The 57671-nt window shown below is 54.6% G+C and carries 31 protein-coding genes (2 of these 31 cut by a window edge); 15 read left to right on the plus strand and 16 right to left on the minus strand.

Annotated elements, in window-relative coordinates; genetic code table 11:
* From K239x_RS04525 to K239x_RS04550, 6 genes are all read right to left on the minus strand, one after another.
* Positions 1-723: the 5' portion of an HTTM domain-containing protein gene (locus K239x_RS04525; protein ID WP_419189667.1), read on the minus strand. The gene continues 552 nt to the left of window position 1, outside the view; 723 of the gene's 1275 nt are visible here — the first part of the coding sequence; it begins with the start codon at positions 721-723; the stop codon falls past the left edge of the window.
* Complete coding sequence (locus K239x_RS04530; protein ID WP_145416451.1) at positions 720-1583, minus strand: hypothetical protein; 864 nt, start codon at positions 1581-1583, stop codon at positions 720-722. Before K239x_RS04530 ends, K239x_RS04525 begins: the two co-directional genes overlap by 4 nt.
* A 303-nt stretch (positions 1584-1886) precedes the next feature.
* On the minus strand, positions 1887-3281 hold the full coding sequence (locus K239x_RS04535) for a TIGR03000 domain-containing protein (RefSeq protein ID WP_419189668.1): 1395 nt from the start codon (positions 3279-3281) through the stop codon (positions 1887-1889).
* Positions 3282-3494: 213 nt separating this feature from the next.
* Positions 3495-4778: a protein-L-isoaspartate(D-aspartate) O-methyltransferase gene (locus tag K239x_RS04540; RefSeq protein ID WP_145416452.1), complete on the minus strand. Its 1284-nt coding sequence runs from the start codon at positions 4776-4778 to the stop codon at positions 3495-3497.
* A gap of 220 nt (positions 4779-4998) precedes the next feature.
* On the minus strand, positions 4999-6573 hold the full coding sequence (locus tag K239x_RS04545) for a Ppx/GppA phosphatase family protein (RefSeq protein ID WP_145416453.1): 1575 nt from the start codon (positions 6571-6573) through the stop codon (positions 4999-5001).
* A 96-nt stretch (positions 6574-6669) separates the two neighbouring features.
* The gene (locus K239x_RS04550; protein WP_145416454.1) at positions 6670-7608 is read right to left on the minus strand and encodes a bile acid:sodium symporter family protein; all 939 of its coding nucleotides are present in this window, start codon (positions 7606-7608) and stop codon (positions 6670-6672) included.
* A 356-nt stretch (positions 7609-7964) separates the two neighbouring features.
* Here K239x_RS04550 and K239x_RS04555 point away from each other — a divergent pair, with 356 nt between their 5' ends.
* The 5 genes from K239x_RS04555 (at position 7965) to K239x_RS04570 (ending at position 12362) form a co-directional block, all read left to right on the plus strand.
* Entirely contained in the window at positions 7965-9134 is a 1170-nt protein-coding gene (locus K239x_RS04555) for a cytochrome c (protein ID WP_145416455.1), read from the plus strand.
* Positions 9135-9179: 45 nt separating this feature from the next.
* On the plus strand, positions 9180-9353 hold the full coding sequence (locus K239x_RS28260) for a hypothetical protein (protein ID WP_419189669.1): 174 nt from the start codon (positions 9180-9182) through the stop codon (positions 9351-9353).
* Between the two features lie 52 nt (positions 9354-9405).
* A complete protein-coding gene (locus K239x_RS04560; RefSeq protein ID WP_419189670.1) occupies positions 9406-10464 on the plus strand; it encodes a COX15/CtaA family protein in 1059 nt (352 codons plus the stop codon).
* Between the two features lie 154 nt (positions 10465-10618).
* Positions 10619-11662, plus strand: coding sequence for a heme o synthase (gene cyoE, locus K239x_RS04565; protein ID WP_145416456.1), 1044 nt, complete (start codon positions 10619-10621; stop codon positions 11660-11662).
* Positions 11663-11708: 46 nt separating this feature from the next.
* Positions 11709-12362, plus strand: a complete 654-nt coding sequence (locus K239x_RS04570; protein ID WP_145416457.1) for an SCO family protein — start codon at positions 11709-11711, stop codon at positions 12360-12362.
* Positions 12363-12399: 37 nt separating this feature from the next.
* Here the strand turns inward: K239x_RS04570 and thpR are convergent, their stop codons facing one another.
* Entirely contained in the window at positions 12400-12969 is a 570-nt protein-coding gene (gene thpR, locus K239x_RS04575) for an RNA 2',3'-cyclic phosphodiesterase (RefSeq protein WP_145416458.1), read from the minus strand.
* Positions 12970-12990: 21 nt separating this feature from the next.
* Between thpR and K239x_RS04580 the strand changes: the two genes are divergently transcribed.
* Positions 12991-13980: a YheT family hydrolase gene (locus tag K239x_RS04580; protein WP_145416459.1), complete on the plus strand. Its 990-nt coding sequence runs from the start codon at positions 12991-12993 to the stop codon at positions 13978-13980.
* 11 nt (positions 13981-13991) lie between these two features.
* On the opposite strand, the gene K239x_RS04585 is transcribed toward K239x_RS04580, so the two are convergent.
* Positions 13992-14654 carry a PEP-CTERM sorting domain-containing protein gene (locus tag K239x_RS04585; protein WP_419189671.1) on the minus strand — a complete coding sequence of 221 codons (663 nt, stop codon included), beginning with the start codon at positions 14652-14654 and terminating at the stop codon, positions 13992-13994.
* 317 nt (positions 14655-14971) lie between these two features.
* Positions 14972-15346 (minus strand): 2Fe-2S iron-sulfur cluster-binding protein, encoded by a 375-nt coding sequence (locus K239x_RS04590; RefSeq protein WP_145416461.1) that lies wholly within the window; start codon positions 15344-15346, stop codon positions 14972-14974.
* Between the two features lie 222 nt (positions 15347-15568).
* Here K239x_RS04590 and K239x_RS04595 point away from each other — a divergent pair, with 222 nt between their 5' ends.
* From K239x_RS04595 to K239x_RS04620, 6 genes are all read left to right on the plus strand, one after another.
* Positions 15569-18895 carry a DEAD/DEAH box helicase gene (locus tag K239x_RS04595; protein ID WP_145416462.1) on the plus strand — a complete coding sequence of 1109 codons (3327 nt, stop codon included), beginning with the start codon at positions 15569-15571 and terminating at the stop codon, positions 18893-18895.
* Positions 18896-19017: 122 nt separating this feature from the next.
* Positions 19018-19236: a hypothetical protein gene (locus tag K239x_RS04600; protein ID WP_145416463.1), complete on the plus strand. Its 219-nt coding sequence runs from the start codon at positions 19018-19020 to the stop codon at positions 19234-19236.
* A 63-nt stretch (positions 19237-19299) separates the two neighbouring features.
* Positions 19300-20436, plus strand: a complete 1137-nt coding sequence (gene recA, locus K239x_RS04605) for a recombinase RecA (RefSeq protein WP_145416464.1) — start codon at positions 19300-19302, stop codon at positions 20434-20436.
* Positions 20437-21132: 696 nt separating this feature from the next.
* Positions 21133-22155, plus strand: a complete 1023-nt coding sequence (gene floA / locus K239x_RS04610) for a flotillin-like protein FloA (protein ID WP_473163588.1) — start codon at positions 21133-21135, stop codon at positions 22153-22155.
* On the plus strand, positions 22142-22570 hold the full coding sequence (locus K239x_RS04615; RefSeq protein WP_145416466.1) for a hypothetical protein: 429 nt from the start codon (positions 22142-22144) through the stop codon (positions 22568-22570). Before floA ends, K239x_RS04615 begins: the two co-directional genes overlap by 14 nt.
* Before the next feature lie 232 nt (positions 22571-22802).
* Positions 22803-23765 (plus strand): hypothetical protein, encoded by a 963-nt coding sequence (locus K239x_RS04620; protein WP_145416467.1) that lies wholly within the window; start codon positions 22803-22805, stop codon positions 23763-23765.
* 51 nt (positions 23766-23816) lie between these two features.
* Here the strand turns inward: K239x_RS04620 and K239x_RS04625 are convergent, their stop codons facing one another.
* Genes K239x_RS04625 through K239x_RS04635 form a run of 3 tightly spaced genes read right to left on the minus strand, consistent with a single transcriptional unit; the run spans position 23817 to position 25683 of the window.
* Positions 23817-24008, minus strand: a complete 192-nt coding sequence (locus K239x_RS04625; RefSeq protein WP_419189672.1) for a YheU family protein — start codon at positions 24006-24008, stop codon at positions 23817-23819.
* A gap of 14 nt (positions 24009-24022) precedes the next feature.
* Positions 24023-24706 carry a CDP-alcohol phosphatidyltransferase family protein gene (locus K239x_RS04630; RefSeq protein ID WP_145416469.1) on the minus strand — a complete coding sequence of 228 codons (684 nt, stop codon included), beginning with the start codon at positions 24704-24706 and terminating at the stop codon, positions 24023-24025.
* An 11-nt stretch (positions 24707-24717) separates the two neighbouring features.
* Positions 24718-25683 (minus strand): phosphocholine cytidylyltransferase family protein, encoded by a 966-nt coding sequence (locus K239x_RS04635; protein ID WP_419189673.1) that lies wholly within the window; start codon positions 25681-25683, stop codon positions 24718-24720.
* Positions 25684-26497: 814 nt separating this feature from the next.
* Between K239x_RS04635 and K239x_RS04640 the strand changes: the two genes are divergently transcribed.
* Positions 26498-26956, plus strand: coding sequence for a hypothetical protein (locus tag K239x_RS04640; protein WP_145416470.1), 459 nt, complete (start codon positions 26498-26500; stop codon positions 26954-26956).
* 97 nt (positions 26957-27053) lie between these two features.
* Here K239x_RS04640 and K239x_RS04645 read toward each other — a convergent pair whose 3' ends face one another.
* Complete coding sequence (locus K239x_RS04645; protein WP_145416471.1) at positions 27054-28817, minus strand: arylsulfatase; 1764 nt, start codon at positions 28815-28817, stop codon at positions 27054-27056.
* Between the two features lie 157 nt (positions 28818-28974).
* Positions 28975-29823, minus strand: a complete 849-nt coding sequence (locus K239x_RS04650) for a PP2C family protein-serine/threonine phosphatase (RefSeq protein WP_145416472.1) — start codon at positions 29821-29823, stop codon at positions 28975-28977.
* Positions 29824-30044: 221 nt separating this feature from the next.
* Between K239x_RS04650 and K239x_RS04655 the strand changes: the two genes are divergently transcribed.
* Entirely contained in the window at positions 30045-31412 is a 1368-nt protein-coding gene (locus tag K239x_RS04655) for a sulfatase family protein (protein ID WP_145416473.1), read from the plus strand.
* A gap of 30 nt (positions 31413-31442) precedes the next feature.
* Here the strand turns inward: K239x_RS04655 and K239x_RS04660 are convergent, their stop codons facing one another.
* Positions 31443-32726 carry an Lpg1974 family pore-forming outer membrane protein gene (locus K239x_RS04660; RefSeq protein ID WP_145416474.1) on the minus strand — a complete coding sequence of 428 codons (1284 nt, stop codon included), beginning with the start codon at positions 32724-32726 and terminating at the stop codon, positions 31443-31445.
* Between the two features lie 135 nt (positions 32727-32861).
* A complete protein-coding gene (locus K239x_RS28265) occupies positions 32862-33002 on the minus strand; it encodes a hypothetical protein (RefSeq protein WP_419189674.1) in 141 nt (46 codons plus the stop codon).
* A gap of 338 nt (positions 33003-33340) precedes the next feature.
* On the opposite strand from K239x_RS28265, the gene K239x_RS04665 reads away from it, so the two are divergent.
* A protein-coding gene (locus K239x_RS04665) for a pre-peptidase C-terminal domain-containing protein (RefSeq protein WP_145416475.1) crosses the window boundary here: on the plus strand, positions 33341-57671 show its 5' portion. 1178 nt of this gene lie beyond the right edge of the window; only the first 24331 of its 25509 coding nucleotides appear in the window; it begins with the start codon at positions 33341-33343; its stop codon lies off the right edge, out of view.

Consider the following 57671-nt stretch of genomic DNA (forward strand, 5'->3'; position numbering starts at 1 on the left):
GGACTGGTATTCATAGTTGCCGATGGCATACCAAACCGCGGTTCCATCCCACCACGAATCTCCGCGAGCTTTGGCTAGGCCGCCGAACAGATAAATGACACACAGGTGGATTTGCAGCAGTCGTGTAGCGACGTTGGCGACAACGCTGGGACGCACATCGGGGAACAGCCAATCCAGTTTGGGGCTGGAGCTGATCTTGTTGAGGAATTTTTTACGAATCCATGTGTCGACCGAAAACGTGCTGCCGCATGGCGTGAACATCAAATACATCACGGTGTACGTGACGATCTGATCCAGGCCGAACAACGCTCCTGTTAGCCGGTGGATGTACATCAGTTGCAGGAACCAAGCAGCCGGTCCGGTGATGCGCGTGAGCAGCCCGATCATGAACGAAGCCGTTACCAGGATGGTCAGTACCTGATGGCTCCACAGCAGCGATGGGCTGTCCAGATACCAAAGGTAGCTATGTCCGGCATCGGCGATCCCAAACGCGCCATCGTGCAGTTGCATGGCGGTGTCGTTGTTGATCCACGCGGTGTCACCTAAGAAAGAGGTCAGCTGCGAAGCCAGCACGAGATGACAGTAGAGCAACATCGCGCCGGTGAAAATGCGCAGCAGACCCAGCACATGGGGCTGTCGAGGTGTGAACCAGAATCGGTCCCAGGTGTTCCAGCTGGAAAGCAGCCAGTTTTTGGGTTGTTCGGTTTGCGACTGCAGGATCACGATTTAACCCCTGCTGTGTCTGGTTCCGGTGTGACTTCCGAATCAGCATTCTGCTGGGCGTCAGTCTCGCTATCTGGTGCTTCCTTGGGGGCGTCGTCTTTTGAAGCAGTATCTTTCGATGCATCGTCGACTGGCGCCGTTAAGTCTTGGACGGCAGCAGGGGCGGGAATCGATTCGGTGGGAACGACTTGCGGTGGTGCGACCGTGATCGGTAGGTCAAGCAGGACTTCGTAAAGCAGCGGATCGTTAAGGGCGAAGTCGCCGGCGTGAAATTCGGCAGCGCTCGGGATCAGGTGTTCAACACGCCGGATGGCGACGGGCTTGCGATCGTTCTGTGTGCGGAGGTGGTCAACCAAGGACTGGCGGACATGTTCGTATCGGGCACGAAGCCTGACCCACTGCTCGGCAGCGGGACGGTCGATCTGGGCCAGTTCGCGTGGCGGCCCGGGCGGCTGATAAATCTCCGTCAGAAATTCAGCCAGCATGAAATGCCGATGGTACAGCAGTCGCGGCCACTGTTGTTCTCGATCGGGATACCTGGTTTCCGTGCGCTGTCCGTCGCTCTGCGTTACTGCCGCGTCGATCAAGTGGCTAGGGCCCGGATCGGGAGCAAAGAAAGCATAGCCGCGGTCGAGATACAGAAACTCGGTGTATGCACGCAGCGGCCTCAGGAGTGTCGTCACGATCGCTGATCCACCGCTTTGAAACATCATCGGTGGCAGTGCGACTGCCAGCAAGTGAACGATGATCAAGACGCTGATCAACGAACGCTTCCAGTTGCCTCGCTGGACTGGGGTTTCAGCGTCGGCTGGGTGAGAAGCTTCGTCGCTCTGTTGGCCAATATCGCTGCTAGAAGACATCGTGGTTTGATCGAGATTGGCGGAGCATTTCGAGGAGATGGGGCGTTTTATTGCTCATCAATTGCAAGCCGTCAATGGAAAGGCGGCGTCAACGAACCACGGTAACTACCAGGCGTTTGAAGTACAGGCTTTGCCCGCTCTGATCCCGCAAAACAATGCATTTACGACGTTCAGGTCGGATGTGGTGTCCCAAAACAGCACGAAAAAAGCCGCGTTCCCATTTGCATGAAAACGCGGCTCGATTTGAATCTGAAACGGAAAAACTCGCGTCAATCTAGTGACATGCCATTTTCCCTATCAGCTTTAGTTTTTTGCCACGTCAGCGGCATCGAAATCGAATGAGAGTTCGATCGTGCTACCGGCAGCGACATTGACGGTCTGCTCTTTGCTGACTTCTTGACCACCGACGGTTGCTGTGACGCGAACGGTGTAGTCCTTCCAGCTTTCTCCAGCCTTGAGCGACTTCGTACGGAACGTGCGAATCGCTCCTTTGCCGTTGGTGTCGGTACCAGCCAAGTTCACTGTAGCGCCCGATGGGACGTGCAGTTTGACGACGGTGGTTACCGGCTGTGCTTCGACGACGGTCGTGTCTTCAGTCGCAGGCTTCGCTGTCGTTTGCTGAGCGTCGAAAACGACTTGCTCAGTTTGACCTGGGCGAAGTTTGACTTCTTTACTGTCGGTCGTTGGTTGACCATCAAAATCGTATTCAACTTTGACCACGTAGGTGTAAACGAATCCGTCTTCCAAACCACGTGACATAAACTGACGAACCGAACCGCTGCTCTTGGTCGCGTGACCGTTGACAGTTACTTTCGCGGAATCGTTGGGAACGGCTACCGTCAGGAGTGCTGCGTCCGAATCAATTGCAGGCTTGCGAACTTCATGAGAAACCGACTGGCCACTCGTGTCGATCGAAGCTCCGGTGTTGATAGGAGCTGAGTCGATGATCGAACCTGATTCCAGAACCGAAGAACCACTGTCCAAGATCACGCCCGAATCGTATCCGCCGTCGATGATGGTTTCGCCAACGGGCGAATAAGCATCGTAGCTGGACTGAATAACGGGTGATTCGTAGCTGTCAGCGGATGCTCCGTAAGAGATCGTTTGAACGGGCTGCGAATACGTAATAGGTGCCGAGTAAGAAACAGGCGTCGCGATGTAGCTGGATCCGCCCGAGCTTCCGCCAGAACTACCACTCGAAACGTAGCCACCGCTGGATCCGCCACTGCTACCCGATGAACGGCGTGCGCGAAGTTTGGCGATCAAATTTTTCAAGGGTCCAACGCGTCCACCCGACGAACCGGATCCGACACTTCCGCCGGACGATGCCGAGCGTGCTGCAACGTAACCGCCAGACGATCCTGATCCAGTGCTTCCACCGCAGGAGCCTGAGCTGCGTCGAGCTTTCAGGCGAGCCAAGAGGCCACCGCCGCCGGATGATCCGCCGGTCGAACCCAGCGTGATACCGCCCGAGCTTCCACCGCTGGAGCCCATGCCGATACGTCCACCAGATGAACCACCGCATCCGCGAGATGCCAAGCGAGCACGCAAGCCGCTAAATAGACCGCCTCCGCCAGATGAACCAGTGCTCATTCCGCCAGATGATCCGCCAGACGAACCGCCTGCATCAGCCGTGGACGAGAAGCTCAACACCGCGGCAACTGCCACGGAGTAAGCACAAACACGAAGATAACTCATGAAATCCAGACTCCCTCTTTCCTGTCAATTTTGCCATCGTGGAAAATCCACCCTCTTGTGTCCCCCCGCGCGGAGAACTTTCTTTGCAAGAAGATAACGCATCAAATGCGCCGTTCAAGCAGTTGGGGCAAAATTTGTGTCCCAGAGGGGACGGGTAGAATAAGGGGAGTTTGATGCGGGCCGCTGAATTGCTGCCAATTTGTCAGATTTGGTTCAATCGATCCGCGTAATTTCGATCGAATCAAAATCAGCCGTGCCCGTCGCTCCGAACAAACCGACCCGCAAAATCGCCTCGCGGGTCGTCGGTGGGATGCGAATCAGGCGGCTAGATCCTCGCCACGACCGAGTTCCGCCGTAGGGCCCCAGCGCGAAGGTGCCCAGATCTTGCCGCTGTGCGTCGTACAAACTGATTGCAATCGCAGGCAAAGCTTCGGGGGTCGGTCCCTTCTTCACACCGTCGGTTCGTGCACGACCGCTTAGCCGGAGCATCGAGACTTCGCGGCCGTCAATGGCGATGCCCTGCAGCAAGTGAGAATTCAGTCCCGGCGTTTCGTTTTGGAATCGCGCAAAGTGAGCGCCTTGAGGACCGTTTTTGCCACTCGTCGAATCGCCGGCAGCGTTCGTCTGCTGTTTAACCTGACGACCGTAGTACCAGCCAGGTACGAAGTCGACGATTTTGGCCTGATCGCCTTGAGGAAGTTCGTCAAAATTTCCGTTGATGACCTGGGGGTTGGCCGCATCGGGCAGTTGTTCGCGGTTGTCTTCCGCTTCACCTGTCATGGGAACAAACAGGGTCGGGCGAAGCGCCTCTTTGACCAGCTTGCCCTCTTTTTTGGTCATCCGAAACAGCGTCTGTTGATAGCGTTCGCCGACGGGGATGATCATATGACCGCCCTCACGCAATTGGTCGATCAAAGGTTGGGGCACGGATTCCGGGCTGCACGTGACAATGATTTTGTCGAACGGTGCCGCATCGGGCCAACCTAAGAACCCGTCGCCCACACGAGTCGACACGTTCTGGTAGTCCAGTCGCTTCAGTGTCGCTTCGGCGGTCTCGCCTAACTCCGGAACGATTTCGATTGAATAAACGTGTTCAACTAACGGACTGAGCACGGCGGCTTGATAGCCACTGCCGGTGCCGATTTCTAAAACCTTGTCCGACGGTTGTGGATCCAGCGCTTCGGTCATCAATGCCACGATGAATGGACTGCTGATCGTTTGCGAACTACCGATTGGAAGTGCCATGTCAAAGTAAGACCGTTTCCGATCCACCTTGGGGACAAATTCGTGGCGCAGGGTGTTGCGAATTGCACTCAGGATGCGCGAATCGGTAACTCCGGCCGTCTCGATGCGTTCACGAACCAGTCGCTCGCGCACTTCCATATACGGGTCATCGGCGAGAAGGTCACCCGGCAAAATAATAAACGTCAAAACGAAAGCTCCAGCAGACAGGTAGCCATTGAGGCGTTCGGAGAAACAGACTTTGGCGGCATTCATAGCCTTCTCGTCGAGATTCAATTGAAGAAGCGAGGTCGCAGTCGTTCAGTGTAGCTGACAGCACTCATGAAAATCGCGAGATGCAAAATTAAGCGCATTCTTCTGGCCCAAGCGACAGTCTTTGCGCGAAGGCAGAGCGACTTTGCGCGCTGGCAGAGCAATTCGTCTGACACTTCGCCGAGCAATTCATGGCAGGCTGTGTCGGGCGCCCGCGTGAAAGCTACTTGCCCGATCGCAGCAAGACAGGCATCCCAAAGACGTCGCGAAACAGTCCTGCGTTTTGACGCATGGCAATCTGCTCCAGCGAAACGTCTTCCACGCCTGGAACGTTAATGACCAGTCGTTTTCCTTCGCGTTCGCATTCGATTTCGCGGATTCGCCCGCTGCGCGTGTCCGCCAGCGCAATGGCCAGGCGCAGCAACGAAGCCAGTTTGGATACCGCGACTCGTTCTTCGCGTGGCAACAATCCGTACTCGGGGTGCGACGACTGTGGTGACGCTCGGCGATAGTACCTGGCCACTAGCCCGACTTGTAGCAACTCGATTTTGGACAATCCAAACAAATCGCTGTTGCGAATCACATACAGCGCGTGCTTATGGTTGCTGCGAACATTGATCAGCATGCCGATTTCGTGCAGCAATGCCGCAAGATACAAAATCACTTCGTAGCGGCTGTCGAGTTGGTGATCATCTTGCAGTTGATCATACAGTTTGCGTGAAAGTTCAGCCACGTTTCGGGCGTGCATTTCGTCAAAATCAAACTTGCGTCCCAGCGAGACTGCCGAACGTACGCTCTGGTTTCGAAACTCTGTTGTCCAGCTTCCGCCAACCGCCATATCGTGCAGCAAGCCGTCGCGCAAATTGGTTTCGCAAACGTACAAGTGTTGCAATTCGAAGTGCCGCGCCAGCATCGTGTAAGCCAATAGCGCGGGGACCAACGTTTCCGCTTCGATAAAACTGGCGCCGAACTGTCTTACGATCTCGTCTTCATCCAGTTTCAGGACTTGATCGGTCAAGTTGGCAAGGTCTTTGGTCGGCAACTTCGCCAGCGAAACCCCGTCCCAGTTTTCGAGCAATCGATGAGCTGCGAAACGAATGTCGCCACCGATCGCAACCAGTTGAATTTTTTGGTCTGGGTTGACCTGTTCCGCGATCTGCACCAGCGTGCGTTTGATGTGGCTTTCTAAAATCGATCGACGGCGCAGCGGAGTCAGGCGACCGGTCTCCAGCGTCTTGAGCAAACGCAGGGATCCCAGTCGGTACGATTGACTGTGCAGGACGTTTCCGCCGCGGATGACCAGCAGTTCGGTGCTACCGCCACCGACTTCGACCACGACCGATTTGCTGTCGGCTAGTTTCTTTTGATTCATCAAATGGGGCATCACTCCCATGTACGTGATGCGATTGACTTCGGCTTCTTCGAGCGCTTCGACTTCCAACCCGGTCGCTACAAAGATACGGTCGATGAAGGCCAAGCGATTGGAGACTTCGCGAACCGCTGACGTCGCGACCACGCGGACATCGGCGGGCGAAGTGATTCCGTATTCCTGTAGAACACGCTGGTACTGTTTCAAAACCGAAGCGGTTTTTTCAATGCTCTTGCGAGACAGCCGCCTGTCATCAAATGCTTCGCGGCCCAGGTCCACGGATTGAACAAGCGTATCGAGCGTTCGCACATCGTCCTGGTGGATTTCTGCGATTGCCATCCGAATACTGGTCGCACCAATGTCGATCACCGCCACCGGACGCGGGGACGATTCGGTCGAAATGGAAGAACTGGAGAGGCCTTGAGCCATGAGTATTCGTGCGGTCGAGTGATATCGAGCAGGGACACGATGATCATAAGGCCTGGACTGCCATCGTCAAAGTCGCGTCCGGACGGAGCGGCTTGTTTACGCCAACTCTTCATCCACGAGCCCGTCTTGACGTCGCCAAACGATCGCAAGCAGGGTGCCCGTCAACATGCAGCCGAACGTGTAGGCGGCAGTAGGAATCGTGGCCAGCGTTTCGGGACCGTACAGGGTGACGGCCAACGCGGTCCCCAGGCCTGCGTTTTGCATGCCGACTTCTAATGACAAAGCACGGCGAAACGATTCGGGCAACTTGGCACTCCCGCCCAGCAAGTAGCCGGCCGCGTAACCGACTAAGTTCATCGTTAACAACGCAAGGAGTAAGAGCATGCCGACACTTTGCAATTTGTCTCGGTTTGACGCGACCACGCTGGCGATGATCCACAGCAACGCCACCGATGCGATTTTGCCGCTGTAGCGACTGGCGATGGGTTGAAGCCACGCCAGTTTTTGCGATGCGATGTAGCCCAGCACGGTTGGGAGGGCTACCAACAGCGTCAGAATCAATGCGGTATTGGTCGATGATTGAGCCGTCGCGCCCGTCACGATTGACAGCACGGCCGGTACGGTGATCGGTGACAGCAAGGTGGCGACGGTCGTCAATGAAACCGAATAGGCGACACTGCCGCCGGCGGTGTGTGTCAGAACGTTGGACGCCATCGCACCGGGGACGCATCCGCATAAGATGACTCCGGCGGCAAGTTCTGGATCCAGTGGAATCAGTTTCGTAACCAGCCAAGCCGCTAATGGCATCACCAAAACCTGCGCCGCGACGCCCAGTCCAACCCACCAAGGACGCGATCGAAGTGGTTGCAATTCCACGGGTCGCACCAGAGTCCCCAGCGAAAACATCGTCGCGATGATGAGGGTCCAAAGTAGATTTCGTGAAAGGCCAAACGGATTGAAACCCACTGCATCGGCGGGCCAAAAGAACGCGATCCCAGATGATGCGACCAACCAAAACAGAATCGATCGAAACATGGTGGCGATTGGCAGGTGATGCTGGGAAAGATTCGGTTGACGTTAGCAGATGAGATCATAGGCGAGCTGGGCAGTTGGTTCTGCGCTTGCCCCAGGGATCTGCCAATTGAATCGCCTCGGTATGACCGCTCCCCGTTCGAGGGCACCAACGAATTCCTTATTCGTACCCCGAAGAAATCGTCCGTAAATCACACGGCAATGAGCGTCGCTGGACGGCAATCCACGCTGGTGCGACAATCGGCGCGTTTGTTCTGCAGACGTTTTCGCGGTTGAATAGGTGCCTGTGGTTGGTCGATGTGCTGCTGCCAGCCACCTACTGCTGTCCCCCCCTATTTCCCTCCGGCCCAACCTTTTTGATGCGTCCTGTTATTCTTCTCTGTCTGTTACTTGCGATTGGCTGTGACGCTGCGATCGATCAGTTTCCGGCCAACGATGTGTATGCGCTGACGCTAGCTCATTCTCGAGACGTGCGCACTGAACTGGCTCAGAGAGATGTTGCGGAAGTCATCAGATCGCTGTTTGGTACCCCCGAGAGTCCTGTTTGGCCTTCCGAAATATTCGACGGCGAAGCAAAATCGTTGGTCAAAAGCGAATCTCTGACGGCTGCGGCAGGCCCGATTTTTAGTGATCGCGAAGGCAATAACTTTGGACTCTTCAACAAGCACTGTGTCGCCTGCCACGGAGTATCCGGATCGGGGGCTGGGCCGGCGGCCGTTTTTCAAAATCCGTATCCACGTGATTTTCAAGCGGGCGTTTTTAAGTGGAAATCCACTGAGCGTTCGGCGAAACCAACTCGCGACGACTTGGTTGGGTTGCTGCATCGCGGTGTAAAGGGAACCGGAATGCCTTCGTTTGCACTCGTTAGCGAAGCGGACGTTTCGGCGTTGACCGATTACTTGGTCTATCTGTCTGTCCGCGGTGAAGCGGAACGCAAGCTGTTGGCGTTTGCAATTGACGAGCTGGGTTACGACGACAGCGAAGACGATTCAAGTGAATTTTTGATCGAGGACGCTGACGTTCACCAGATTGTCGGTGAGATCGTTGAATCATGGCTCGACGCGTCCAAGCGGGGCGTGCCCGTTCCCAAGGAAGTCGCGAGCAATACTGATTCGATCGCGCGAGGAAAGGATCTCTTCCACGGACAGATTGCTAACTGTGTCGGCTGTCATGGTCCAGGCGGCAATGGCGCGGCGGTCACGTTGGACTTTGACGACTGGGCAAAAGAGTATTCCAGTCGCATTGGCCTGACACCGACGAACCGCGACGCGATGAAGCCCTTTCGACAAGCCGGCGCGCTGCGGCCTCGCCAAATCAAACCGCGGCAATTAAACCAAGGCGTCCTGCGTGGTGCGGGGGATGGCAAGGCGATTTACCGGCAAATCAGTCAGGGGATCGCCGGAACTCCGATGCCAAGTCTGACAATTACCAAGCAAGAATCTGCAACGGGATTGACTAGCGATCAAGTCTGGGACTTGGTCCACTACGTACAATCGCTCGGCTCCCAGCCCGGAGATACATTACCGTGAAGAATCAGAAACTCTGTCGGCCGAACCCTTCAATAGACACGACTCATGACTGAAGACAATTACCGAACGATCTGTTCCATCCTGGGGCTTGTGATCGGATTGGGCATCATGTTTGGAGCCGGTTGGGGCGGGATGATTCCCGGCGCAATTTTTGGTGCTGGCGGAGCCGTCACGGGCGGAATTTTGGGCGAAAAGTTGTTCGCACGCAAACAACGATGATGCAACAACGCCGCGGTTGTGCGTAGGACTGAAGCGGCGAGAAAGACTGAAAATGAACATGGAGCCCGAGCCCTCTTCCGCTGAACTGACCAAAGACGATCCATCGTCATCGCGGATCGTCCACCGTTTGGCGGTCCTGTCGGTCTGCTTGGTCTGGCCTTTGATTTGGGTCGGTGGCCTGGTGACAACGTACGATGCGGGAATGGCGGTTCCTGATTGGCCCAACACCTACGGCTACAACCTTTTTCTGTATCCGTACAAAACTTGGTTGCTGGGGCCGTTTGATCTGTTCATCGAACATGGGCATCGCCTGCTGGGTGCCGTCGTTGGGTTTGTCGCGATTGGATTGGCGGTGGCCGCTTATCTGAAAGAAACGCGTCGCTGGGTGTTCTGGTTTGCCGTCGCTGTTTTGCTGGCGGTAATCTTTCAAGGCGCACTCGGGGGCATCCGAGTCGTGCAAATGAGTCGGACGCTGGCCATGGTCCACGGCTGTTTTGGGCCTGCTTTTTTTGCTGCGTGCGTCGCCTTGGCCGTGGTGACCAGCCGCTCTTGGCGTGACAGTTGCCCAGCGGATCGCGGTCAATCAGCGATCACAGAACTCGCTCAGGTGCCGCGATCGACTGTGATTTTGGGTTTGGTATTGGTCGCTTTGGGCTATACCCAGTTGGTTTTGGGGGCTCAGCTGCGACACGTTCAGCCGACGATGAGACCGGATGGATTTGCCACGATCGTCGTTTTTCACGTTGTTACCGCGTTTGTGCTGTGGTCGGTGACCGCGGTGGGGTACTGGCGGATGCGGAAGCTAAAATCTTGCTGCGGCGATTTGACGCTCTGGAGGCCTGCGGCGGCTCTGATAGGATTAGTGCTGCTGCAAATCGTTTTGGGGACAGGAACTTGGGTTGCCAATTACGGCTGGCCGACGTTTCTGCAAGGTTTCCCAGGCGCAACGGGTTTCCTGATCCGGGCGAAGGGGTTTTGGGATTCGATCGTGGTAACGGCTCATGTGGCAACGGGCTCACTGATTTTGGCCGTATCAACGATGATCTGGGTGCGATCCTGGAGGTTGCGTTACTGTTCACAGTCAGCCAGTGAAGTTGCCAACGAAACATAACGCGAACCAATCCACGACCGCAGAGATTCAGCGCGGCAGTTTAATCGACGCCGACTTTATCGACGCCGATAACGTTTCAGTTGATCCCGCTCCGGCGATTTCGGCTACGAACATCCACTAGTTTTTCTTCTCCTCTTTCTGTTTCGACAAGTCGATGTCAACCGACGTGATGATCGCCGACGCCGCCACCGTTCACTCCGATTCGGTAGATGGCCCTCGTGCGCTAGAAATCAGTACTGCGACATCGAACATTCCTGCGGTGAATCCTGCAGCGAAGACATCTGGGTCAAACGCAATGAGCGCTGAAAGGCCCAAGAATGAAACGGCAACGAGTACTTTGCGTGACTACGTTGAACTGACGAAACCTCGAATTGTCACCATGATCCTGGTCACGACGGTAGCCACCGCCATGATCGGAGCAGGCGGATTGGTTGCGATCGTTACGATGCTATGGCTGCTACTGGGCACCGCCATGGTCGCTGGAAGCGCCGGAGCCGCGAATCAAATTTGGGAGCGTGTGATCGACTGCGAAATGCTTCGCACCGCAAAGCGTCCTTTGCCAGCAGGCCGCGTTCGTTTGCTACCAGCATCGATGTTTGCGTTTTTGCTGGGAGTATGTGGGACGGTTTTGTTGGCAGTGCAATTCGGAAACGCACCCGCTATCGCCGGCGTTGCGACTTGGATGTTGTACGTGCTGGTCTACACGCCAATGAAAACGCGAACGGCTTGGAACACAACCGTCGGTGCCATCGCCGGCGCCTTACCTGTTTTGATCGGATACACGGCAACCGGCGGCACGATGAGCGATGCAACTGGTTGGTTGTTGGTGGGCGTCTTGGTCGCTTGGCAATACCCGCATTTTATGGCCATCGCATGGATGTACCGCCGCCAATACGGCGAAGCAGGTTTTGTCATGACGACGACAATTGAACCAACGGGCCGATCGGCTGGCTGGCAAAGCATTTCGGGATCGTTGGCGTTGATCGCGTGTGGCGTCACCTTGGCTTGGATTCCCGGTGGTTTGTGGATGCCGATCGTCGCAACTATCGGAGTCATCGCGGCTTGTTTTCCTATGTTGAAAGCGTCGCTGCGATTCTCCAAACAAGCGGATGATCAAAATGCACGCAAGCTGCTTCGATCGTCGCTGTTGGTTTTGCCTGCCCTGTTATTGATCATCACGATCCGAGTGTTCTGGTAGCAATCGCTGCTACTCCCGCCCTTCACTCTCTTTGTCAATCGTATCCATGCGCACCGTCGTCCATTTCCTGTTGATTCTGCTATTGGGTGCTGGTATTGGACTGGCGATTCGAGCCTTCAAGCCGGCTCGGCAAGCTGACGGTCCCGGTCCCGATGAAGTGGTTTTTACCAACGATGGCCCCAGCGAGAGCGAGGCGGCGATTGAAAACCCCGACCCGTCGCATCCTCCTGAGGACGAAGAGTGGCTGAGTCGATTTGAGCTGACGGAACGAAGTGGCAAGCAGGTTTCGAGCGAAGATCTCAAGGGCCAGCCGTACATCATCAGCTTTTTCTTCAGCACCTGCCCAGCCAGTTGTGTCACTCAAAACACGAGGCTGAAAGAGTTGCAAACGGAGTTCGAGGGCCAAGGTGTTCGCTTTGTCGCTATCTCTGTCGATCCCGAAACGGACACACCCGAAGTGTTGCGAGAGTACGCCGCGCGTTTCGGCGCTGACCCCAAGCAGTGGTTGTTTATGACGGGTGACTTGACCTACATCCGCCGCGTGGGCAGCGAGATTTTTCAGTTGCCGGTCGACAAGAAGTTTCATACCGACCGCTTTGTGCTGGTCGATGCGGATGGCAAAATCGAAGGTTTCTACAATTGGCCCGAAGCCATGCAGTGGAAAAAGCTGAAAGCCAAGATTCGCGAGATGCTGAAGTAGTCGCCGCGTCCCAGGCAGCGAGATTTAGCAACGAGACTTACTCGCCCAGTTCGATGGTGTCCATCACGTTGTAGGTCGGACCGCCTTTGTCCAGGAAACTAGCGATCAGTTCGACGACGTCGGTTTCCATTTCGCCAAACTCTTTCTCGGCGTGATCCTGCAGGACTTCCAATGCTTCGGCGCTGATCCGTCGATTTCGGCTACGTCCAATCGTGAGATGCGGCCGATAGTCGCGCGGTTCCGGTTTGAAGCCTAGATCAGCGAGTTGGGTTTCGATCTGGGAAACCATTTCCACCAAGGCTCCGGTGGGGTCTTCGGCACCGATGTACAGAACGCGAGGACGGTCGAGGTCGGGAAAAGCGCCCGTCCCGACGAACTTCAGCGGAAACGGATCGAACTGGTAGCAGACGTCCGAAATGACTTCGCAGATGTCGTGGACTTCGGTGTTATCCACGTCGCCCAGGAATTTCAACGTCAAATGCAGATTGTCGGTGGGCACCCATTTGATACCCCCGTCCAAGTCGCTCAATTTACGAATAAGCTTTGCTGCTCCGCCGCTGATGCTGCCAGCTAAAGGGAGCGCGATAAAGGATCGAATTTTTCTCATCCCAGAATCTTACACCGAAACATGCTTCCTTTTGATCCGCCTAAATTCAATTCTCATGCGTTGATTCGCGGCGGTCACCTACAAACCATCTTTTCGGTGGGGCGAACCGAACCCGCACCGCCTGATTCACAGGAGCATCGGGTGGTGTTGCCGGACGGGGATTCAATCGTTTTGCAAGACAATCAAGCGGTGAATTGGCGACCCGGCCACGCGTCGCTGTTGATGATTCACGGACTATCGGGCTGCCATGGATCCCCTTACATGATTCGTTTGGCGAACCGGTTTGTGAAAAACGGCTGGCGAGTTTTTAGGATGGACATGCGAGGTTGCGGTGCCGCTTGGTCATTGGCCAGCCAGCTTAGCCATGCTGGTCGAAGCGATGATTTGGTCGCCGGACTGGCCGCAGCGGCACAGATCACTCAGTCAGGACCCATGCATGCGATCGGCGTTTCCTTGGGGGCAAACCAGTTGCTGCGTGCCGTGGGGCGCATTGGCAGCGGGATTGATCGCGAACCAGACTGGTTTGGTCGGCTTAACCGCATCGCGGCTGTTGTTCCGCCGCTGAATTTGTTGGCTTGCAGCGAAAACATGCAGCGACCGTCCCGGCGAATCTACAATCACTATTTCATCGCGCAGCTGCTCGCTCGAATCCCCCAGCAAGTCAGTCAGCGGGTTGACTGCCAGGAAATCTTGGCAGGTCCACGACCGCGCACGTTACGCGAATTAGATGATCGGATGACCGCGCCCCTCAGTGGATACGCTAGCGCCGTGCAGTACTACCAAGACGCGTCGGCGTGTCATGTCGTCAATGACAATCCGGTGAAGACTTTGGTCGTCGCCGCTGACGACGATCCCATCGTGCCGATCACGTGTTTTACAGAATCAGAGGTGCCTTTTTCGCCATCGACGCAGCTGCTGATTTCACGCGGTGGAGGGCACAATGGTTTCATCGGACCGCGAAAGGTCAGCTGGCTCGACGGCCTGATGCAGCAGTGGTTCGTGGGGCGATAAATTAGGTTCCGCTAGCGTCGTCTTCGGAGGACGAGGCCGCCGACTGCAAAAGCGAGTAACCCCATCGCTGATGGCTCCGGCACGGCGGATACCAGTAGACTTCCTTCGACACGAAAGTCGTCGATGAAGTAGTCTTCTGCCGCGGCATTGGTGCTGCCGCGGATGCGAAACTGCAGCGTCGCGTTGTCGTCGGCCGAACTGGGTAAGCTGATCAAGCCCGTTGACGTTGGAACGGTATTCCCCAGCGGCAGAGTTGGCAAACTTTCGCCTACCGCGTCATTGACTCCGTTCCAAACCCGGGCATCGCTAATCAGCGTCGTAAATCCCGATCCGCTGTCGTACTCCAGCGCCAGGAAATCGTTGTTCTCAAAATCGGTGACCGATTGAAACGCGCGCAAGTCAACCATCAAGTCCTGGAACCCCACCGTGCTAACAGTCCGAGTGATCGAGAACTCAATGCGTCCGGTGCCGCCAGTCTTGTCGAAGATAGCGGCTGTGTCAGTCAATCGGACGACATCAGAAATCTCGCCCACCGCGTCGCCCGTAGTGATCAAGTCCTCGATCCAGCCATTGGCTCCTGGGTCTAGACTGAAAGCATCCTCGAAAACGATCGCCGCATTGGCTTGTGTAAACGCGAAAGCCACTGCGCATGCAAAACCTATGATCACCCGCATCGAATCCGTCCTTGGAGAGATGTACATTGGTACCCAAGAAACGTTTCGTCGATTCGGCAGTGCCGTGTCGCCATGCAATGAGGGAAAACCCTCATCCTGATCAAGTCACGTGCGGTCGTAACGGCTAGGCAAAGTGCAAGGCGGCGTAAGTAACGCGGCAGCCCAAGTGCAAGGCGGCGTGGGTAACACGGCAGCGCGAGCCACAAACCAACCCGGTCGCTCACGGTGCCGTCGGCAGTTGACGACTGTAAACGGTTCCAGTTCCGCAGAGGGCCCCGCCGATCTAGCGGGACAGTCGCGAGTCTATTTTGGTGATGCTATTTGGTAGTCCAAACCGGTTCCGGTTGGATCGAATCAGCAACCGGCGATCCTTGGTCCTTGCGACCGCTGCCCTCCAAGCGACTGATGAGTTCGACAGTCATGTCGGACTCACAGGCGATTTGGCAACTCAATCGGACTCCGGCTTCGGTTACTTCGCGAGCCTGCAGAGTTTCCTTTTCTGCTTCGGTCATCTTGTCCGGTTCGCCTTCGACGATCTTTACGCGGCACGTGGTGCACTTGGAAAATCCGCCGCAAGCGTGCAGTTGGTCCGTCCCGGCGTCTTGGACCAGGGCCTGGGTCAGGCGTTTCCCTTGGGGGACGTCATACTGGCCAAGGGTTTTGCCATTTTCTTGAACGGTTAGTTGCGGCATCGTGATTTATTTCTCCGTAAGAAACTTCGAGGTCGGCTTCGAAGCCGTTAGTGATGGTTTCGGACTGCATTTCGCCGGATTGCCCAAAGTGCCATCGTCAACGAACACAACGTTGATAGAATAGCGGGTTGGCGCTGCGCTGGGGATTGCACGCGATGCAAGTCCCACGAAGTCGCCCGACTGGATGCAACAAAGATCTCGCGACACCTGGAAAACTGCAGTATGGAATTGACTTCCGACGATGCAATTGCGGCATTTGGCCTTTTGATCGCCGAAGCAGCCAAAGGACTGGTCGATGCGCACGACGAGTCCTTGGACAAACGAGCCGCGATGATGCGCGTCGAATCGCCGGTTTTTCAACGCGATAACGACGAGCTCCTCTTTGAGTTCAAAGTCAAAGGCAACCGCCAAAAACCGGTTGTCGCCTCCGTCCTGATTGTGCCCGAGCGAGGCGAAGACGGCGAGGACTTTGACTACACGCCGATGGACGTCAGCCTCAAAGCAACGCCATCATGCCAGTGCAATGATTTCACCCGTGACGCTGCCTGTTCGCACACGCTGGCGGTGGCTTGGTGGCTGCAAGAACAACTCACGCGGCGCAGCATCACCGAAGTCTTTGAGTTTTTTGAAGAGCTAGAAGTCGACACCATCGCAGTCGGTCGCGAGGTCTGTGACAAAGTGTTGAAACTGGCCGACGAAGCCAACAAGGTCGAAACGGGCGAAACGACTCAGCTGCAGTGGCGCGTCGGGCTTTCGGATTCTCGCTACTACGCGCCGCTGAGTATCGTGGCTTATGAGCAGAAGCCGCGAAAGAATGGCAAGGGTTGGACCAAAGGCAAGGAGATTCGCAGCTACGATTTATTGAAACGCGATTTTCACGGCAACCAAGTCGATGGCGAAATCGCGGGGCTGATCGCATCTCCCAGTTACAGTTTCGATGGCGATCACTTCACTGAATATCGCGCTTTGCAATTGTTGGCCGGACATCCCAACGTGGCTTGGGACGATCGTGAATCGACCGCCGTGGCGGTTCTCTCGGGCGAACTGACGCTTAATTTGGAACCGGTCGAAATCGATGTCGAAAGCGAAGACGGCTCCGAAACCGTGACGCGTTTTCGACCCGTCATTGGCGTTTCGGGTATCAAGATTGATCCGGCTGAGTGCGAAGTTTTGCTCGGGTACAGCAGCCCGGTTTCACCAGTCGTCGTCTTGGCGGATATGAAATTCAATCGCCTGGTAGTTTGCACGCTTCGTAATCCACGCGCGACTCGGTTGATTCAGTATCTGGTCAAAGCCGATCTAAACGAAACACTTTTCGATGCCGAGACAGCGGCGAAGTTGTCCGTAGGAGCAGCTCGCGTCGATTCACTGGTACGGGTCGATCTGCCGCAACAATTGGCTGGCCCCATTGAGCCGGTCGAAGCCGAGTTGGTGTTTGAACTGCGTCCGCGCGTTGGTGCCGGGCTGCACATTGCGTTGGTCATGCACGACGATCGCTTTCGTAGCGAATTGGTTCCGGGAAAATCACCGGACATTATCGCTTGTCTAACCGACGATGGTCCCGTGCGTTTGCAACGCAATTTGGCCAATGAAAAAGTCAAGGCTGATGCAGTCGTTGATCGCTTTCAGTTCACACAGTTGTCTGCCGATGGTGATTACCGCTGGGTCGCTGAAACCGACGAGTCCGCATTGGATTTGCTGGCGCGATTGCACCAGGGCGGCGAAGAAACACCGCGTATGATTTGGCCCGAAGGCGAGTCGATTCGGATTCGAGGAGAAATCACGCCGGGCGCGTTGCGGGTTCATATCGACGATCGCAAAGATTGGTTCGGGCTGACCGGTACGTTGACGTTGGAAGGCACCGACGTGAAGTTGGCGGATCTCTTAGCCGCCGTGCGCGATAAACGCGCGTTGGTGCAGGTGGGTGATCGAGAGTTTGCCAAGATCAGCGATGCGTTTCGCAAACGATTGGAGCAACTCGGTGACGCTGTCGTCTTGGACCGCGGCGCACTAAAGGTCGCCGAAGCGGCTGTGCCGGCAGTACAGGAGTTGCTTGGTGAAGACGTGGGATTAGAAGCCACCGCACGATGGCATGAATCCATCGAACGGTTGGAATCGCTCTCAAATTGGACTCCAGAGAAACCAGAAGCTCTGGATGCGACGCTGCGTGACTATCAGCTGGATGGCTACCGATGGCTTGCCAGGCTAAGCACCTGGGGTGTCGGCGGGATCTTGGCCGATGACATGGGACTTGGCAAAACCGTTCAGACGTTGGGTGTCTTGTTGGATCGCGCAGACAAAGGGCCCGCGTTGGTTATCGCGCCGACCAGTGTAGGCGAGAACTGGATTCGTGAAACAGAGCGATTCGCACCCGAATTGAATGCCAAGCTTTATCGCGACAGTGACCGGGATAAACTGATTCAATCAGCTGAACCGGGTGACTTGATTATCGTTAGTTACCAGCTTGTTCAGCGAGACGTGAAACGCTTTGCATCACGTGAGTGGGGAACGTTGGTTTTGGACGAAGCGCAGTTCATCAAGAATTCACAGACGAAAACGTCGCAAGCGATTCGCAAAATCGAAGCCGACTGGCGGATTGGGCTATCCGGTACGCCATTGGAAAATCACTTGGGCGAATTGTGGAGCCTGTTGCGAACGCTCAGCCCTGGGCTGCTCGGATCGTGGGAACGATTCCGAACTCGCTTTGCCGATCCGATCGAACGTCACAAAGATGACGAACGTCGGCAGTCACTGGCTCGTTTGGTGCGTCCATTTATCTTGCGACGAACCAAAGACAAGGTGCTGAGCGAGCTACCGCCGCGAACGGAAATCCAGTTGCAGGCTCAGCTGAGCAAACCGGAACGCAAACTTTACGAAGATGCTCGTTTGGCCGCGGTCGCCGAACTCAGCGGCGTCGTCGACAACGAAAAACAGGGCGAGCAAAGAATGCGCACGCTGGCTTGGTTGACGCGACTAAGGCAACTGGCGTGTCACCCGCGTTTGGTCGATGGAGCGTGGTCCAAGAGTTCAGCAAAGTTGGACTTGATGATGAACTTGGTCGACGAGCTTCGCGAAGGAGACCACCGCGCGTTGGTGTTCAGTCAATTTGTCAAACACCTGGGAGTGGTTCGCGAAGCATTGGACGCACGTGGTGTCGAGTATCAGTATTTGGATGGATCGACGCCCGCCAAAGAGCGCCAGCGGCGCGTTGACGCGTTTCAAAATGGCGAAGGCGACTTGTTCCTGATTTCGCTCAAAGCAGGTGGCACGGGATTGAATCTCACAGCGGCTGATTACGTGATTCACTTGGATCCTTGGTGGAATCCAGCTGTGGAAGATCAGGCGACCGACCGAGCGCACCGAATCGGCCAAGAGCGTCCTGTCACGGTTTACCGCTTGGTTGCCCAGGCGACCATCGAGGAGCAAATCTTGGAAATGCATGCCGACAAACGTGAATTGGTCGCGGGGGTTTTGGACGGGACTGATCGAGCCGCCAAGATGGACACGGCCGACTTGATCCAGCTGATTCGCGAAGGCGTGACGTCGTAGTTTCAGCTTGCCGCGTCAACATCTGGCTGGCGTGATCTGGCTGGCTCGTCAAAACCAGCCGGACGCATCCAAATCGCGTGGGACGGCGAGGTCAGGGACGGCGAGGTCAGAGACGGCAAGTGATGAATGACGATCCGCTGGTTCTGCGGATTGAGTCGTCTTTGCGTGCTCTCAGAACCTTTGGAGGCTACCAAGAGCTTCAAAAACGCGGTATTTCCTTGTCGGTGACCAAACGTGTCACCCCTGGGACGGATATTAGTTGTGTCAAGCAAACGACAACTTCCTTCTCCACTTTACCAAGCGAGATTGTTTTGGTTGTTGGTTTGCTAAACGACCGGTAGGATGCACTTATTCACTGGTCTATTGTGAACTTCATTCGGTTATCAGAGCAAGGATTTAAGGGAATGGCCAAAGCAAAAAAAGCAACCGCAGCACAATCCAAGGGCGTCAAGTTGGATCCCGGTATGAAGGCGGTCTTGGCGTTGGAGCCAGGTTTGAAAACCACGCTTCAGCAGATCGAAAAAACATTCGGCGATGGAGCCATCATGCCTTTGGGGGCGTCGGACAAGCTTTCCATCGACGGCATCCCGACTGGCAGCCTAAGCCTGGACATGGCGTTGGGCGGTCAAGGAATTCCACGCGGCCGAATCATCGAAATCTTTGGACCTGAGTCCAGCGGTAAAACAACTTTGGCTCTGCATTGTGCTGCCGAAGCTCAAAAGAAAGGTGGCATCGCCGCCATCATCGATGCTGAGCACGCGTTTGATCCTAGCTGGGCCAAAAAGTTGGGCGTCGAATTGGACACGCTCTTGGTTAGCCAACCAAGCTGCGGCGAAGAGGGGATGCAAATTTGCGAAATGTTGGTCAAGAGTAACGCTGTCGATGTCATCATCATTGACTCGGTTGCGGCCTTGGTACCGAGGCGAGAATTGGAAGGCGAAATCGGTGACAGCCACGTTGGTCTGCAAGCTCGTCTGATGAGCCAGTCGATGCGAAAGCTGACCGGTGCGATCGCCAAAAGCAAATGTGCGGTGATCTTTATCAACCAAATTCGCGAGAAGGTCGGCGTGATGTTCGGTAGTCCCGAAACCACACCGGGTGGACGTGCGTTGAAGTTCTACTGTTCCTGCCGAATCGATGTTCGCCGTATTGGTGCGTTGAAAGATGGTGAAGAGCAAGTCGGCCAGCGTGTCAAAGCCAAGATCGTGAAGAACAAAGTCGCACCTCCTTTCCGTGTGGCCGAGTTTGACATGATGCACACTTGCGGCATCAGTTACGAAGGCGACTTGCTGGACCTGGGAACAACCCACAACGTGGTCAACCGTAGCGGATCGTGGTTCAAGTACGGCGAAACCTACTTGGGCCAAGGTAAAGAGAAAGCACGTAACTTCCTGATCGAAAACCCCGACGTCGCCGAAGAGATCAAGACGAAGGTCATGTCCGAAGGCGGCTTTGGTCCTCCGTTGGAAGAAATTCCCGAAGGCAGCGAAGCGGCTGAAGACTTTGAGGACAGCGAAGCAGCCGAAGCAGCGAACAGTTAATCTTCGCTCACTCCAGTTCAGTTCTTGCCAGAACCGACCGTCTCGCGATTCTATCTCCATGGAATCACGAGGCGGTTTTTTTTGTGATCTAGACAGCTGCGAAACAGCACCATCGCTTGCGAATTGTGGGCTGGGATTCCAAGTTTTTTACTCGTTTTCTAAGGCCTACGCGATTGCCACGCCCCGTATCGCAGGGGGGCTCCTATTGCCACGCTATCGAATGGCCCTACAGTGGTTGGTAGACAAGTTTGCGTGTCCGCAACGTTGTGCGATTAAGTGGTTGCCGTAAAAGCGACGGCCGCGATTTCGCAAAACGGTGGTAGATGATTCACAACAAAACTCTAAGTCGGTACCAGAATTCTTATCCTGTGTGCCGAAAGTTACGATTTGAATGACTCAATGGCATTTCGGCCCCTTCGCCAAAGATGCCCAAAAATGGGTCGCGAAGGTTAAATCAATAGGATTGAGCTGGTAGCTACGTGCATCCGGCCTGTTCAATTCTGAAACGCTTGTTAAGGCTTCGCATCACTCTGACACGTGATGCGTCATGAGATCTTGATGAAGTCAGATTCACACTGACATTGATACGTGGGCTTCTCTTTCGTCCGCGTGAAAGAAGGCTGTGTCGAGAGCGGTTGTTCTCTCGACAAGCAGGAAGACGTCTGCCCCTTGAAGGAGGCAGTTGCGATGGAACTGATGGTAAGCAGTTGGCTGCCAACCGCGGGACAGGCAATGGGCGGAGTTGCGATCATCGCGATTCTGATCGGCTTGGTTCTGATCGGATTGTTTGCGAAATGGGGATCCTATTGGGTTCAAGCGTACATGTCCGACGCCGACGTCTCCATGGCAAGTTTGGTTGCTATGAGCTTTTTGCGGATCGATCAGCGAATGATCGTGACCAGCAAAATCATGGTGCGACAGGCCGGGTTGCCAATTGATGGAAACAGCGGAATGTCTACTGCGCGTTTGCAGGCTCATACCTTGGCGGGTGGAGATGTCACGAATGTTGTGAAAGCAATTATCGCTGCACATCGTGCCAATATCGATCTTGATTTCGATCGTGCATGTGCGATCGATTTAGCCGGTCGCGATGTGCTTCGTGCTGTCCAGACCAGTGTCTCCCCCAGAGTGATTCACTGTCCCAAAGAAGCGGAAGACGGCAAAACGACTCTCAGTGCGGTTGCGAAGAATGGCGTGGAGCTTCTGGTCGGAGCACGCGTTACTGTCCGCACTAACTTGACGCAGTTGATCGGCGGTGCGACCGAGGAAACGATCATTGCGCGTGTCGGGCAAGGGATCATTACCGCCATCGGCTCAGCCAAATCGCACATGGATGTGCTTGAGATGCCATCGCAAATATCCGCGGGGGCTATGGCGCACGGATTGGATGCCAACACCGCATTTACGATCGTGTCGATCGACATCGCTGATATTGATGTCGGCGAAAACATCGGAGCACGCCTCCAGTCAGACCAAGCCGACGCGGACATCCGAATTGCTCGCGCGTCGGCGGAAATTCGGCGAGCCGAAGCGCTTGCCGAAGAGCAGAAGATGAAGGCAAAAGTCACTGAGAACCGCGCCGCGTTCGTACTGGTGGAGGCGAAAGTGCCTGCTGCGATTGCCGATGCGTTTCGTGCAGGTCAGTTGCGCAGCGAACGGCAAGTGATCGAATCCACCCGTCCACGCCCGTCACATCGAAGGATGCATGATGAACGCTAAGTCAGTTGAAGTTCCAAACTACGTGCTGCTCGATCGCGCCGAGCGAATCGCTCCCGAATTGCTGCCATCTGAATCGGGGCAGAACTGTGTCGCGATCTACGGCTTTTCAGACAAGCAGCCCTATGATGCGTTTTGCGAAAACAGTGAACTTGCGCTGACGCCCTATCCACTTGTGAAAGGCTATTTGCAAAATCGACTCGAAGCTGCCGGAGACACGATTCTGATCGTAGCCATCGATGCGGCGAGCCCGGATCAGACGACTTTAGATGCGGCGACGATGCAGTCCGTGTTAGTAGCTATGAGTCAACAGTCACCGCTCGTTGAAGTGACTCATCGACTTACCAGGGACGACCCATCGAACGCTTACCGTGTTGAAGAATGCGGCTCCGTCGTGCCCCTGCGGCTCTTCAAGTAGACCACTCGCACTCGAAGAGACATTCGCCTGAGCCGGCAGCAAGTGAAGTATAATGGGCGTTAGCGATTCACCCCAGTTAGCATGGCGGATGCCTCTCTGGCTCTGTATCGACGCATCCATAGTGGATGAGCATTTGGTTGATGCATCCCCTAAAGATCGCGAACTTTTCGGTCGTTTATGGTTTGGATGTAGGCGATAATAGGTTTTTCCATCAACACAGGATCTGGAGCCGATGAACGCGCAAGTTGACAGACGCAGGTTTGCGATCGGGAGTTCGGCGTTGGTGGGAGGCCTGCTCGTGGGAAACAAGTCTCCCGCGATCGCCGACGAAAGAAGTTTGACTGAGAAGCGGTTAGTCTTGCTCGGCGTCAATGCGTTGGCGCGGGCCCCGGAGATGAAGTATTTTGCGGATGGGCATCGCGGTGCAGCGATGATTTCGGCGCACCTGATGTGTGTTGACAACCACTTGGACGACGCGGCTTCTGCACGGATCGTGGAACTATTTGATCGCAATTGGGCACCGTCGAAGATTTGCGAGCCATATCCCGCGCAAACCCCGATCTCAGACGCAACGGAAAAGATCGGTCAAACGCTCGCTGGTGGCAGCGGGGTTTTGCGTGAAGTGGGGCACGATGCGATTTTTGCGATGCACGCAATCAAGGCGTTTCGGATGCTGCCCGAGGCAGCGACACCGCAGCGGGTTGAGGGAGTTTGCAATTTGATTCGGGCGATCAAGCCGTGGCGTGACGTCAAGCCAGATGACGACGTGGTTCCGCCGCCTTTCAGCGATGAGGTTGCCGCCTCGGAATTTATCTTGAAAGAGGCGAGTGATTCGATCGACCGCTTCAAGGGTTTTGGGCAAGGGTTCGCCGGTCACATGCTGACGTTTGGGCAGTCGCTGGTAGAGATGGCTGCGATGGGCGATGTCGAGTGGGCAGAGAGTTGCCGAACGGCTTTCCGAAAATACGTCAGCGTAACTCGAATGGGCCCGCAGCCTGGCGATCGCAAGATCAAGGATCACCAGTTCAGCAAACTGCGGCCCAGTGACACCGAGTATTGGAAAAGGCGTGGCGATAAGACGCTGGGGATCGGCCACGTCTTTAAGTATCCCTACGCCTACTACGATTTGCTCGCAAGGGCCAACGACGTGGCGCTAAAAAAAGAGATCGAATCCAAGGCGTGGCAGTTGTTTTGATCGCGATCGATGCTCGCGGTGACTAATTTTCAAAAGTTAGCTGCACTAGATCTACACGCGAATGATGTTGCAAGTTTTCGATTCAGGATCGAAATGGAGTTCGGCCTCGCCGTTGTTCAACTGTCGCATCACACTTGCCACGCGTTTGTCTACGTCGGAGTGGTCCGTGCCGTCGCGTGTGACAAACTCCAAGACGATCCCCGCCAGCGTACCGGCGGCAAGTGCGGAAGGGGGAATCTGCATTCTGAAATCGTTTGCTACTGAGGTTCTGAGTGGACTGTCGGTCGAAAATGCGACAACAGTGCCCATCCAAATGAATACAAGTAAGTACCAATGAAAGCGGCTGCGAGAAAGAGCAAGGTGTTTGGTACTAGCCAGGCGACCAGCAATGCAACATTGACCAGACCAATTGCAACAGCCGATTTGGTCAAGCCGCGGATCATGAATCGCAGCTTCCACGGCAGGATCATGGTGATTGCATTGAGTGCGAATGCAACGATCAAATAGGGGGATGCATCGAAAGCAAACTGCTCACTGAGCAAAAGAATAAAAAACACATGACGCACCAACTCATTGGTCGGTGAGCCCGTCCCTGGCTTGGTAGCCGGATCCAGCCGAGAAACACTACGTAGTATCACGACTGCGACGGCAATGAGCGCTGCGGTCGTGCAGATGCTGCCAAATGCCATGCCCACGAACATCAAGATCACGCTGTGCGATATAGCGTCGCAAACGTTATCAAGGCGAGCTCCAAATTCACTGCCAATATTTAGCAGCTTGGCCAAAATTCCATCCAGATCGTCCATTACATTGCAGAAGATGATCAGCGGGAATAGGTACATCTCACCGGTGCTGCCAAACAACAGGCAAACGGGCAGGACCCCCAGTATCGACGCAACGTTCGCCAGGTTTTGACGAACCAGTTGGAGTGGTGTTTGCAATGCGATTTCACTTAGTTCAGGTGAGGCGGAAATGTCATTCGTGAAACCGTCAGTGGCGTGTTGATGATTTCGGCGGAGAGTTCCGCTGGAAACATCAACTCTGCCTTTTGCAGGTCTTCTAACGTGTCGATTTCGTACCAGCGACCTTTGTCGAATGGTACGGCGTCCATCATGATGCTTCCGTCACCAAGCATTTCCGCAAGTACCGTTTCGTAGTATTCGTTGACGCGTCCCGCCGTGACATGAGACGAAAGTCGCTGCATAAACCGTCGCCAAGTTTCTCTGGAAAAACTGTACATGTTGACGGTCTTGTGCATGATTTCGCCGAAGGCTTTCGCACCAGCAAACTGGAATGCCGTGACATGTTGCGCAGTATCAACCGTGACGGTTGTTCCATTCATCCAAGGCAGCATTCGCGAAACGGCCATCCGGTCAGGATGCAACATTTCCAGCAGTAGCTTTGAATCAAATACCACATCACTTTCAAGCAACAGGCACGGCTCGTCGATCGTCTGCCGGGCCAGCCAGAGTGAATAGAGATTGTTTGTGGTCGCGTAGCGCGGATTAATGACGAGTTCAATATCAATTTCGTCATTGCTATCGTCTAGGAATTCTCGAACTCGGTGATCCAAGTATCCAACGACAATTACCAGTCGTTTAAAATCATGTTCGCACAGCGATTGAATCAGTCGCTGCAGAATTGAAACGCCGCTTACTTCTGACAAGCATTTGGGAGCGTCGTCGGTAAGAGGTTTGAGCCTGCTGCCTGTGCCGGCAGCAAGCAGGACGGCTGTGCTAATCGACGTGTTAGCTTTGCAGTCTGAAGAGTTCCTTGGCTGAATCATGTGCACGATGCTTTCAGTTGAACCTGCGTTCAACGATAGGAGGATTTTGCCGGTGTCGGTAGCATGCCAGTGTTCGATGTCAGGACGCAGAACGCCTGGCTCGTTGACACACCGGCAGGGGTTGCGTGTCATCGCAGCGCGTTTCACATCGATCTGTCTTGTACAACCAAACAACAGGTTGTGCCGCGACAGGATGGTGAGAGTGGTTCGTTGGCAAAGAGGCAGCCAAAGCCAATCATCGAAACGCCGCGGATGATGAACCAGCAGCGCGCCACCGATGGAAGGTGGCTCGGGGTGCGAGAGCACCGCCAGATAGCTTGCGTCTGAAAAAACGCAAGCTCTTGATCAAACCCACAGCGGGAATCGCCTTGGGATTTCCATGCGAGAATTTGACCGAACGTTCAGCAATCGATGTGAAGAATGCTCAGGCATCGTCTTTCGACGCTGCCTTGAAAACGCCGCTTTGATTGGCAGAAAGAAGCCTTCGCGAGATCTTCACAAAGGAAAGCTTAGCAAGAATCGCCGCATTTGTTAGGTCAATTCAATGGAGCGAACTCAGCCGCCTGCGTATTCGACACATGGCGATAGGCGTTTTGATCCCGTGTATTGCGAGCTAAAGTCGGTTGCCCCTTCAATTCGTTCAGTTTCTGCGTCGGTGGGAAGCGAATATGCGTTATGTTGGCTGAATGAGAACTGAGTGATGGATAAGGCGTTTGGGCAGGCAACTGCGACGCTTATAGAATTTGCTCCGAAGAGAGTTGAGCTTTTTCGACTCTAGTAACCCGCTCGTTCTTTTTTACGGTCGATTCGACCGAACGCTTGTCAGCCAGGTTCCCTCTTTCAGCCGCATGCTGAATCAGGGGCATCGCATCGCTGACTTTCGCCGTCTGTTTCACTCTGAATACAGACCAAATTTCGTTACGAAAGTAAATAGTTAGGACACAAGATGCCAAGAATACGTCATCGAAGCTTTCAGATATATGACTTCTTGCAGGAAGCCAACGACGCGTTGGCATCAAAGTCAGCTCGCATCAACACCTATTCGCTTGACCCTGATTTGTGGAGGTTTCGACAACTTGATGTTCAGATTCGGCCAACTGGTGTGGCACACGTAACGTTCAAGCCAAGGGCAGACGTCGATTCAGATTCTGGCAGCGATGTCGAACTTGACTTTGCAAACGATCTCGGACGCGATCTTGCCGACTTGGCTGACCTGTTGACCAACGGTAGTCGTGCCGTGTTGGACTTTGAGGGAGTCGAAACCTTCAACGCCGACGCAATCGCTAAGCTGAGCGACTTCAACGGCAAGCTGACTCACAAAGGCAGTCGATTTGTGTTGTGCAATCTTGGACCGACGACGCGTGATTCGTTTTTTCCAAACGCCCGCACCAAAGCCAACTCCTAATCGCTGACGAGTCGAAGCAGGCTGCCTGATCAGCAAGCCGATACGAAGAAGTTTGAAGGAGAGAACCGTCCACGCTGTAGCTACCAAGAGGTCAAGTTTAGTTACGGGTTAGGACAACTTGGTGGGGGCCTTGAACCTGACCGCCGAAGTCCAGGTCGATTGAAAGTTTTAACTCGCCTTCATCAATTTTGACACTCGCCGTGTGACCGCGTTGCTGCTTTGCCGTGATCGGAATCGTGGAAGTGACGTCACCAATCTTGATTGTTGCTTTCCCTGACGAAGAATCGTCGGAGGCAAGGATGATCTCAATCGTGTAGTTTCCGGCTTCGGGGTTTTCCAAGAGCCAGAATCCGTTGGAGCCTGCCGCCCAAGGTCTCCCTTGCGAGTGTCGCCAATCTTGACGGGTCAGTACCGTGACCGGTTCGTGTTCGGTTCCGATCACAATTCTTGGAGCTGCGTAGTTGTCCGGCCGACTGGAACTGACATCGGTGAACCACGTTTTGTAGGCATTGCTCAAACGCTCTACGACCTTGGGATGACTGGCGGCAAGGTCCTTCTTCTGACGTGGATCTTGGCTTAGATCATACAGTTGTAACTTCGGCGGGCCGTCTAGTTTTTCCGTGCCGAAACCGCTTGGATGCACCAGTTTCCAGTTTTCTTCGTGCAATGCGAAATGATTGAAAAGTTGTGGCACGTTGCCGCGATGTGACTGAAAAACTAACTGCCGTTTTGCCCACGTTGCTTGGTCTTGCGTCAGCAAAGGCAGGAAGCTCCGACCATCCAATTGGACTCCTGGCGGAACGTCGACTTCGCACGCATCTAGGATCGTTGGCAGGATGTCGATGTGAGCGCACATTGCCGCCGAGGTTTGGTCTTGAGACACTTTCGCTGGCCAATGGAACAGCAGCGGTGAGCGGATGCCTCCGTTGTCGACGTGTGTTTTCATGCCCCGCATGTCACCGACGAATCGCATGGTGTTGGGGCCATTGTCATTGAGGTAGATGACGATCGTGTTTTGGCCGATTCCAAGTTGATCAAGCTTCTCAAAAAGCCGCCCGACGTTTTCGTCGATGTTAGTAATCATGGCGGCGATGCGGGCAAGTTTGTCGAACTCCTTTTGCTTTCGCTTCTCTGGGATTTTATTGACCAAGATCGGCGTGAAATCGACATTTCGGTATTCTTCGTAGAGCTTGGGTGGGACGTCATGAAATGGTCCGTGCGGAGCGTTGGTCGCGATGTAGGTGAAGAAGTTCTCGCCACGTCCCACGCTTTCGCCGATGAATTCCATCGCTGCATCGAAATAGATGTCGGTGCAGTAGCCCTTCATCTGAACTTCATCGCCGTTCTTCAATAGCGTTGGGTTGGTGTACTTTCCTTCGGCGCCAATCGGATCCGATGGTTGTCCGATTCCGCCACCGCGATGAACCAGACTGTCTTGAAATCCCTGGTCCATGGCTCGGAGCGGATAGTTGTCACCCATATGCCACTTGCCGTAGATGCCTGTGCGGTAGCCAGCGTCGCGCAGGAACTCCGCCATTGTGATTTCATTGGTGTCCATCATCGCACGACCGACGTACGTGTCGACGCAGCGAGTTCGATAGTTGTATCGGCCGGTCATCAGACTGGCTCGCGTGGGGGCACAAACCGGGCTCACGTAAAAGTTGCTCAAGTAACCACTGCGATCATGCATCGCATCCAGTTGTGGCGTGCGAATAATCTCATTGCCGACAAAGCCATAGTCGCCACCTCCTTGGTCATCACTCATAATGACAACTACGTTGGGGCGTTCGGCCAGTGCATGCTGCGAACAGAAGGTCGCGACAAAAAGAACGACGAATGAAGCTTGGCGGAGATTCGACATGGCAGAATTTCAAAGCAAGTTGCAGGCTGAAGAAAACCGGTTACCGGTTGTATTTCAAAGAAAGAATAACCCATCAAGCGTCACTGCTGGGACAGCCAGGTCTGCCGGCGACTGCCATCTGCCAGCGTTTCGCACTACGCTCCAAGCCTCAGCCCAGCTAGTCAATGTTCGTCTTGTCCGCAACGTTTCGTAGCAAGCGAAAGGGCGCGAGCAAACTGTCCTTCAGCGGCGTCCCACTGCCATTAGCTTCGCACAGTAGGACCGTCATGTCGTCATGTTCCAGGTTGCAAGGATTCAATTCCCCGATCTGCCGAATCAGATCGGGGATCAGGTTGGCAGGTTCTCTGGTATCCAATTGGGAAACCAGCTGCAGGACTCCATCGCAACCGAGTGGTTCCCCGTCGCTATCTTCAGATTCGCTCAACGCGTCGCTGTAGCTAAGGACCATGTCGCCGGGTTGAAGCTGGATGTCTTGTTGGAAATACGCTGCGTCATCGCAAACACCCCAGGGAATGTCAGCGATGACGCCGGCGCGTTCTTCGCCGTCTGAAAGTTCGCTCCAGACACCCGATGCCTGGCGGTACAAAAACGGCGGTGGATGCCCGGCATTGCAAAGTGAGTAAGTTCGCGTGGGCGCAAAGAATGTGCTGACCAACGCCGTCGCAAATTCACTGGTCTTATTCAGCTGAGCGAACTGCTCATTCATCCCTGTGACAAGCCGGGATTGGCGAACGTAATTGACGTTGCGCCGCATGAGATCCCGAAGCCCGATCGCAATTTTGGAGACCGCTTCGCCATGACCGCTCACATCTGCCAGCAAGATTCGCGAAACTCGCCCCGACGCACAAGAAGAGAGGAAGTAGACATCGCCCCCGGAATCGGATCCCGGATAGGGCTTCGAGAAGGCCCAAATGCGCAGGCCTGGCGTTTCGATGGTGCGATCGACAGCCTGGTTTCCGCCCCAGACTTCCATGCACTGCATTCGTTCGGGGCTGACAGGGTTCAATGGGAGATTCGCAATCGTAACGAGGAATTAAAGTGCCATGACTAGCGGCGACTAAGGACTATTGCGCTGTGACAAGTCGGCATTGGTAAAGCGTGAAAGGCCACCTGTGGTGCAACTTTCAAGGTGTTGCGGTGGCGAGCATCTGCAGAATCGATCCTGTGTAGCAAAGTCTCTTTCGTTCGCGTGACTTCTGAACTCTAGGATCGACTAAAATAACGTTCATGAAAATTGCTTACCAATCATTCCTGTTGCTCACTGTCGCTTGGGTGACCGCCGGAAACGCAGACGAATCGACCCCACCCAACATACTCTTCATTTTTGCAGACGACGTCGGGCAAGAAGCATTGGAGTGCTATGGAGGTCAGTCTTACTCGACTCCTCACCTGAATGAACTCGCGCGGACGGGGATGACGTTTAATCAGACCTACAGCATGCCGGTTTGCCATCCCTCGCGATTGACTTTGATGTCAGGGAAATATCCGTTCCGTTTTGGCAAGGTCAGTTGGGGAGACTATCCGGCAAAAGCCGAAGCCCAGACGTTCTCCAGTCTTCTCCAACACGCTGGATACAAAACGGGTATCGCGGGCAAATGGCAGCTTTGTTTGTTGGCGGACGACCCACTGCATCCACAGCGAATGGGATTTGACCACTGGGATCTATTTGGCTGGCACGAAGGTCCACGCTACTACGACCCGATGATCTATCGAAATGGAAAGGTGCGAATAGACACGAAGGGTTTCTACGGTCCGGATCTTTATGTGCAAAGCGTGATCGATTTTATCAAGACGAATCGAGAGCAGCCTTTCCTGGCTTACTACTCCATGGCCGTCGCCCACGAAGTGACCGATGACTTGACGCCGCCGGTCCCGCACGGCCCGCTGGGGCGTTACGACAACTACGCCGAAATGGTCGCAGAAACGGATCGCAACGTTGGTCGGCTAGTAGCTGCTTTGGATGCGCTGGAGCTGAGACAAAAGACACTGATTCTGTTTGTGGCAGACAATGGAACGCCGCCGGAGATTATCATCCGCGCCGAAGGCCAGGAGCTGATCAAGGTGCCCGTCGTATCGCGTCGCAACGGACAAGACGTTCCGGGAGGAAAGAAGCAGTTGACGGATGCCGGAACCAACGTGCCGATGATCGCCAATTGGTCTGGCACAATCAAACCGGGGCAAGTCGTCGACGATCTAGTGGACTTCAGCGATTTCTTGCCGACATTCATGGACTTGGCGGGACAACCGCTTCCCGACGGTCTTGAACTAGACGGCGTCAGTTTTGCCAATCGACTACGAGGAACAGGTTCTTCGACACGATCATTTGCCTACTGCGAGGAAGCCGTATTGCCCAAGCCGGGTGGCGTAGAACCTGATGGAGAAAGTTCAGGCCTGCGATGGGTGCGAACCCAGGACTGGAAGCTTTACAACGATGGACGACTTTATCACATGGCCGAAGATCCGCTGGAGCAGTATCTGTTGACGGCAGCACACGATGACGAGCGGCGGACAGCGATCCGCAGTCAGCTGCAAGGGACTTTAAATGACTTGGGCAAACCTGCCGCGGACCAGTTACCAATCCGGGCTCAGGACTGACTCTGTCCCGATCGATCACTGTTCTAGCGGTTACCAAGTCACTTCGGTGCCGACGGTGACACCGGCAAAGGAAAGTGAATCGTCCATTGGGCTGTCGCCGGCAACGCCTCTGTCGGTTCCGGTAAAGACGGCAGTCGGATTGGGACCGCCGACGTTGGTGAACGTCTGAGTCTCGAACGCAACCGTCAACGCAAGCCAATCCGTGGCCGCCAAGCGAACGCCCAGTTGGATCTCCGCGTTGCCAGAAAGTGTGTCGGCTCCATCGCTGGATAGTCGGACATCATCACTTCCGATTGCCTGCAGAGAATCGTTTGCGTCATCGTAAACCGAGAACTCTTTGTGACCGAACAAAAGTGATCCACGGAGATTTGCGAAGATGGCCAGTCGACTGACTCCTAGGTCGTGTTGTAAACGCATCGCAGCCGTCGGGCCAACGCCTCGAAACGAAGAGTCGGCTCGGACGCTCCCGACGTCGGTCGCAGCTCGGTAACCTTGCGCCGCCTTGGCGTACCGGATTCCTGCATAGATATCCAAAGGCGCCGCAATGTGACGTTGTAGTTCCCAGTCGATCACGTCGGTGCGAATGCTGCTTTGAAAGTGGCCGTCTTCGATGGAGCCCAATCCGACGGTGATATCGCCATCTTCTACCAAGTAGCCCACTCTGCCATCATTTCCCGTTGGAATCAGGCCATTGTCATTGTTGGCCAGGAAAGATTTGCTGTGGCGAAATTGCCAGTAGCGAACACGCCAGCCAAGTGTATCGTTTGACGTTTCATGACCGAATTGCACTCGAGGGCTGTGCTGAATTTTCCACGGAAACGCCACGTGAGCGTACCCGTCGTCCGTCTGCACAATTACTCCGGTCAAGTTTTCCTGCATCGGTTGCACAATGACACTTTCGTACGTCGAAAACCACCTGGATTTGCGATTGGCAGCAGACCTTGGTGACGACATTCGCAGCTGCGAATTAAGTGAGGCAATTTGAGTTTCTTGGGACTGCAATCGGTTTTGCATGTTTTCGATTGCGATCAAGAAATCGGCCTTCGCAGCCATGGTGGTCGTGTGGTCGGTTGTCATCACCACATCAGCTGGAGATTCGTCATCGTAAGAGACCGGTTCGACGAACGACGGTGCCTGATTGATCTCGGGAAGACTGTCAAACTTGAAGGGGGCGTTCGCCGGAATCTGAGCGTTTGCTGAGGAATGAAATAGAGTCACTGCCGCGACGATCGCGCTGAGCAACCCACCTAGCGTTGGCAGCCGACGTTTTGATCCGCGAACGTGCAGCAGAGCTTGGGGATTGCGTGACAACATGTTGATAAACCTAGGACCGTATTTAAATGCTATAGCGGAGGGACCAAACACTTGCTATTTCAGCGGTGTTCATATGTCACTCATTTGATTCCTGACTGGGAGTTTGCGTTGCCGCGAAACACGTGTCAGTGAAAGTCATGCAAAGGAAACGCTGTGTTTTGAACTGAATGCGAGCCCGGTAATAACAGGGTGACGAACGCGTTCATGCATGCCGTTTAACAAAGGAAGCTGCTTCTCGATAGACCACTTCGCAATCTGCATTTTTGCAAGTTTCATAGTGAAACTCTCTATCAGGCTGCGCCGTGAAACTCTATTTAACAACGAACTATCTTTCGGTTGATTTATTTCAATTTCGGCTCAAGTCGAAATGAAAGGTCCATCGATGAGCGTTTGCCGATCGCAAACGCCAAGACTGAATTGACCCGAATGGATTTGGGACGTTGTTGGTTATGAAGTTTGAATCGCTGGTCACACAAGTACGTCGCAAGTATGGGCTCTCGAAGTCAAGTCGTTTGTCGAAAGGAAAGCGAGGCCGCCACGGGAATCGTGTTTCGGGACGACGTTCCACGTTCGAATCACTTGAACTGCGTCGTCTGTTAGCTGCCGAAGTCACGATGGCTGCAAACACTTTGGTCGTGACGGATCAAACCGGCAGCGATGACAAATTGTCAATCGAATCCGTTGGCGACAACTTCCTGATTTCCAACAACAGTCCTCTGACGTTGGCTGGTTTGGTCGATGCCGATTCAAACCCCAATTCGGTCACCGTAGCCAAGGACTTGATTGCTGGGATTCACGTTCGGGCGTCCGGTGGCGATGACACCATCACGCTTGGCAACATTGGCGACACCTCGATCGCCATTGATGGTGGTGACGGAAATGACATGCTGGTTGGGCCAGGCGTCGATAGCAGTTGGACTATCAATGGAACCAACGCGGGCTATGTCGCAGGTGTCAGTTTTACCAGCATGGAGAACTTGACGGGCGCGGCTGGCAACGAAGACACGTTCAGTTTCACTGCGACGGGTTCCTTGAGCGGGATCGTCGAAGGTGGCGACGGTGGTTTTGACGTGATCGCGGCCTCGACGGGCGGTTTTAATTCTCTCATCTACACGTACACCGGTCCTCAATCGGGCAGCATCGAACGCGATGGTAACGTCATCAACTATGACGGTTTTGAACCGGTCGTACCTGGTGGGCCTCTTGATGGATCCGCGTCCAACATTACTTTCAATTTTGCGGGGGCGCACAACATCGAATTGTCGCACGTTGCTGGCACCACGGGCGCTAACGCGACCTACCGCTTAGCCAGTCTGGATAGCCCAGGGACATTCGAACAAACGGATTTCATTGTGAATTCGTCGGTAACCGGCGTGACGATCAATCTGGGAACAGGCGACGACTACTTTATGTTCGGCGACATGGGAGCGGACGCTTCCGTATTGAGCAAGTTCACAATCAATGCAGATTCGGCAACTGCCTCCAGCGGCGATACGATCAAAGGGCCCGACGTCGCGTCGACCTGGAGCATCGGTGCAGCGAACACCGGCAGCGTCAATGGAGTCAGCATTTCGGGGTTTGATACTCTTATCGGCGGTGATGCTGGGAACGCGATTGCTGTGACTCCCGGCGTTGGCACACCGGCAATTGAAATTCAGGGCGGCAGCGGGCAGGATGATTTAGTCATCGATGCCAGCGAAAACGTTGTCTCCAGCGGCGCAGGCAGCGTGACGGTCGGTGGTTTTGCATCGATCGGGTTTGATTCCTCCATCGACACGGTCAGTGCGTCGGACTGGCGTTTCAGTGCCACCAATCAGGCGGATTTGTTCAGTGGTCTCGGCGAGCTTGCTTCGTTTGCAGACAGTCTTGAAACGACTGGCAGATTTAACACGTCTGTCCCGTTGGCGGGCAACGGCGGCGCCGATGCCGACACACCGCTTACTTTTGGGGACCTGTCCGATCCAGGCGGAGTCTTGCAAGCGCTTAAAGACAACTTGCAAGCTTCTAGTTTCGGAACAACTCCCCTAGCGTCTCAAGTCGTCAGCTTTCTGTTGGGGCAGTCAGCGGGGGCTACCGCGGCGGTGCAATTGGACATCAGCCAATCCGGTGCGCAGACGATCCAGGTTGACACTCGGTTTGATGCAACACGCACAAGCACCATTGGCTTGGCAAATCAAGAACGGCTGGAACTGCAAGGATTGTTCTTTGCTGATGATGCGTCTTTTGATTTGACTGCCAGTACAACATTTGATTTTTCGTTCGGTTTTGAACAAAACGCGTTCTTCGTCGATTTTGATAGTGACCAGTTCGACGTGTCGATTACGGAGACCGCTGTCGCCGTTGATTCAAAGCAGCTTGGCATTGGTGTCTTGGGCACGACGATCGATAGCGGTGCGTCATTCGACTTGGATGCGGATCTGCAGGTCACCATCGAAAACCAGGGCGCAAACGGAAGTCGTTTGAGTCTTAGCGAATTGCAGAATGATCCAGTCGATGATTTGGCCAGCGTGACAGCTAGCGGCACCTTCGACGCAAATTTTGGCGTCACTCCGGCGACACAGGCTGGATTTATACCGGGCGTCGGGCCGTCAAGTGTGCAGATCGGCGGGACTACTCTCGATATCTTCCGCGATCTGCCTTCGGGACCACCCGTCTTTATGGCGTCGGAATTGGTGCCATTTACACGAGCGACCGCTCAAGATCTTTTAGATCCGCTGTCGCCGCTATCAAACTGGCTTGACGGTGTTGGGGCGACGGGCATGTTCGATGCCAGCGTGCCGTTGGTTGACATTCAACTTGGCGACGTTTTGGACTTCAGTGGTGCCCTGGAGCGCGGGCTGATCGAACAGGTTAGCGAACAGAGCCGCGTAACCGGACTTGCTTCACCGGCGAACCCCAGCGAGGAACTGGATTTTGCAGTCCGTGACGGCGCGTCGTTGACATTGCATTACAACGGAGCTGAGTACGTCATCACGCTAGCCGCGGGCGTCCAGAGCAATCTTGATGACCTTGTCCAGGACATCAACAGTGCCATCATGGCAATCAGTTCACCGGATTCGGCTCCTGCCAATCGCGTTCGTGCCGAAGCAGTTGTGCCAGCGGGCAGCGGGGCGGGAAACGGTGTCATTAGTTTTGCGGCTTACGTGGACGCCAATGCGACGGAACTACAGCTGGACACCGATTCAAGTATCGATGTCAGTTTTGCTTCGTTGGATTTAGCTAGTGATTTTGGTTTCGGATCAGGCCGTCAAGCAGTCGACGTGCGCCCGAACTTTGTGACGGTTCAAGAACTGATCGGTGCTGTGTCCGGTCTCGCAAACGATGTCACTGTCACATCGGAGTTTGACGCTGCGACCAGCAAGTTGACGTTTGATGTACAGCTCTCCGAACAACTGACAACGGTCGACAAGCCATTATTGGCCAATCTGGACTTAGGTGCTCTATCGAATCTAAGTGTTGGCAACGAGGTCGAATTGACGCCTGAGGTGGCCCTGGACTTTACGTATGGTTCCGACCTGGATGCCATCGATGATTCGCGGTTGAAACCGATCGGCCAAGTCGAACAGAGCGGTCGCTTGACCAATGATGCCGTCTTCGAGATCGAAGTCGACGGTGTCGCGACGACAGTTACGGTTAGTGCTTCGGCAACCAGCGGAAACACGGGCCTGGCTGACTTGGTCGCCGATATCGACGCGGCTTTGGCGGCAGTCGCAGACGCGACTCTCAATGAAGATTTGGCGTTTGGGCCGCGACTAGAGATTGCCAAGATCGGCAGTACCGATATCACAATTGTCGCGGCAAACGAAATCGCGCGAAGCGAACTGGGAATAGCTGCGGGAACGTTCAATATCGACCGCGCGAGATTTATTAACACGCCGGCGTCACCTGTCTTAGGATCCGACCTCGTTTTTGATGTCCAAATCGATCAAGTCCGAACGAATGACGTGACTGTGCTGGCGGGCGCGTTTGCAACGCTCTCAGACCTTGCAGTCGCAGTTAACGTGGCATTGAACGCAGAGGGCATTGGTAGTCGCGTGAATGCCGAAGTGGCCGACAATCAACTCAACTTCGTTCTAGTTGGCGCAGGCAGTGACGACTTCCTGGCCGTTTTCGCAGATGATGGCAGTGCCTTACTGGATACTTACGGTTTCGTTAACGGCCAATCCGATCGCGCTGACCAGCTAGCCCCCGCGTTCTTTGATGCCAGCGTGGCGGACGGTACAAGCTTGACGGGGAATGTGCGTTTGGAGTGGGATGCCGCTGCCGGGGATACCGCACAATACAACTTTGTCGAACTCGCAATCGATGATGCGGCGGCCGTGGGCGTGTTGACTCAAACGACATCGTTGACGGACACCGACGGAGACGGCGACGGGTTGGTAGACGTGACGGATTTGGTGGTAAGCCGCGGCACGCTGACGGCAGAAAATGCACTCGATGGAGCGGCTGCAGGTGGCAAGGTAAGCGGTGACGCGACGTTCAACGTATCGCTCAATGGTGAAGACTTTGTTCCCGTAACGGTCAAGCAAACTGAGAGCATTACGGCGGCGAATAAGCCAAGCGGTAGCGGATCGACTAGCTTCGTACTCGCTGGTGACGCTGCATTACAAATCGACATCAACGACTCATCGAGCACTGTCACGCATGTGTTGGCACTGGCCAAAGATGCGATCATTGGTAGCTTCGACACCAGCACGCAAGTCGACACCAGCAGTGACACCATCACAATCGCTTCGCACGGTCTGACAACGGGGACCGCAGTTTTCTACAACAAAGAGGGCGGTACCAGCATTTCGCCTTTGTCCAATCGCGATCGCTATTACGTGATTGCGACGGGAGCAAATACGTTGCAGCTAGCCAAAACCAAAGCGGATGCTCTTTCAGGGACAGAAATCGAGTTGAATACGACCGGCTTCGGTGCCGGTCATACCTTGACGACGTCGGGCACGGCTGGAAATCTGAACCTTGGCGACTTGATCCAAGATTTGGAGATCGCGATCGAGGTCGCTGGCATCCAAGATCAACTTGAAGTGTCTAGTTCTAATGGCCGAATTAGTCTGACGGCCATCGATTCAACGGACGATTTAGTTGTCAACTTCGCGGCATCCAGTCCGGCCGAGCAGTTGGGTTTTGCCAACGGCCAGCAACAGGGCACGGGCGAACTTTTGGTAGCGGTCAACAGTGCACTAGCAGCCGCGGGATTGAGCACGTCCGTTGCGGCGCGGCTTGATGCGAACGATCACTTGATGCTAAGCGTGCCCGTGGCGGGAACACTTGAGATTCAGGTCGGCGCGGCTGACCCTGGTGCAACGGAACTTGGGTTCGACAGCGACGCGAATCAAGTGGCCCAGACTGCGGTCAAGTCCGTGACGCGTGGTGGCACGTTGGATTCGTCCAGCATCGTCGACGTCGACTTAAAGAACTTGGTTACGGATTTTCAAGCAGCCAACCCTGGCCAATCGCTGCAGTTTGCATGGAACATTCCTGCTCACATCGCAGGCGAAGACGCAGCTGCGGCAGAAAACCAGATCGTTGTGACCGCGACGATGACCGACCTTGCCGCTGTCGCGGATTCGGCACAGACAGAACTCGGTTTGACAGACGGCCAGACGAGTTCTCACGTGCTGATTGCAACCAGTGATGCAGTCCTGGTTTCACCTGTCGACGACAATGTTGATGCAAACGCCACGTTTGATTTGACGGTCGGTGGCGCGTCGCCAGCGACTTTTCATGTCGAGATTCGTGAAGGTGCCAAAGCTGACAATACGAACGTCCTTGACTTGGTTGCCGACGTGAACGCCGCTCTGGCCGAGAGTGGCATCAGTGCCGTTCAAGCAACGATTCGCGCCGGAAAACTATTGCTGGCTCACGCAGATGGCGAAGAGCTAACAATCAGCAACGTCAATGCGTTTGCAAATTCCGAACTTGGCTTTTCCGGTAGCGAAACTTCCCAGCAGATCGTCATTTCGCAGACGCTGTCGACAGCCAGAGGATTGCCAGGACAAGGCCGTCTGGAGAAAGACGCGACTTTTTCAATCGCGATCGGTGCAGCACCGGCTGTCACTGTCGTGGTTTCACGTGCGTCGACGTTAAACAACTCTAGAAACATCGACCTTTTGGCCGACCTTAATGCCGCGTTAGCGACCGCTGGATTGGCCGGTTCCGTTGTCGCCGAATCTTCTGGCACTCAGTTTCGTTTGGTAAACATTGCGAACACTGATGCTCTGACACTGTCGATTCCGCAGCCAGCGGAAGTAACGACAACGGCTGATTCGCTGAAAGTGTTGGACAAACTGACTGGCGAAGACATTCTGCGGGCGCTGCAATTCGCCAGCGAAGCACTCGATACATCGACGCGGGACGATGTCTTAACTGGTTTCGAGAACGTGCTGGAAAGAGCGTTGCCGTTCTTGGGCGTGACCGGCAATGAACTGAACGACTACAACGAAGTCTTTGCGTCACTTGTTGCGGGTGCTGACAGCGCTCAGGCACCCAGCTTGCAACAACTCGCTCGTGCAATTAACGACCTGATGGCAGTCGCAATCGTGCCGTCTTCCGGCCCGGACGCGGCGCATCCTGGCATCAAATTCACGGTCGATAACGATGTGCTTGGTATCGATTTGGTGCTGGTTCACGATGCCACACGTGATTTGAAATTCAACGTCGACGTCTTGCCGCTTGCCGAATTGGATGCAGCAGGCGTTCCTAGTAATCTAAATGACGATCGAATCTTCATCACCGATGCTCTGAGCGCATTGGATCTGACAGTCGAATCCACCGCGATCATTGATCTGGATTTGCAAATCGATTACGCGGGCGATGCTCCCGTCATCACGATGCTGGATACGTCGGCAGTCGAAGTTGGATTCAACGTCGACATCGACGAACTTGACTTCCTTGCTGGCGTCGGTCCGGTCAGTCTGTTTGTCAAAGAAGGCGTGATCCAGTTTGCCGACACGTTGGGTGGAACAGGCGACGCGAAGTTCATGGTCGATTTTCACGGTCCAGTGCTGCTTGACGGATCCGAACTCTCGAATGCAGCGGGAAATTTTGATACGTCGATCGATGGTGCTGCACAGTTGGTGCTGCCGATGTACGGCAATTCATCTGTCACATCTGCACTTGGTACCGATGGTCCAACTCCGCTCGAATTTGAAATCGCAGACTTAGACGATCTGTTGCTGGAAGCTGTCGGCTCAGTCAATATTCCCAATCCGGACGACATTCCAGACTTGGCATCGCGTGTTGATAGTGACCTAAACACGTTGCTGTCGAACCCTGAGTTCTTGATCGGCGGACTCGACCGGGTACTTGGGACCATTCAGACGGGCATTGAAGCACCGTTTGCCGCCCTGGAGCATTTGCCGCTTGTGGGTGACCAGATCATGGATGCGGTGCAGCCAGTTCTGGACGAATTCAACAACATGCGTGTTGAGGTTCGAAATTTCCTGGAGTCCAAGTACTCCTCTGCGATCGATGGCGGATTCTACGGCGGCAACGTCAAGCTAATTCTTCAAGAAGCGTTGTTCGATCTGTTTGGTAGTAGCAGCGACGGTGGTGCTTCGGACGGATCAGTTCTGGACGGGAACAATGACGGAGCAGGGCCGCGACTGGGCATCCTGCGAGACCTGAAGACAGACGGAAACGCTGTGAGCGATTTCGGTGACATCTTGCTGACGGACTTCGACACCGATGATGCTGCACGCGACTTCGTCGAGTACGACTTTCAGATCGGCCAAAGCTACAGCATCGCGTTGCCGTTTGAGCTTGGGTTCGCCGTCGACGATCTTGGGCTAGACCAAATTCTGCCGAACTTTGGATTCAACGTCGATGCTGGCAAAGGCGTGACGTTTGATCTTTCATGGGACTTTCGTTTCGGTTTTGGCATTAGTGTCGATGAACTGTTTTACCTAAAGACAGATCAGACGGTGGATATCGCCGACCCGGCTTCGGAAGCGATCGCCGAACTGGTACTTGCCGCTGACGTAACGGTCCCCGGTTTCAATGCCGATATCAATTTGGGTTTGGTTGGTGCAAAAATCAGTGATGGCGTTGCTAGCTCCACTCGAATCAACAGCGTCACTCCTATTAGCTTGGCGGATATCCTGTTTGATCCAGGTGGAACGGGGCTCGAAGGAGCGTTCGATGTCGAGTGGACGAAAGAGGATGGCAGCACGGGCGTCTTTGAGTTTGATAATCGAGGAACGGGCATGGGGGGCGGCGGCCTGTTGGGCGCGCTCTCAGGTCCGGTTCGGGCGCTGCGATTGATCGAACAACTGAATCTTCAACTCTTCGATCTCAGCACAGGCGGAATCATCGCGACGCCGGATTTGAGCGCGGTTGATTTTGAAGATCCCGGATTTGCCCTGCGGCTGACCGCTCGCGATCCCGACATCGTGCAACTAAAAATCACACACGTCGCCGGCAACGATTTTGGGTTCCTGGATGGTCAACTGGAAGACCAGCGATCAATCGGCCTTGGTTTTGGCGAAGAACAGGAAGCCACAGCGGGCGTCATCACCGCCGAGTTTGACGCACCGGTTGAAGGAGTATTGAATCAAGACGCGACGTTTAAGTTGATGGTCGATGGGATTGAAGTCCCTGTGATGCTCCACGCATCGGGATTAGCGAAAGAAGTCAGCGACCCTGACGGCACGCGTACCTTTGACGGTGACGCTCAAGTCAACGTCGGGACTGACACAATCACGATTCTTGGACACGGTCTGTCAACTGGCGATGAAGTCTTTTATAGCAACACCGGCGGAGCGGACAGCTCGATCGTTCCATTGGAAAAAGGCCCCCGATACTTCGTTATCAGAACGGGTGACGACACGATCAAGTTAGCCGAATCCAAGGCCGACGCCTTCGCAGTAAATGCAATCGACTTGACTGCTGCAGGATCTGGGACGCCACGTGAACACACGTTGACGTCGACGTTGAAGGGGCGCGATGCGTTGATCATCCAGCTTAACGATGAGATCTCGGCGGCGCTTACGGAGGCGGACGCGTCATTCACTGGCGACGAAGTGTTTGCGACGCTTGACGGCGACAATCTGGAACTGACCGGTACGGGGCTGACCAAGATTGAGTGGAGTCCGCTGGACATTTCGCGTTTGGGAATCGCATTCCAAATCGACTTGGTTGACCCGAGTGACGAAGGGCGTTTGACACTTCCAGAGATCTTTAGTGATCCGAAAGAAGCCTTGGCGGTCGAGCTTTCGACAAAGGCTCAAGCACGTTTCCACGTTAATACAAACGCCAACACGGTCACTGACTTTGTCGAAGACATCGTCGGCTTCGGTGGTCTTGGCTTGCCGCAAGTCGACTTCGATTTCAAAGTCGAATTCGAGGGCAGCGTCGATGTGCTGAATAACTTTGAAACAGATTACTCGATCGACAATTTCCAGTTTGCGAACATTCAGGTGGATGTTGGCGAAGTGCTTAGCACGCTGCTGGCGCCAGTGCTGACTGGCATCCAAGAGTTGCTTAATCCCGCGTTTGAGATTCTCGGTCCAGCCGCTGACGCCACTCAAGGTTTCTTGAACGCTCCTGTTCCTGTGCTGAGCGAGATTTCGAATCTGCTTGGGATCGCAAGTGATTTTTCGTTGTTGGACTTCACCGGCAACAAAGATCAGTTCAATCAGTTCATGGACGTGATCGGAACGCTGATCGACTTGATTGATGCGTTCAACGATATTGACTTTAGCAACGGGCCAATTATTGCGAATCTAGGTAGTTGGGAGCTGGTCTTTGACAAAGAGAGTCCGCTCTACTTCCCAAAAACAAAGCTTCCTGTGCCGGTGGAAATCGTCGATATCTACGGCGAATCGGGCGGCGAAGGTGATCCGGTTGCCGCCTTGTTGAAACTGCTTGGGATTTCGGCAGACGGAACAGCATCCTTTGAGTACGAGCCGGGTGGATTCAAAGTCGACATCCTTGATCCGTCGAACATCTTCAATCTGATCATTGGCGAAACGTTCGACATCTTCAGCTTCAACTTGCCGACGCTAAGCCTAGAGCTTGGACTGGACGTTGGGTTTGACTTTGACGTTCTTGAATTTGCCGTGGATGGTGGCTTGACCGTCGATGTTGATCTTGGGTTCGTCTATGACTCGACGGGTTTGGATCGAATCATGGAGACTCGTAATCAAGGACTGGAGCCTGATTATGGGGATCTGCTGGACGGTTTCTACATTCGCACGACCAATGGGCCTGAAATCTCGCTGGGCGCGCACTTCTCGGGCGGCGGATCGATTGACATCCACACGCCGTCGTTCTGCATCGATGTCGGATTCACGGATATTTGCTTCCCACGCTTTGACATTTTTGTAGTGGGTGCCAACGCGCATGCGAGCTTTGACCTGGGGCTGGACCTTCGTGATCCGAACGAAGATGGCGCCTTGCGTTTCGACGAAATTTCGGCGCTGACCAACGACTTCCGAAACCCTGAGAATCTGTTCTACGTCTTTGACATTGTCGGTAATGCAAACTTCGGTTTCGGTATCAGCGGCACCATTCTTGGTGTTCGATTGGACAGCAGCGACCTGCCGTTTGACACTACCAACATTGGCGGTTCGTTTTCCGCACAAGATTTCTTCGCGACTGCGTTTGGCCTGCCCAACCCGTTCGCGCCGATCCTGGGTGAAGTGATTGGTGCCAAGGGGCCTGGTTCGGTCGTCGAAGGAAGTACCGGCGAAGTCACTACCGCGTCACCGAGTTCGTCGCGTGTGCTGCGAATCAACGCGGGCGAATTTGACTACGCTCGCATCCATGAAGACACTGACGACAGCGATGGCGTGGTGGGCTGGACGGTTTCATCATCGGGTTCCGTAATCACGATCAGTAATGGTAGCGACACGACCGCAATCAATACGGCCGTCAATCCGGTCGATTCGATCGTCTTTCGCGGCAGCAACGCAAACGATTCCATTGACTTTAGTGGACTGACATTGCCAATCTCGGTTGACGCTCGCGGCGGACTTGGCAGCGATTCGATCACCGGTGGTTCTGGCAATGACTTGATTCTGGGCGGCGACGGAAACGATTCCCTTTCTGGTGGCGCAGGCGACGATGCGTTGTACGGTGATGCCGGCAACGACATTATCAATGGCGGCAGCGGCAATGATTTCTTGGTCGGCGGAATTGGGACTGATTCACTTGCCGGTGGCACCGGCGCTGACCAATACTTGTACGGAACGACTCGCAAAGACCGGCGTGTTTTCGGTGCGGACACCATCACAGAAGCCGCCGAAACACATACCGAAGAAGCTCGCATCCTAAACGTCTTCGGCTTACGTGACGAATTCGCTTACGTACCGGGAACCGGGAGTTTCACGTCGCCAGAGTTTACAGGGTCCAAGGATGTTGAAGACCTCGGATTCGATACCGGTGTGATTCGCGTCAGTGCTCTGGAGCACGGGCTAGTCACGGGCGACTCAGTGACAGTGACCGGCGTCGAAGGATCGACGAACGCTAACGGCACGTACACCGTGTTCAAAGTCAGCGACAGTCGGTTTGACCTCCAAGCATCCGTCGTGCATCCCGCCGGCGCGATTCAAATCACGATTCCCGATCACGGGCTGACGATTGGGGCAACGATTGCCAACGCGAGCATCACCGGAATCGGTGGCGTCTCCAATGCAAACGGCCTGCAAACGCTGGAAGTAATTGACGAAGACCGGTTGGAAATTATTCAAACCGGAACGGACGCGGTTCCCACATTCATTGGCAACTACGAACGAAACAATGGGGCCGGGTTTATCATTCTGCCCGGCACTCGGACACCTGCGGAAATCACCGCGGATGAAGCAGCGACTTGGGAATTGATCACCGACACGGTGGACTTCAGTAGCCTGGGCGGCACCAGTGCGATCAATTTCGATCTGAATACCAGCGGAGCGAGTATCACAATTGGCAGCGAGACGCCGTCCGTGAACATGGTAACCGTCGTTGGCCAGCAAGTTGAAACCTACGTGGGTGGCCGAGGCGATGACCAGTACAGCGTGAGTGCCAACGCGAGCCACTTCATTCGCCTTGATGGCGGCGAAGGATCCGAAAACTACTTCGTGCAGCTTGGCGATGATCTGCTTGGCGATATCTATATCCAAGACTCCGGGAACGTCATTCGCGCATCGGACGAGTTGCTCGTTCATGGCCGCGACACTTCGGTCGCCGATGGCGTTGGCTTGACGCGAAAGAAGATCACTTTTGCGGCGGACAAAGCGATCAAGTACTCGCCAGCGGACATTGCCAGCGGGCTTGAAAACATCCAAATCGACTTAAAGCAGGGCGACGATATCCTGAACGTCGAAGGCACGTCCGACGAAATGGAAGTGTTGCTGCGTGGCGATGCGGGTAGCGATACGTTCAACGTCGGCGTCTTCGTTGGCGACGGTAGTCTTCCTGCCGCGGCCTACAATCTGAATGACATTAACGGCATTCCGATCAACCTAGACGGTCCGGGGCCACTTGTGATCGACGGGTTCAATGACGATCCCGACGCGCGGCCAGGTGCGGATGACGCGGACGTTTTGTTTGTTATTGACTCGGCCGATACGATTGACAACACGGCCGCCACGTCCGGCAAACTGACTAGCACTGCTGTCACAGGACTAGGGATGGATGTCGGGATTGAATATTCCGCGATCTGGCATCTGGAAGTTCAGCTTGGTCAAGAGTCCGATGAATTCGAGATCGAAAGCACTCACAGCGGCACAACCGCGGTGCTGGGTGGCCCGGGTAGAGATGCGATCGACGTGCTTGGCACAGCCCAGTTGGCCAGCATCCTGGAAATCGGTAATCCGGCGACCGTCAGCGTCGTGCAGACGACGTCTGGAAACACTACCACCAAAGAAACTCAGACGATCACGATCGATGATGCGGGGGATGGTTTCTTTCAACTTTCGTACGGCGGAAAGACGTCCGACTTGATTTTTCATGATGTCGATGAAAGCGTTCTTCAGGAAACGCTGACGTTGCTTGATGCTGGCGAAATCTCCGTCGTCAAGTCAATCGTGGACGATAAGACAACCTACACCGTCAGTTGGCTTGCCAATGGTTCTCGCCTCGCAATTGGCACTCAAGCCGTCACGATTGACGACCTTGCCAGCCAACGGATTACGGTCACGAATACCGATGGCGTCAAAAACGTCACCGAAGAAACCGTCACGCTCGAGTTCGAGGCAACTGCGGGCTACTTTACATTGCAGTTCGAGGATGTCGCCGGCACGGAAACCGTGCTTGGTGCTGAGTCCTCGGTCGTACTGCCCTTCTTTGATCTGGCTCGTCGTTCGGCTGACTTGCTTGATCCTGCCAACGACAAACTGGACACGCAGGCGGAAGCTGAAGCAGAAGCCATTTCACGAGCCAAGAAACAGCTCAAAGCGGCGATCGAAGAATTGCGTTTGGTTGGGCCAGGTTTTGTCGATAGTGTGACGAACACAGGCAATCGCTTCACAGTCACTTTCCGAAAAGATCTAGGCGATTTGCCTCGTCTGATTGCGATCGAAACATCGCTGCTGGTGGGTGGTGGCGACGACGCGGACACCATCGGCATCCAGTCGATCGATGCAGCAACCTTTGTGTTGGGCGGCGACGGCGAAGACACGATCAATATCAATGTCGACAATCGCGCTGCCGAAGTCGTGATTGACGACATTGCCGGTCCACGACCAGCCCGAGCCGGCAGCAACGGTGTTAGCGATCTTCTTGCCCTCGACGGACAGTCTGGTGGCGACGACTACTTTGTCTACTTGTTCGGTGGCGAAGTGAGTTCGCTGTTGAACCTGTTTGATTCGGGGAGTTCGTCCAGTGGCACAGACACGGCCAGAATCGTGGGCACGGACCAAGAAGATTTGTTCCTGCTGCGCGCCGCGGTTGCCAACGATGGTTTGGCATCGGTGTCGATGATCAAACCAACCGTTGCCGCTGACGCACGTCGCGCCGAGGGAGATTCCGTTGACGTCGAACGTGTCAATTACAGTGGCGGGATTGATTCACTGGAGATCTTTGGACGCGATGGCGATGATCGTGTTGCCGTCGATGACACACGTGCGGACATCAAGATTTACGGCGGCGAAGGCGACGACTTTTTTCAAGTCGGACAACTCTACAAATCGCAGCGCACCAATTCGGCATCGATTCCCAATGCGGACGTTTTCGCTACGATCGAAACGACACGAGGTTTCCTCTCCAACGGAAATAGCAACCCGCTAACGATCTTCGGCGGCATCGGCGAAGACGAATTCTTGGTCTATCACAACGTGGCTCCGCTACAGTTGTTTGGGAACGCTGATAATGACACGTTCTTGATTCGCGCCTTCGCACTGGTCGGTTCGCAGGAAGATTTGCGAGACCGGACGGACGTCAGTGGTGGCGGTGGTGCTGATTTGATTCAGTATGCGGTCAACGCACCGGTCAATATCGACGGCGGCGATGGCTTTGATACGATCATTGTCATTGGCACGGAGTTCAATGACGACTTTGTCGTGACCGAAAACGGAGTGTATGGCGCTGGTCTAAATATCACATTCGTACGCATCGAATCGGTCGAAGTGGATGGTGCCGAGGGCGATGACCGGTTCTTTATCTTGGGCACCGGAGCCAATTTAGTAACCAACGTGACCGGTGGCTTGGGCAGCGATACGTTCAACGTGAATGGTCCCACACCTGATGTCGTTAGCAATGATCTATTAGGTCACAGTGGGCTCATTTCTCACCTGGTCGAAAGCGGCGACAGTCAATACGCAGGCCTGACCGTTGACGGCATTTCAGCCAACATTGCCGACGACGACGAACCGGCCATTCGGATTACGGTTTCCGACGGTAGTTCGGTGGTCTCTCAAGGCCTGAAGGACACGGACAACTACTTTGTCTCATTGACTCGCAAACCAGAGAACGGTGCCCTGGTCGTGGTCAAAGCGATTGCACCGCGTGGCATTCGGTTCCGCAAAGTCAACGGTCAAAATGCGGTCGAGTCCGATGGAGCAACACTGACGTTCACTGAGTTCGACTGGCATCTGCCGCAAGAAGTGGTTTTTGAAACCGACGAGCAAGGAACTGCTTCGGTGACCACGACGACCGAAGGCGGCACCGGGATCAACGAGGAGCAAGTGCTGACGGTCGACGCGACTGAAGGCAGTTTTCGCCTGAACTTCAATGGCGAAACAACTGGGTTGATTAACTATGACGCTAGCGACCGAACCACCGTCGCCGCGAGAATCCAGGACGAGCTTCGTCAACTGACAGCCATCGATGTCACCGTTGGTCCCGAAATCAGCGGGTCAGTTGGGGCCGGCAGTAGTGCGATTCAGCTTGATGACGTGACGGGAAATTTCGTGGTCGACGGTGTCGAAGCGGGGGACATCATTTTCAATGTCACTGATGGTTCGTCAACGAAAATTACTTTGGTCACTGGCACGACGTTGGCAACCAGCCTTCTGAGCGGCGGCGCAACGAATACTTGGAACGAAGGCGACATTTACGTCATCGAAAACAGAGCGTTCGCAGGAACCTCTGCCTTCACGATCGAATTTGACAGCCCCTCTGGCACCAATGTTCCGGAACTATCAGTCGAGTTCGAATCCGAGGCACTTGTCGCTAACGATATCGTTGGCGTTGCTCCTGGATTCATTACCCATAGCGTCTCGGTGCAAGATGGATCCAATGGAATCGGCGACACGATATCGGGCTTGTTCGTCGATGGTCCTGTCAACGCTGGTTCACGCTTGTTGAATGTCTTTGGTGGATTGCCGACATTCGTCACGGAGCAAGGAAATGATGTTCTGCGGGGGGCGACGGTAAACATTATCGCCGGGGCGGGCATCGGACAGAGCCAACTGATCATTGGCAATGACATGTCCGAAATCGAAGTGGCGAACCCTTGGGGATTGGCGTTGGACAACACCAGCCGAATCGAAATTCTCCGTTATGCGGGCGTTCAACTGCCCGTTGTTCAGGTGCAAATTGTTGGCGATGACGGCCCGGCTCTGGATGTTCGGGAAAGTGACGCCGGTACCTTCGCCGCCGAAGCGTCTGAAATTCATGGCTTCGCCGGTGACGGCGACACGACATTGGGACTGATCGACAGCGTCACGGTTTCGCTGGCACAAGATCCTGGCGTCGATGTTACGGTTGATTTGAATAGCGTGGTCGCGACCGTGCGCACCGAAACCGAAGGCACGTTGGCCAACAGCGAAGTCCAGGTTTTGGGCATCGAAGCAGTTGACGGCACGTTTGCGGTCAATGGTAGCGCGGCGATTACTTACGACTTGTTTGATTTGGATGGTGTTGCGACCGACATTCAGTCGGCCTTGCCAGGGACGACCGTAACGCGTGCTGGTGCCGTGTTCACAGTGAATTTCATCGCTGCTGGTGACCAGCCAGAGATCACACTCGATAGCACGAATTTAAACGGACAACTGGAATTCGTCGTTGCCGATGGAGCTGGCGGTTTTGAGAAAACGAGAACGCTGAACTTTGCGAATGGCGGTTGGAATGATGTGCAGACGGTCTACTTACTTGGACGTCAAGACACTTTCGTCGAAGGATTTCAGAAGTCCAATTTCACACTGACGGCGGGCGACAACTACGCCAACGCCACAGCGTCGGTCGTCGTGGACGTGGCTGATGATGAAGTCGCTGGCGCGTTGGTTCTGCCGAGCGATGGAAGCACGGACGTAATGGAAACAAGCCTCTTCAGCGACGTCATCTCTGTCGAATCGCTCGAGTTGTTGGGGACCGCGACGGGCGCGCTCAACAATTTCTTTGGCACTGACCGCGATCGTTATGCGGTCCAGCTGGAAGCAGGCGAAACCTATCAGTTCTCTCTGCGTGGCAACGAGACAGGCGATGGAACGTTGACGGATCCGCAGTTGCGTCTCTACGACAGTGCGTCCAATGAGTTGCTAAGCGACGATGACGGAGGAACTGGCCTGAATTCGTTGATCGAATTTACTCCTGCATCATCGGGACGCTACATTTTGGAGGCAGCCGCCTTCGACGAAGGCGGCAGCGGATCGTACACTCTCTCCGCCAATTCAGGGCAGCTTCAAGACTCCATTCAATCCAGTGGTGGGCAGAACCGTGTCAAGATTTATCTCAAGGCTGGCGAGACATACAACTTCGATCTACTAGGTGATTCCACGGACGACGGAACATTGGAAGACCCAGTGCTTCGTCTCTACGACAACGCGGGCGATCTACTTGAGGAAGATGATGACGGTGGAACCGAACTAAACGCGTCGATCGAATTCACTCCGACTACCGCAGGCGTTTACATTCTGGAAGCTGGCGGTTTTGAAGACCAAACCGGCACCTACGCGCTTACATGGAATGACGGGACGCCATCCTTGGTGCAGCCCTACGTTCAAGAATTGACCTTCAACGCCAGCGGCGGAACCTTTGTGGTTGGCTGGGGAGATAATGTTAGCAGCGACATTGCGTTCGACTCTGGGAATCTCAGTCAAGTTTCGGCCGATATCGTCGCGGCGCTAAACGGATTGGCAAGCATTACGACAGCGGGGATTACTGTTTCGTCGTTTGGGGCCCCAACGCCGGGGACCAGCCCGTCGCTCGCGTTTCACTTTAGTGGTGCCAGCGGATTCATGGAGCTGATCAGCGTCAATGAATCCAGTTTGTCCCAGTCTGCACCATCGACCTTTACGAAAGACAACTACCAAATCGTTTTGACCAAAGCTCCTGCGAGCGGCGAAACCGTGACGGTCAATCTGGTTTCGGACCAGACGCGTACACAACGCGGCGCTGGAGTCTTTGGCATTCGCAGCTTTACCGAGCAAGTGGAGCTGTCTGACGATGGCGTTACGTTTGGTGTGACCAGTAGCCTTGTGTTTACTGATTCCGATTGGTTCGATCCGCAGACAGTGGAAGTACGGGCGAGGCCTGACGATTTTGTCGATGGCGGTGATTCCAAGTCGTTTGCGACCAGCCTGAACCAGGCGAATGCGATCGAAGGCCCCCTGGTCATCACTGGTGGGCTAAGTAGCGATCGCAGTTCGGATCTAGAACGCGAGCCAGTGATGCTGCCAGCCGAAACGAACAACAAGCCAGCTCTGGGCGATGTCATTGGTGCGGACGCCTTTACCATCGACATCAATGTGGAAGAACAAGTCGCGGGCGTCGTAAACATTGGCACGACGACCAGCGGCGGATCTGCTGGTATCGGAACGATCGCGACCAATACAGTGGGTGGACCAGGCGAACAGGCAGGAGCCGACGTTGATGAACTGCAGACTCTAGTCATCGATGCAGTCAGCGGACGTTTCCAGTTGACGTTGACTGATGCGAATATCAATGGCGGCGCGACGCAAACCACAACGGACATCACGTTCGATCCCGATCCGCTTTCTACCACGACAGCGACTCAGATTGAAAATGCGCTAGACGCGTTCGCTGGCGTTAACGTCAGTGTTCAAGGCACTGGATCGACGTACTTCATCACCTTTGAAACTCCGTCAGGGCAGGACGTTAGTGAGCTTGAGTTTATCAATGTCGATCTGACTCGAATTGGTGCCGCCGTCAGTGGCGCCAGTGCCGAAAGACGACTGGTGCTCAACGGCAACGCGGGCACATTTAACTTGAGTGTTAACGGTGCCGCGATCAATGGCATTGCGTTTGACCCTGCTGATCCAGCGATGGCAATGACCATCATGGATGCGATCAACGGCGCTCTGGGCAACGTCGTGATTGACGTGAACGGGTCCGGCGGAATCTATGACATTGAATTCGCCAGTTCCCCTTCGTCGCTCACCGTCGACGGCGCGAACTTGGAACTCAACGAGATCCAAACCATCACGGTCGATGCCAGCGCCGGTTTCTTTCGTCTAACCAGCGAAGGATTGGCCACCACCACTTCACTGCCCAATGACGTTTCAACCGGCATTTTGGAAACAGCGATCGAAGCATTGTATGGCGGCGGCACAACCGTTTCGGTGGTTGTGGAAGTCGTTGGCAATGTGCGAGCGTACACAGTCGAATTCACTGCCCCTGCGAATCAAAACATCACCGAGCTTCAAGTCGTCGAGGATTCAACGCCACTGACACGCACGGTTCGCCAAGCATTGGAGAGCAAACTTGGTAAGACGATCGTTGATCCCACCGATCTGAGCACGTTTACGATCGAAATCACTTCCGGCGATGCCAAGAACAAGCTGCGAGTGATCACTGGCGGCACCGATCAAGGTGGCGGAGTCTACCGTTTCAGCGTCGGTCGGCCTTGGCAGGGTGGACTCACTAGCGAAGTGCCAACGAGCGACAGCACTTATACGATCGAACCGACCAATCAGAATTTGCTGGTCGATGAAAATGAAGAGACCGACGTTCTGTACGTCAACGATACCGACAGTGTCGTTTCGACGCCGTTGCCTGCGGGTGATTTTCGTGTCACGGCTGATCAGTTGACGGGTCTTGGGATGGCTGGCGACCAAGTCATCGGTGGTGAAACACAGCCCGGAGGTATTCGATACGCGGCATTGGAAGAGTTAATTGTCACGTTGGGCACCGGTGACAACCTGATCACGATCGAGGATACCCACAAAGGGGCAACCACGATCAACGCGGGTCGCGGCGAGGATCATTTCGACATCCGCAGTATCTCGGGGCATACCTTCGTCAATGCTGGGCCCGACGCTGATTCGATCGGTGTGACCAACGCTGGCTTACTCAGTGAAATTGGCGGATTGCTCACCATCACTGGCGATGTTCCAGAAGTCCGCGTGGTGACGCTGGGCAAAGGATCCAAAGCGGACGTCGCTGCCGATGTTCAGTCCGTGGACGAAATCCAGCAGTTCACGATCGATGCTACTAATGGCAATTTCACTCTGTCCTACGTTAGCAAGACAGCGGTGATTGATACGTTGACCGAAGGCGGGCGTGGCGCGAATGAAGTCCAAGAACTGGTCGTCAATGCGAAAGGCGGGAGTTTCTCGCTGAGCTACGATGATGGCGACACCAATCGAACGACCGATGCGATCACTTACACCCCGGGCGATGATTCGAACACGGCTATCGCCATCGAAAACGAATTGGCAGCTCTGTTTGACGGCACGACGCTAGGCGTAAGTGTTGCGTCAGTCGGTGGACCGTTTGGTTCGACTTTCCAAATCACGTTTACTGGTTCGGCGATCTCGGGAGCGGAACAACTGCAGGTCGATGGTCCGGCGCTTCACAATTCTGGCAAAGTAATCGCAACGGCACCGCTTGCCTACGATGCCAGCGCCGCGGACGTCACGGCAGCGCTAGGAACTCTTGAGGACATCGGACACAGCAGCAATGTTGAAGTTTCAAAGGCGGGACCGGTCTACCGAGTCAAGTTCGTCAACAATCGCGGTGCACAAGACGTCGAGCTACTTGGCGCCAACTCGATCAGCCTGACATCGGAAGGTCCGACGGACACACTGGTTGTTGACAATACCACCGATACGCTTGATCGCAACACATTGTTGACTGGGACTTCACTGACTGGACTGGGCATGTCCAGCGTCAACGAGATTCAAACACTACGGATTGATGCCAGCGGCGGCAGTTTCAGGATCTCGCACGAGAGCAATGTTACCGCAGACCTGGACTTTGACGTTGATGCATTGACGTTGCAGATGGCTCTGGAGGGCCTCGCCAGTATTGGTGCCGGCAACGTTCGCGTTGATCAAAACGATGATGTGTACGTCATTCGATTCCGCGGCACGCTGACCAATGCCAATGTAGACGCACTGGTAGTCGACGCGAATGAACTGTTCCGTGTCGAAGATGTTCCCGGCGGAAACACACAAACCGTTGACGGAGACGTGGGAATCGCAACTCGTCACGATGGCATTCCTGCTGTCGTTACCAATGAGATACAGCGTCTGCTGATCACAGGTGCGACCACCGGCACATTTACGCTGGCGTTTGGCGACGCGGCCAATGCGACAGCCGACATCGCCCTGGATGCGGACGCTGGCGATCTGCAACTGGCTTTAGAGGCGCTGGACGGCATTGCAGCGGGCGATTTGGTGGTGACTTCCACCGGCACCGGCGACTTTACGATCGAATTTGTGGGTGAGTTGTCAGCAGCCAATCAGATTGCGTTGTTTGTTGCCAATGGCACCGACGGAAACGTTGAAGTGACCACCGTTGTCGAAGGCTCCGATGCGGCTCGCAATGATCTGCAGGTGTTAACCGTCGACGCGGACACTGGCAGCTTTACCTTGTCGCTACGCGTTCCGCAGTTGACCAATGCGTTTACGACCAGCCCGATCGTCTTTGACGCGAGTGCCGAAATCGTCCGCAAGGCGTTGCAAAGTGCTTTGGCGTTCGAGTTAACAGGTGCATCCGACCTGAGTACCGTGCCCGAGAATTTCAAGAGCGACTTCACGGTGCTGAAGATTGACAATTCGTATTTAATTGGTTTCCAGGGCAAGACACGCCAGATCAACGATGGACCTGGTGTCACCTATCTGGATGTCGATGCGAGCGGGCTGGGGCTCGATGGTGGAGCTGGCGAAGCCAACGTTGAAACGCGGATGGAGGGAATCAACTACTACGGGATTGAGAATTTGGAGATCCGGCTGGGCAGTGGTAGTGATGTGGTCAATGTGCAAGGCACTAGCCGTGGCAGCTTCAAGGACGATCTGACCGCACACACGAAAACCAATATTTCTCTGGGCGACAACAGCGTGTCCGGTCAGACGACCGAGCATGTTTTTGTTTCTTCTCATGCAGATCTGGACAGCAACACGATCTTCACGACGGACGGAAATGCTGACGTGTTTGACTTCTTGACCGGCAACGTCGACGGTCTGCTGGGAGATCTAAACATTGATTTTGGCGATGGCAGCCATGGTCTGATGATCAGTGATGAATCGGCGACGGCAAGTGATGCGAATGTTGCTATCTCGGACATTGAGCCAACTGATCTGGCAAGTCTGAGTAGTGCTGCTGAGGGTGCTGAAATCTGGGTTACTGGACTGAGCTTCGGCGGCATCAGTTACGGCGTTGATACTTCAGGAGATCTCTACCAAGGCGTGGTCTATTGGACTGGCTCCGGTGATGACGTGATTGACATCGATGGCACGCATTTGCGTTCGCTGGGCAATGGTTTGGATCGCACGACAACGTTGCTGAACACTGGGTTGGGTGATGACAGTGTGACCGTCGATCTGGACACCGGCGAAGATGACTTCTTCGCTTTGCACACGACGGGTGGGGCGCGAACGCCATCGCCGGTCGCAGATCTCGGTGCTGGCGAGACGGACAATGATACTGTTCGCGCAGCAGAATCCACTTTGCCGCTGATCATCTTCGGCGGGCTCGGTGCTGATGATATTCAGGCGGGCCAAAATGATGACATCGTTTTGGGCGACCTCGGACGCGTGCACTATCGCGACAGCAGTACCGATCCGTCGTCGGCAGTGATCATTGCAGCATTTGGAAATGGCGGTCGTGGTGATGTTATCAGCAACCATCGCGAAACGCTTGATTTGGTGACGACGAAAGATCCCATTCGCGGTGACGCCGATACGATTCACGGAAACGATGGCGACGACATTGTCTTCGGCGGCACTGCTGGCGACATGCTTCACGGCGGTAACGGTCATGATGTACTTTACGGTGATCATGGAAAGTACGATTCCCGTTTGCCAGTGCAGCAACGCTTTGTCTCGGTCGATTTCAATGCGACGGATGGACCTGGTGATGATGTAATTTACGGCGACAGTGGCAACGATTTACTGGCCGGCCAACGTGGAGACGACGAGCTTCATGGTGGTGATGATGATGACGAAATCGTCGGTGGACTTGGCAGTGATGACATCTTCGGCGATGCCGGCAATGACTTCATTTTGGCCGATGCAGGAAAGATCCTGAGAGATTTCAATTCCGACGGTTCGATTCAACTCAATTCCGACGGCACTTGGCATCGTGATTTGCTGACGGAAGAAATTGGTGTTGTCACTGACATCATTCCAATGGACCCGACCGGACTCGTGAATCCGCCCGCGGACCTGGCTGCACGTTTGCTCGCTGCGGACCGAATCGCTCTTTCCAGCATTCAGTTGCCTTCGGGGGCGAAGAACATTGATGACGCGAGCGGCCAATGGCAAACAGTTGCTTTGTTGATTGATTTATCGGATGCGGATGATGACACCGTTGATGGTGGCGACGGCAACGATGTCGTACTTGGACAACGTGGCGACGATTCGCTTCGCGGTGGTTCCGGGAACGACACGTTGATTGGCGACCACGGGATCAATACATCTCCATTCGAAACGGATCTGCCGCAAATGATTGATTCGATCCGAATCACAGGTGTTCAGGCTGGTGCAGGTGATTTGTCAGGCATCGAGCTGGATTTGCCGTCGGATGGTCAAGTGATTGTTTCAGAATTCGTAGCCGAACCAGGAGATCTAGTCGCAGAGCGGCCGCGTTGGGATCGCGTCACGACGGTCAATGAAGGTCTTTCGCAAATTGCAAATCAAGACGAAATCGAAACACAGGACGATCTGCGACTTGCTCCGGCAATCTCGATCACGCCCCATTTCATCGGTCACGCGGGGGAGCTAAGTGGAAACGACACTCTCTTTGGTGATGCAGGTGCTGACTTGCTTTTTGGTGACAAAATGCTGGTTGGCAGTGAATTGGCCACCGGGTTGGATCCTGTTACCGCTGCGACCGACGCTGCGGCAGCTGCAGTTGCAGGTGTAATGCACGGGTTGGAAGGGCTTGCTCTAGATCAAAGCGTTGTTCGATACGAAGTCGACGGCTTAGTCAATAACGACGCTATCATCGAAATTGGAAACGATACGCTTGATGGTGGTGATGATGATGACACTTTGGTCGGCGATAACGCGACTTATGAATTGCCGGCGGCGAGAACGGTGCCCGGCGGTGGAACCACGGCCGAGAATGCAAGTCAATTGCAGCAGTACATGGCCGACCTGGAAACCCTGGCCGACGACGCATCGCAATTGGTCTCGATCGCTCATCTGGGGGTAATCGATCGAATGCTGTCTGATGCCCAGGCGACTCGTCCGACGCAGCCAGCGATCAGCGATGGTGACATCGATTATGTCCAGCACCACCGTTTAGTGACTGGCAATGACGTGCTTCGCGACGATGACGGCAACGACACCTTGGTAGGCGGTGACGCGACGATCATCGCGCCGATCGTCAATGGGGCGGTATCGGATTTGCCCCAGACGAAAGTCGTTGCGGGGATGACGATGGATGAAGTCGACGCGTTGGAGTCGCAGCTGCGTGCCGATGCGGCACAGCGTGAAAACGAATTGGTCGATCGACGCGAAGCACGATTGCAGAAAATCGATCTTGAGCTCAATGCTCGCACACCGTTGGATCGGATCGCGTTTGTACCATCGCTTGATCGCGAAATTGACAATGACGATATTGCTGGCGGAGCCGGTGACGATGCAATTGCCGGTGACTTCGCCGTGATCGCAACACCTCTGGTGAATAATGAACCGACGACGGCCACGGAACTGCGAGACTTAGACGTTCACGTCGAGATTCTGCTGGACCAAGTCTCCGAAGCAGATCGTACTCACGTGGCCGAAAGTTTTGATTCTCACTTGGGCCGTGCACGACACGCCGAATCATCGACTGATGCGTTGTCCCCTGAAGCTCGTCATGGTTCTATCGGCGGAAGTTGGACGATTGGCCAAGACCAGATCCAAGGCAATGACGGCCATGACACTGTATTGGGTGACAACGGGGCAATCGTCACACCGATCATCGTTGACAATCCGACCCGGCAGACGACATTGCGTCGATCGGCATATCAAATCGGCTATCGCGAAGACGCGATGATTGCCTTCACTGGCAGTCCAGCACTTAGACAAGTCGTCTTGGATTTGGATGGCGACGTGATCGATGGTGGCGATGGCAACGATGCGTTACTTGGAGCGATGGGTGACGACCAAATCGATGGTCGCGATGGCG

The organism is Stieleria marina (assembly GCA_007741555.1).
In the GTDB taxonomy this organism is placed as follows: Bacteria; Planctomycetota; Planctomycetia; order Pirellulales; family Pirellulaceae; genus K23-9.

Bases quoted from the DNA above. Each gene is read 5' to 3' on its own strand.
- K239x_RS04625 (WP_419189672.1), bottom strand. From the start codon at position 24,008: ATGCAGATTCCCCCTTCCGCACTTGCCGCCGGTACGCTGGCGGGGATC.
- K239x_RS04600 (WP_145416463.1), top strand. From the start codon at position 19,018: ATGAATGACGATCCGCTGGTTCTGCGGATTGAGTCGTCTTTGCGTGCT.
- K239x_RS04620 (WP_145416467.1), top strand. From the start codon at position 22,803: ATGAACGCGCAAGTTGACAGACGCAGGTTTGCGATCGGGAGTTCGGCG.
- K239x_RS04560 (WP_419189670.1), top strand. From the start codon at position 9,406: ATGAACATGGAGCCCGAGCCCTCTTCCGCTGAACTGACCAAAGACGAT.
- K239x_RS04640 (WP_145416470.1), top strand. From the start codon at position 26,498: ATGCCAAGAATACGTCATCGAAGCTTTCAGATATATGACTTCTTGCAG.
- floA (WP_473163588.1), top strand. From the start codon at position 21,133: ATGGTAAGCAGTTGGCTGCCAACCGCGGGACAGGCAATGGGCGGAGTT.
- K239x_RS04570 (WP_145416457.1), top strand. From the start codon at position 11,709: ATGCGCACCGTCGTCCATTTCCTGTTGATTCTGCTATTGGGTGCTGGT.
- K239x_RS04585 (WP_419189671.1), bottom strand. From the start codon at position 14,654: ATGCGGGTGATCATAGGTTTTGCATGCGCAGTGGCTTTCGCGTTTACA.
- K239x_RS04580 (WP_145416459.1), top strand. From the start codon at position 12,991: ATGCTTCCTTTTGATCCGCCTAAATTCAATTCTCATGCGTTGATTCGC.
- cyoE (WP_145416456.1), top strand. From the start codon at position 10,619: ATGTCAACCGACGTGATGATCGCCGACGCCGCCACCGTTCACTCCGAT.
- K239x_RS04530 (WP_145416451.1), bottom strand. From the start codon at position 1,583: ATGTCTTCTAGCAGCGATATTGGCCAACAGAGCGACGAAGCTTCTCAC.
- K239x_RS04590 (WP_145416461.1), bottom strand. From the start codon at position 15,346: ATGCCGCAACTAACCGTTCAAGAAAATGGCAAAACCCTTGGCCAGTAT.
- K239x_RS04655 (WP_145416473.1), top strand. From the start codon at position 30,045: ATGAAAATTGCTTACCAATCATTCCTGTTGCTCACTGTCGCTTGGGTG.
- thpR (WP_145416458.1), bottom strand. From the start codon at position 12,969: ATGAGAAAAATTCGATCCTTTATCGCGCTCCCTTTAGCTGGCAGCATC.
- K239x_RS28265 (WP_419189674.1), bottom strand. From the start codon at position 33,002: ATGAAACTTGCAAAAATGCAGATTGCGAAGTGGTCTATCGAGAAGCAG.
- K239x_RS04595 (WP_145416462.1), top strand. From the start codon at position 15,569: ATGGAATTGACTTCCGACGATGCAATTGCGGCATTTGGCCTTTTGATC.
- K239x_RS04635 (WP_419189673.1), bottom strand. From the start codon at position 25,683: ATGACACGCAACCCCTGCCGGTGTGTCAACGAGCCAGGCGTTCTGCGT.
- K239x_RS04545 (WP_145416453.1), bottom strand. From the start codon at position 6,573: ATGGCTCAAGGCCTCTCCAGTTCTTCCATTTCGACCGAATCGTCCCCG.
- K239x_RS04555 (WP_145416455.1), top strand. From the start codon at position 7,965: ATGCGTCCTGTTATTCTTCTCTGTCTGTTACTTGCGATTGGCTGTGAC.
- K239x_RS04660 (WP_145416474.1), bottom strand. From the start codon at position 32,726: ATGTTGTCACGCAATCCCCAAGCTCTGCTGCACGTTCGCGGATCAAAA.
- K239x_RS04645 (WP_145416471.1), bottom strand. From the start codon at position 28,817: ATGTCGAATCTCCGCCAAGCTTCATTCGTCGTTCTTTTTGTCGCGACC.
- K239x_RS04550 (WP_145416454.1), bottom strand. From the start codon at position 7,608: ATGTTTCGATCGATTCTGTTTTGGTTGGTCGCATCATCTGGGATCGCG.
- K239x_RS04535 (WP_419189668.1), bottom strand. From the start codon at position 3,281: ATGAGTTATCTTCGTGTTTGTGCTTACTCCGTGGCAGTTGCCGCGGTG.
- K239x_RS28260 (WP_419189669.1), top strand. From the start codon at position 9,180: ATGACTGAAGACAATTACCGAACGATCTGTTCCATCCTGGGGCTTGTG.
- K239x_RS04615 (WP_145416466.1), top strand. From the start codon at position 22,142: ATGATGAACGCTAAGTCAGTTGAAGTTCCAAACTACGTGCTGCTCGAT.
- K239x_RS04540 (WP_145416452.1), bottom strand. From the start codon at position 4,778: ATGAATGCCGCCAAAGTCTGTTTCTCCGAACGCCTCAATGGCTACCTG.
- recA (WP_145416464.1), top strand. From the start codon at position 19,300: ATGGCCAAAGCAAAAAAAGCAACCGCAGCACAATCCAAGGGCGTCAAG.